We start from the raw sequence: 57,671 nt of genomic DNA, 5'->3' as shown, positions 1-57,671 counted from the left end.
TCGATGCCGCCGAACGCCTCCACGGAGCGCTCCACCAGGCGCCGGCAGGACTCCGGGTCGCTCACGTCCGTGGCAACCACGAGCGCCCTTCCTCCGGCCCGCTCGCACCGCTGCTTCACCCCGGCCAGCAGCTCCTCGTTGCGCGCCGCGAGCACCACGTGGACCCCGCGCCCCGCGAGCGCCAGCGCCAGCTCTTCTCCAATTCCCGAGGACGCCCCGGTGATGACCGCCGTCTTTCCTCTCATCATGGGGCCCCATGCTGGCACGCGGGCTGCCTCCTACCTATTAGAAGAGGTGTGAGCTCCTCCAAGCGCCGCCGCATCCTCGACATCGTGGCCACCGACGCCACCTTCGAGCGCACCGAGTACCGCGGCCGCGAGATCTGGCTCGGGAAGTGCTTGCACTGCAACGCCCATCTCCTGATCGGCCTGGCGTGTGCACGCTGCAACCAGGGCAAGGGCAGCCGGCATGATCGCCACTACCACCGGGATGCCCGGGTCCGGGAGCTGGTGGAGCGCCTGCTACAGAGACGTCGCGACCGGTGGCGCGATCCGGACGACGCTTGAGGCTCCAGGGGTTCAACCCCCCTTCCATCTCGTAGAAGCCAACATCATCCGGACAAGTTTGCAGCCGCGCCACAACGCCGTGGGTCGTGGTATCCCCCCGTTCGCGGACAGAGAAAGGTTGACAGCCAGATAATGATGCTCGATGGTCACGCGCCGCGTTGGGACGGGACGAAGAGGAGGGACCCCGCCCACGGCAACTCTTCAGTTGGATGGGGTCGGGCGTGTCCGCATGCCTCCTGCCAGGGCAGGGGCCGTCGCAGCCACAGCAACGCCGTGCATGATCTTCTTGTTCCAGTCTCCCTGTGCCGTCTCCGCGCCAGCCGCACCGTCCTCCCGGTCGCGTCTGTCGGAGCCCACTGACTAGCCCCCGGTCCTGGTATGAGCGGTCCTCTCTTCCCACGCTGGACGAACACGGTGTCGCGGGCTTCCGCCGCGGCGCTTCTTGCAATCCCCGCGATCGCCCTTGGCGGTCTGATGGCGTACGTGCGTTCTCCGTTCGTCACCAATCAGAACCGCCCGATCGAGCAGCCGATCGAATTCGATCACCGGCACCACGCCGGTGACGAGCAGATCGACTGTCGCTACTGCCACTTCTCCGTGGAGAAGTCGCCGTCGGCGGGTATCCCCTCCACCACCGTCTGCATGTCCTGCCACGCGCAGGTGTGGAACAAGAGCCCGTACCTGACCCTGGTACGGCAGGCGTACTTCACGGATCAGCCGATTCCGTGGGTCCGCGTCCACAACCTGCCGGACTTCGTCTACTTCAACCACGCCATCCACGTCGCCAAGGGCGTGGGCTGCGTGACCTGCCACGGGCGCGTGGATCAGATGGCCGCCATCGAGCAGTACGCGCCGCTGACCATGCAGTGGTGCCTGGATTGCCACCGCAATCCCACGCCCAACCTGCGCCCGCAGGAGTTCATCACCAGCATGACCTGGGAGCCCAAGCCCGAGGAGGCCCAGGCGCTCGGGGAGAAGCTGTTCAAGGATTACGACGTTCACGCGCGCACGAGCTGCTCCACATGCCACCGCTGAAGCCCAAGCTCGACGGAGCCCCCATGAAGGACACCCCTACCTCCTTCGCCCTGCCGGTCGTCTCGGACAAGGCCGAGGCCGCCCCCGCGCACGACCACGCGCATGACGTCGTGGCCGACGCGCTCGACCACGCCGCCGCCCACAGCGTGGCCGCCGAGGGCGCTTACGGGAAGACCTACTGGCGCAGCCTCGAGGAGATGCTCGGCAAGCCCGAGCACCTCGAGGAGACCCGCCCCGAGTTCCCCGAGGGCGCGGACCTGCCCCCCACCGGCGTGGCCCGCCGTGAGTTCATGCAGCTGCTCGGCGCCTCGCTGGCGCTGGCCGGCGCCACCGCCTGCTCCACCCGTCCGGTGGACGAGCGCATGGTGCCCTACACCCGCACCCCGCCCGAGCTCGTCCCGGGCAACCCGCTCAACTACGCCACGGGCATGACGTTCGGGGGTCACACCTCGGGCATCCTGGTCGCCGCGCGTGAGGGCCGCCCCATCAAGGTGGAGGGCAACCCGCAGCACCCGGTGAACCTGGGCGCCGCCGGTGTCTTCGAGCAGGCCTTCCTGATGTCGCTGTACGACCCGCAGCGCGCCCGCGTGCTGCGCTACCGCAAGGAGCCGCGGTCCCTTCGCACCTTCGGCGAGGAGATCTTCGGCCTGGTGGGCAAGTCCGTGCAGGAGAACGGTGGCGCCCGCGTGCGCTTCCTGACCGAGCCGAACACCTCGCCGGTGCTCGACCACCTGCGCTCGCGCGTCCAGCAGCGGCTGCCCAACGCCCGCTTCACCAGCTACACCTCCGTCGACCAGGACCCCGCCAACGAGGGGACGCGCGCGGTGCTCGGCCAGCCGGCCACCGCGGTGTATGACTTCGCTCGCGCGGACGTCATCCTCTCCCTGGATGCGGACTTCCTGGAGAGCCGCCCGGCCAACCTGGCCTACGCCCGCGCCTTCGCGAAGCGGAGGGATCCGTCCGAGGGCAACCTCAACCGCCTCTACGTCTGCGAGCCGCGCTTCACCATCACCGGTGGCATGGCGGATCACCGCCTGCGCGCGAAGTCCTCCGAGGTGTTCGCCGTCGCCGCCGCCATCGCCTCGCGCGTGGGCGGAGGGGCCGAGGGTCTGGGCGCCGCCGCGGCCGCCAAGGCGCAGCTCAACGCCAACCACCAGAAGTGGGTGGACGCCGTCGCCGCCGACCTGCGCGCCAACGCGGGCAAGTGCGTGGTGGTGCCCGGTGAGCGTCAGCCCGCCGCGGTGCACGCGCTGGCCGCCGCCCTCAACGCGGCGCTCGGCAACGTGGGCCAGACGGTGCGCTACATCCCGGCGACCGTCTCCGAGGCCACCAGCGCCGCCGGTCTGCGCCCGCTCGTGGAGGAGCTCAAGAACGGCGCGGTGGACCTGCTGGTCATCACCGCCTGGAACCCGCTCTACCGCGCGCCGGTGGACCTGGGCCTCCAGGAGCTGTTGGATCCGGCGAAGAATCCCAACCGCGGCAAGCTGACCGTCGTCTACACCTCGCTCTTCGAGGACGAGACGAGCGCGTACGCCGACTGGTTCATCCCGGCCGCGCACGAGCTGGAGGCCTGGGGCGATGGCCGGTCCATCGACGGCACGGTGTCCATCGTGCAGCCGCTCATCCAGCCGCTCTTCAACGGCGTGCCCACCTCGGAGCTGCTCGCGCTGTTCCTCGGTGAGCCGTACCGCAGCAGCTATCAGATCCTCCGCGACTTCTGGCGCACCAAGGCCCCGAGCGCGGCGGACTTCGAGACGGCCTGGGAGACGTGGGTGTCCGTGGGCATCGTCCCCGACACCGCCCCGGCGGCCCTCGCCGGCGCCCCCACCGTGGACGGCGCCCGCGCGCTCGTGGATGCCTACACCCCGCCCGCCCCCGTTGGCGCGGGCGAGGTCGAGGTGAACTTCGTCCCGGACTACAAGGTCTACGACGGCCAGTTCGCCAACATGTCCTGGCTGCAGGAGCTGGCGGATCCCATCTCGAAGATGACGTGGGACAACGCGGCCTACATCAGCCCGGCCACGGCCAAGGATCTCGACCTCAACCCGGGCGACGTGGCGAAGCTCACCTACGGTGGCCGCTCGCTGGAAGTGCCGGTGTGGATCATCCCCGGCACGGCGGACGGCGTGGTGGTGCTGCCCCTGGGCTACGGCCGCACGGGTCTCTTCGAGACGGTGGCCCGGAACGTGGGCTTCAACGCCAACCTGGTGCGCAGCGTGAAGGCGCCCTGGTTCGACGGCGGCGCGAAGCTGGAGAAGACGCGCAGCACCCACAAGTTCTCCCTCACCCAGAGCCACTGGCGCATGGAGGGCCGCCCGCTGGCCCTCGACATGACGGTGGCCGCCTACCAGCACGAGCTGGAGCTGGAGAAGAAGAAGGCCAGCCCGCTGCTCGCCCGCGTGCGCGGCGAGAACGCCAACCTCCTGCCGGAGTTCAAGTACGAGGACTACCGGTGGGGCATGGCCATCGACCTGGCCCGCTGCACGGGTTGCTCGGCGTGCGTGGTGGCCTGCCAGTCGGAGAACAACATCCCCGTGGTGGGCAAGGAGCAGGTGGCCCGCAGCCGCGAGATGCAGTGGCTGCGCATCGACCGGTACTTCTCCGGCGATGAGCTGCACGACCCGGAGATGGTCATGCAGCCGGTCATGTGCGTGCACTGCGAGAAGGCGCCCTGCGAGTACGTGTGCCCGGTGAACGCCACCGTCCACTCGGACGAGGGCCTCAACGACATGGTGTACAACCGCTGCGTCGGCACGCGGTACTGCTCCAACAACTGCCCGTACAAGGTCCGCCGCTTCAACTACCTGCACTACAGCGCGGACAAGACGCCCACGCAGAAGATGATGATGAACCCGGACGTCACGGTGCGTAACCGCGGCGTCATGGAGAAGTGCACCTACTGCGTGCAGCGCATCGAGCGCGTCCGCATCAAGGCGCGCGTGGAGAAGCGGCCCATCTTCGAGAAGGAGCTGCAGACCGCCTGCGCCCAGGCGTGCCCCACGGAGGCCATCGTCTTCGGCACGCTCAGCGACCCCAACGCCCAGGTGACGAAGCACCACCACGACCTGCGCGCCTACAAGCTGCTGCACGAGCTGGGTACCCAGCCGCGCACCGCCCACCTCATCCGCCTGCGCAACCCCAATCCCGCCCTCGCGCCCGCCAAGCCCGCCGAGGGGCAGCCCGAAGGAGGCCACTGAGTCATGGCCGAGACCGCTGCACATACCGCCTCGCTCGACCCGCTCGAGCCGCGGCCGCTCGTCGCGCCTCACCACGACGACAAGAGCCTCAACGAGACCCTGCTGGACCACGTGTGGGCCAAGCCCGGTAAGGGCTGGTTCATGCTGTTCGGCATCGCCCTGGCGGGCCTCGGCCTGCTGGTGCTCGGAGTCACCGTCACCCTGGCGCGCGGCATCGGCGTGTGGGGTAACAACCAGCCCAACGGCTGGGCCTTCGACATCATCAACTTCGTCTGGTGGGTCGGTATCGGTCACGCCGGTACGCTCATCTCCGCCATCCTCCTGCTCTTCCAGCAGAAGTGGCGCACCAGCATCAACCGCTTCGCCGAGGCGATGACGCTCTTCGCCGTGTGCTGCGCGGGTCTCTTCCCGCTGCTGCACACGGGCCGTCCCTGGTTCGCGTTCTGGCTCTTCCCCTACCCCAGCACCCTGGGCGCCTGGCCGCAGTTCCGCTCGCCGCTGGTGTGGGACGTGTTCGCCATCTCCACGTACCTCACCGTGTCCGCGCTCTTCTGGTTCGTGGGTCTCATCCCCGACCTGGCGGCCCTGCGTGACTCGTCCAAGGGCAAGCTGCAGCGCACCATCTACGGCCTGTTCGCCCTCGGCTGGCGCGGCTCCGGCCGTCACTGGCACAACTACAAGATCGGCTACCTGCTGCTCGCCGGCCTCTCCACCCCGCTGGTGGTCAGCGTGCACACGATCGTGTCCTTCGACTTCGCCACGGGCCTCATCCCCGGCTGGCACGCCACCATCTTCCCGCCTTACTTCGTGGCCGGCGCCGTGTTCAGCGGCTTCGCGATGGTGATCACGCTCATCGTGCCCGCCCGCAAGTACCTCAAGCTCCGGGACGTCATCACCGACCGCCACCTTGAGAACATGAACAAGGTCATCATGGCGACGGGCCTCATCGTGTCCTACGGGTACCTGATGGAGCACTTCATCGCCTGGTACTCCGGCAGCCAGTATGAAATCTGGACCTTCTACGTGAACCGCGCGCGCGGTCCGTACGCCGGGGTGTACTGGCTGATGATCGCCTGCAACGTCATCACGCCGAACATCTTCTGGTTCAAGAAGTGCCGGACCAGCATCCCCATCATGTGGGTGGCGTCCATCGTGGTGAACATCGGCATGTGGTGCGAGCGCTTCATCATCATCGTGACGTCGCTGACGCAGGACTTCCTGCCCTCCTCGTGGGACCTGTACAGCCCGACCTGGGTGGACTGGTGCATCTACGTGGGCACGCTGGGCCTGTTCAGCACCCTGTTCCTGCTCTTCCTCAAGTTCGTCCCCGCGGTCGCGGTGAGCGAGGTGAAGGAGCTCCAGCTGGAGCTCAAGCACGCCGCCCACCACGCCGCCCACGGCGCGGAGACTGGCGCCGCCGGGACCCTCACCCACGGAGCGCACTGAGCCATGTCCGCCGAGACCAAAGTGCTGGAGAGCTGGGTGCTCGCCGAGTTCCCCTCCCCTGACGTCCTCGTGGCCGCCACCCAGCAGATGCGGGAGAAGGGCTACGAGGGCATGGACACCTACTCGCCCTACCCGCTGCACGGTGGGTCCGAGGCGCTGGGCCTGCCGCCCTCGCGCGTGCCCTTCATCGCCCTGGGCGGGGCCCTCACGGGCATCATCACGGCCATCTCGTTCCAGGCCTACATGAACGGCCTGGACTACCCGCTCAACGTGGGTGGCCGTCCCGTGCTCAGCATCCCGGCCTACGTGCCCATCACCTTCGAGCTGGCGGTGCTGCTGGCGGCCTTCGGAATCTTCTTCGGGCTGCTGGGGCTCAGCCGGCTGCCGCAGCCCTATCACCCGGTCTTCGAGAGCGAGGAGTTCCGCAGCGCCTCCACGCACGGCTACTGGCTGAGCATCCCGAAGGCCCTCACCACCGCCAAGGCGGAAGACATCATGGACCAGCTCAAGGCACTGGGCGCGACCCATGTGACCGTGGTCACGGGAGAGAAGGAATGAGGTGGCTCATCCCCGCCGCGGCAGGGCTCGCCCTGGCCGGCTGCAACGTCCCGTCCGAGTTCCTCCAGCGCATGGAGTCTCAGGCGAAGTACGAGTACTACGAGACGAGCGAGTTCTGGGCGGATGGCAAGGCCATGCGCACCCCGCCCGAGGGCACCATCCCGCGTGAGCGTCCGGTGGGCAGCCCCGGTCTCACCACGGGCCGCGTCAACGGCACGCTCGTGACGTCCATCCCCAAGGAGATCGAGCTCAACCGTCAGGTGCTCGAGCTGGGACAGAAGCAGTACAACATCGTTTGCGCGCAGTGCCATGGCCGGCTCGGCGACGGCAACAGCGTGGTGGCCGAGAACATGGCCCTGCGTCTGCCGCCCTCCCTCCAGGAGATCGCCAACAAGCCGGACGGGCACTTCTTCGCCGCCATCACCGAGGGCTACGGCATCATGCCGTCCTTCGCCGGCGAGCTGAACATCCAGGAGCGGTGGGCCGTGGTGGCCTACGTCCGTGCGCTGCAGCGGGCCCGCACCACCCAGGTGGGCGGCCAGCAGCCTGTTCCTCAGGAGAACCGATGATTGCCGTGGATCGTTTCAACGGCGGGTCCAAGGTGATGACGCTGGCCGGGGCCGTGGGTGTCCTCGGCCTGGTGCTGACCGTCGTGGGCTTCTTCACCGCCCCCCAGCCGGCGCTGTTCAGCTACCTGCTCGCCTTCACCTACTGGCTGGGCATTTCGGTGGCCTCCATCATCATGGTGGCCATCTTCCACACCGCCAAGGTGAAGTGGACCACCATCCTGCGCCGCTCCATGGAGACCATGGGCTCTAGCGTGGTGCTCTTCGTCCCGCTCGTGCTGCCCATCGTCTTCGGGGCCAAGCACATCTTCCCCTGGGTGGACCCCGCGGCCTGGGTGTTCCCCGGCACCGAGGGCCTGAAGTACACCGAGGTGGAGCTGCACCACCTGCACCACAAGCACCCGTACCTCAACCTGACCTTCTTCTACATCCGTCAGGCCATCTACTTCGGGACGTGGATCTTCGTGGCGTGGCGGCTGCGCGGCTGGAGCACCGAGCAGGACACCAGCGGCGCGCTGGATCTGACGGTCAAGCTGCGGCGGTTCTCGCCGGGCGCCCTGCCCTTCCTTGCGCTGACCATTACTTTTGCTGGTTTCGACTGGCTGATGACGCTCACGCCGCTCTGGCAGTCCACCATCTTCGGCGTCTATTACTTCGCCGGTAGCTTCCTGGCCGCCTTCTGCGTGCTGACCATCGCCACCGTGAACGCCCAGGGCAAGGACGAGTACGGGACCCTGGTGACGACGGCGCACTACCACAACCTCGGAAAGCTGATGCTGGCCTTCACGGCCTTCTGGGCCTACATCGCCTTCTCCCAGTTCCTCCTCATCTGGATCGCCAACCTTCCGGAAGAGGCGGGCTGGTTCAAGCTGCGCATCGAGGGCGCCTGGCGGCCCCTGTCCATCGCCCTGTTCCTGATGGGCTTCGTGCTGCCCTTCTTCACCCTGCTGTCGCGCAACCTGAAGCTCAAGCCGCGGCTGCTGGCCATCGTCGCCGTCTACCTCCTGGTCATGCACGCGGTGGACATGTACTGGCTCATCTGGCCGGCCTACTCGCCGCAGGGCCCGTCGTTCCACTGGACGATCCTCACCGCCTTCGTGGGCGTGGGTGGGCTGGCGGTGGCCGGAGCCATCTTCCTGGCCCGGGGCCGCTACTCGCTGCCGGTGAAGGATCCCTACATCTCGGAGTCCCTGAGGTACGTGCAGCCATGAAGAAGACCGAGTCGGAGCTCGAGTCGCGCGTCATCCGTGGCGCGCATGGCGTGGCCGCCGAGGAGGACCACATCCTCACCGGCAAGGTCGTCCAGGTGGGCGTGGGCGCCCTCGTCATCTTCATCGTCGGCGGCATCTGGGCCTGGCGCCTGCAGATCGCCACCACGAACGAGTTCGCCCCCGAGGGTCCCGCCGAGATTCCGGCCCTCATCACGCCGGACAAGGACCACAAGACGGCCTACGAGATCGGCATCGTGAACCAGCGTCTGTTCGAGCAGGACACGCACGCCGAGGAGAAGATCCACGCCCAGAGCCAGGCGCTGGACAACGGCTGGGCGGAGGAGCCCGGTGTGGTGGCGCGTCCCACCATCTCCCAGGCCATGGACCAGGTCATCGCCGAGCAGACGGCCAGCCGTCAGACGCCGCCGCCGGAGCCCACCCCCGCGCCGCAGCCGGCGCCCCAGCAGCCGTAGTTTCGCGGTAGAGAAGAAGCACCATGATGTCCACCCCTCCCTCCTCTTCTCTGTCTCTGCGCGCCGGGATGGCCGCGCTGCTCCTGGCGTTGGGTACCGGGATGCCGGCGTACGCCCTCCCGGGCGGTGGCAAGACGCCACAGAGCATCATCGACGCCCAGTCCGACACCCCGCCGCAGGTGCGTGGCGTGGACGTGGAGGAGCACCTGGGCGAGCTCGTCTCGCTGGAGGCCCGCTTCACCGACGCCCAGGGCAAGCCCGTACAGCTGCGCGACGTGCTGCCCCGGACCCGGCCGGTCCTGCTGACGCTCGTGTATTACAATTGCCCACTGCTCTGTAACCTCGTCATCAACGAGCAGATCCGCAACATGCGCGAGCTGGGGCTGGAGCTGGGCAAGGACTACGAGGCAGTGACGGTCAGCATCGACCCGAAGGACACGCCGGCGCAGAGCCTCGAGCGGCGGCGGCGGCACCTGCAGTCCATGGGACTGCCAGAGACGGCGCCCTGGCACTTCCTCACCGGCACCGAGGAGAACATCCGCCTTGTGGCGGACGCGGTGGGCTTCAAGTACTCCTACGACGCCAGCACCCAGCAGTACGTGCACCCCGCGGTGGTGATGGTGTTGACGCCGGAGGGCGCCATCTCGCGCTACCTCTACGGCACGTCCTTCCGGGTCCAGGACATGAAGCTGGCCCTGGTGGAGGCGGCGGGTGGCCGGGTGGGTACCAGTTTCGACCGCATCGTCCTGACTTGCTTCAAGTATGACACCGCCACCCGGCGGTACGGCTTCTACATCTTTGGATTCCTCCGGATAGGCGCGCTCATGGTCTTCGCCGCGCTCGCGACCATGCTCGCCTACTACTGGAGGCGTGAGCTGAAGAAAGGCGCAGCAGCATGAACGAGTTGCTGAACAACATCCTGTTCCTTCCGGAGCGGGCGTCGACCTTCGCGGAGCGGGTAGACCACCTGCACTACTTCGTCGTCGGCGTGACGATGCTGATGTCGTTCGCCGTGGGTACGACGGCGATCTTCTTCTTCTTCCGCTACCGCCGGCGCTCGGACACCCAGACGACCGAGTACGTGGTGCCGTCGGTGAAGACGGAGTTCCTCTTCGTCTCGCTGCCGCTGCTCTTCTTCCTCACCTGGTTCGTCATCGGCTTCCGGGACTTCGTGTTCGTCTCCACTCCGCCCAAGGACTCGATGGACGTCTACGTCATGGGCAAGCAGTGGATGTGGAAGTTCTCCTACCCGGAGGGCCCCAACGGCGTGAACGTGCTGCACGTGCCGGCCAACCGCCCGGTGCGCCTGCTGCTCACCTCGCGCGACGTCATCCACTCCTTCTTCGTGCCCTCCTTCCGCATCAAGATGGACGCGGTGCCGGGCCGCTACACGCAGACCTGGTTCGAGGCCACCAAGCCCGGCACGTACCAGATCCTCTGCACCGAGTACTGCGGCCTCTCCCACTCGAAGATGCTGGGTGAGGTGGTGGTGCTCTCCCCCGAGGAGTGGGACGCGTGGGTGAAGGAGCAGCGCAAGGGCAGCCTGCAGAACCGCCAGGACGCCCTGGCCGACCTGAGCTTGGTGCCGCAGCCGGCCCGCATGGCGGAGCAGGGCCAGAAGGTGGCGGCCGAGGTGGGCTGCTTCAAGTGCCACACCGTCAATGGCGAGCCGCACATCGGTCCGACGTTCCTCGGCATGTACGGCAAGCAGGAGACGCTGCAGGACGGCCTGAGCCTGCGCGTGGACGAGGCCTACATCACCCAGTCCATGATGGACCCGGGAGCCCACCTCGCGGCCGGCTTCCCCAACGTCATGCCCACCTTCCAGGGCAAGCTGACGGGGCCCCAGACGGCGGCCATCGTCGAGTACATCAAGACCCTGCGCACCCCGGACATCCGCACCGGCGCTTCCTCTCAAGGACCTGTCTATGAGCCCATCCAGTAGCATCGCAGCCGAGCCGGGCGCCGTGCCCGCGCCGGATGAGCATCACGAGCACCACCCGAGCTACCTCGTCGATGGCACCACGGTGAAGTCGTGGCTGCTGACGCTGGATCACAAGCGCATCGGCGTGATGTACCTCATCTGGGTCCTGCTCTTCTTCCTCATTGGCGGCATCTACGCGCTGATCGTCCGCCTGGAGCTGCTGACTCCGGGACCGACCATCATCGACGCGATGACGTACAACCGCGCCTTCACCATGCATGGCGTGGTCATGATCTTCCTGTTCATGATCCCCGCCATCCCCGGCGCCTTCGGCAACTTCATGCTGCCGCTGATGCTGGGCGCCAAGGACGTGGCCTTCCCGAAGCTGAACCTGGCCTCGCTCTACCTGCTGCTGAGCGGCGCGGTCATCGCCATCTGGGGAATGATCAACGGCGGTATGGACACGGGCTGGACGTTCTACACCCCGTACAGCACGCACACGACGACGACGGTGGCGCCCATCCTCTTCGGCGCGTTCATCATCGGCTTCAGCTCCATCGCCACGGGCCTCAACTTCATCGTCACCACGCACACCATGCGTGCGCCGGGCATCACCTGGTTCAAGATGCCGCTGTTCGTGTGGGCCATGTACGCCACGGCGTGCATCCAGGTGCTGGCCACGCCGGTGCTGGGTCTGGTGCTCCTGCTGGTGGTGGGTGAGAACATCTTCCACTTCGGCATCTTCGATCCGGCCCGCGGTGGAGACCCGGTGCTCTTCCAGCACCTGTTCTGGTTCTACTCGCACCCCGCCGTGTACATCATGGTGCTGCCGTCCTTCGGCGTGATGAGCGAGGTGGTGGCCACCTACAGCCGCAAGAACATCTTCGGCTACCGCGCGGTGGCGTTCTCGTCGCTGGGCATCGCCTTCGTGGGCTTCTTCGCGTGGGGCCACCACATGTTCGTGTCGGGCCAGTCCACGTTCAACGCGGGCGTGTTCGCGGTGCTGACGATGCTGGTGGGCGTGTTCACCGCCATCAAGGTCTTCAACTGGGTGGGAACCGTCTACAAGGGCGCGGTCGACTTCAAGACGCCCTTCGCCTACTTCTGCGGCTTCCTCTACTTCACCGTGTTCGGCGGCATGACGGGCGTGGCCTTCGCCACGGCGTCGCTGGACGTGCCCTGGCACGACACCTACTTCGTGGTGGCGCACTTCCACTTCATCATGGTGGGCGCGACCATCATGGCCTTCATGGCGGCGCTCCACTACTGGTTCCCGAAGATGTTCGGGAAGACGTACCACGAGGGGTGGGGTCTGGTGTCCGCGGCGCTCATCATCCTGGGCTTCAACGCCACGTTCATCCCGCAGTTCCTCCTGGGCAACGCGGGCATGCCGCGGCGCTACTACGAGTACCCGGAGCGCTTCCAGACGCTCAACGTGGCCTCGACGGCCGGAGCCTCGCTGCTGGCGTTCGGCTTCATCATCTCCGCCATCTACCTGGTCTACGCCCTGGTGTACGGCCAGCGCGCGTCGGCCAACCCGTGGCACAGCCGCGGCTACGAGTGGCTGACCGCGTCGCCGCCGCCGACCCACAACTTCGTGGGCCCGCAGCCCACCTACACCGAGGAGCCCCACCTGTACGTGGGCCCCGAGAAGTCCGAGGTGCCCGATGCAGTCTAGCTCCGCCGCCGGTACCGCCGGCGCTCCTCACGTGCCGCACGTGGCCGCGCACTTCGCCTCGCGCGAGGTGCAGGACCACGCGGCCCGGCTGGGCATGTGGCTGTTCCTGGCCACTGAAATCCTGCTCTTCGCCGGCCTGTTCGTCTGCTACGCGAACTACCGCTTCCTCTTCCCGGATGCGTTCGCCGAGGCCAGCCGCCATCTGGACCTGACGATGGGCACCATCAACACCCTGGTGCTCATCACCTCCTCGTTCACCGCCGCCATGGCGGTGCACTACGCCAAGGAGGGGGAGAACAAGAAGGTGGTGTGGATGTTCGTCCTCACCATCCTGATGGCGCTGGGCTTCCTCGTCATCAAGTACTTCGAGTACGCCCACAAGTTCCACGAGCACCAGCTGCCGGGTCCCTACTACGCGTACCCGGGCATCCAGCTGCCCGGCGTGTCGATGTACTTCACCATCTACTTCCTCTCGACGGGCCTGCACGCCTTCCACGTCATCGTCGGCATGATCGTGCTGGGCTGGGTCACCCTCAAGGCGATGAGGAACGAGTTCAACTACAGCAACTACACCGCGGTCGAGCTGGGCAGCATGTACTGGCACCTCGTCGACCTGGTGTGGATCTTCCTCTTCCCCATGCTGTACCTCATCTAAGGGAGCTCCTCGCACATGTCCGCGATGGCCAACGAGTCATTCAAGGAAAACCACGAGATGCGTGGGGAGCATCACTCCGGACCGGGCCGGTACGTCATGGTCTGGGCGGCGCTCATGGTGCTCACCGTCGTCACGGTGGTCACCGGCCGCATGCACATGGAGCACGGCGCCCTGGCGCTCGCCCTCGTGATCGCCTCCGTCAAGGGCGCCCTGGTGGCGCTGTATTTCATGCACCTGGCGGAGCACAAGGGCGCCAACCGGCTCGTGTTCGCCACGTCCATGCTGTTCGTCGTGCTGATGCTGATCTTCACCCTTTTCGACCTGGGGACCCGCTTCCTGCCCGCCCGGCCCGCCGGCGCCACGATCACCACCTTCCCCGCGGAGACCGGCCAAGCCGGCCGCTACGGCGGAATGCTGAAGTCGCCCGGCACCAACCCGAAGTAGCTGACCCTTCCTGACGTTCCCCTCGCGGCGCCGTGGCTCACTCCCCGGCGCCGCGTTTCATTTGCGGGCGAGAATCCCGCTCCCTTCCGACGACCCTCACCCCGGCCCTCTCCCAGAGGGAGAGGGAGCGCCCCCCCCATGCACCTCGTCCCCGCCACCGACGCACAGAAGGTCCAGCGCGACGCGCTCACGTTCTCCGAGTGGGGCAAGCTCCTCACCCCCGAGGAGTACATCGTCCGGGAGCTTCGTCTGCGCTCCCACCCCTGGGCCCTCGCCGACATGCGCACCTGGTTGCTGTGCTCAGACGAGGGGACCGTGCTCGCCTCCTGCGAGACGTTCCGCACCGACAGCTTCCGGCGCGCTCCCGATGGCGCCCTCCTCCCGGGCGACTCCTTCGCCATCGCCAGCGTCTTCACCGAGGAGCGCCTGCGCGGCCATGGTCATGCCACCCGCCTCATGGACCTGCTCGCCTCCGAGCTGGAGCGGCAGCCCCGCGCCCACGCCGCCCTCCTGTTCTCCGACGTCGGCCCCCGCATCTACGCGCGCTCGGGCTACCGGGAGCTGCCCGCCTGGGACTGGCACCTCCCCCCTTCCCCGGGTGCTCCCGGTGAGGGGGTGGACTCGCTCCTGTGTGCGTCGGACCTCGGCCCGGCCCTCGACCGCATGCGCCGCCCCGAGCTGCCCTTCTTCTTCTGGCCCACTCCCTCCCAGCTCGACTGGCACCTCGAGCGCGGGCGCATCTACGTCGATCGCCTCGGCTGCTCGCTCCCCGAATCCGCTGGCGCCACCGTGGGCGCCTCCACCGCCCTCTGGGGACTCGTGGGACGGAGCGCCGAGCTGACGGTGTTGATGTTCGATGCCCGCTCGCCCGCCGAGGCCTCCGCGCTCCTCGAAGCCGCCCGGCGCGAGGCCCGGCGCTCCGGGCTCTCCCGTGTCGTCCTCTGGGAGGAGCCCGGGAATGCCTCGCTCCTGCCGCTCGTGGCGGGCGCCAGCCGCGTGGCCCGCGACGGCTCGCTGCCCATGGTGCGGCCCCTCCGCCCGGACGTGCACCCACCGGCCCTCCTTCCGGTGCCGCGAGGGCTCTGGGTCTGACGACCCGTTAGGATGGGCCATGGACTGCACCCTCTGTGGCGCCTGCTGCGTGGCGCCGGACATCGCCGCCCTCGACAAGCCCCTGGGCATGCGATGCCCCCACCTCACCGCCGACAACCTGTGCTCGGTGTACGAGCGGCGGCCCCAGGTGTGCCGCGACTACGCGGCCGACGAGGTCTGCCGCCTCATCGAGGCCCCCACGCTCGAGGAGCGCGTCCAGAAGTACCTCGCCCTCTTCGGGCTCACGGACGAGGCCGAGTCCGTCCGCCAACGCGGCTGTTCCTCCATGCGGAAGGCCCGCCCCGGGTGATATCCCCCGGACCGTGCCCTTCCAGCCCTCCGAGCCCTTCGCCCCCGCGCGCGGCCTCGCCTCGCCGCACGCGCAGACCATCTACGCCTCGCTCGTGCGCCCCACGCACGCGCCCGCCCTGAAGCGCGAGCGCTGGGAGCTGCCCGACGGAGACTTCGTCGACCTCGACTCCTTCGACGGCGTCACGGGCGCCCCGCACGTGGTCACCCTTCATGGCCTCGAGGGTTCCTCGCGCGCCGGCTACATCACCGCCATCCTCCGCGGCGCCGCCGAGCGCGGCTGGGGCGCCACCGCCATCAACTTCCGCTCCTGCAGCGGAGAGCCCAACCGGCTCGCCCGCTCCTACCACTCGGGGGACATCGGCGACGCGCTCTCGGTGATGAAGCACCTGCGCCAGCGCCTCACCGGCCCCCTCTACGCGGTGGGCTTCTCGCTCGGCGCCAACGTGTTGCTGCGGCTGCTGGAGGAGACGGGGGACCATTCACCCGTGGACGCCGCCGCCGCCATGAGCGCGCCCTATGACCTGGGCGTCTGCGCGGACACGCTCGATGGACCCGGCCCCTTCCTGCGCCTCTACCGCGAGCGCTTCCTGCGCACCCTCAAGGCCAAGGCGCGCGAGAAGCTCCGCCGCTTCCCGGGCGCCTTCGACGGCCAGGCCATGGAGCGCGCTCGCACCATCCGCGGCTTCGACGACGCCGTCACCGCCCCGCTCCACGGCTTCCGCGACGCCACCCACTACTACGCCGAGGCCTCCTCGGGTCCCCGCCTCCACGCCATCCGCCGCCCCACCCTGCTGCTGAGCGCCAAGGACGACCCGATGATTCCCGCCGCCACCCACCCCCGGGACGTGTCCGCCAACCCCCACCTGCACCTCGTCGTCACCGAGCACGGCGGCCACGTGGGCTTCGTCGCCAGCAACGCCTTCTCCCCGTCCTTCTGGGGCGAGGCGCAGATGCTGGCCTTCCTCTCCTCCCGCAATGCGGGCGCCCGGCCGGGATGACCCGGCCGGGCTCCGCACCGGGCGCCCCATCGCCCGACCCCACCCCGTCACCTCGCGGCGGGCGGCCCATCCATCCCCCACCCCTTCACCGCCGCCCCGCCGCGAGGCACCCCACGGCACCGCCCACACCCACCCCGTCCAACCCCATCCCGCGATACCGCCCCGTCCTGCGCACCGATGCATCAGCACGAGTCGTGCCGAAGCCCGCGCCAAGGCGGAGGGCTCGTGATTCCGTGAGGTTGGGAGCCAACCCGTACCCTGGGGCAGGGCCGCGCGAGCCCAGGGCCGGAAAAAACTCCCGGGCTGGCACCGGAGAGGCGGAAAGGTGATGCGAGAGGGTGGGAAAAACCTTCCCTACCCGCGCGACAACCCCGCCCATGGCCCGCCTTCCTCAGGCCTCGCCGATGGGTGGGCGCAGCATGCGCAGCAGGTGCTGGGCCAGCAGGTCCCTCGTGGCCCGTTGCAGCTCGCTCAACAGCTGGTGCAGGCCCTCGGCCGAGCCGTCGCGCACGTCGCGCACGCGCTCCTCGTTGCCGTCGAAGACACGCAGGCGTCCGGGCACCAGGGTGATGAGGGGCTGACGCGGGTAGCGCCGCTTGAGCAGGCCCAGCATCAACGGGTGGTCCTCGTCCGGCCGGCGCGCATCCACCACCACCAGGGCGGGCTCGTCCTCGGCGATGGAGTCCAGGGCCTCGTCCGCGTCCGCCATGGCGACGACGGAGAGGTCCGGCTCCGCGAGGATGCGCGAGAGCAGCTCCCGGGAAGGACGGTGCGGGCTGAGGATGACGATGCGGCGCATCATGAGGTTGCGGGAAGGGTAGACCCTCGCCTCCTTCGACACCACCAGGGTGCCGCTCACGGCGAGGAGGCGTTCGAGCCGCCCCTGTGCCCCCTCGCTGGACCACACGAGAAGTAGGTCAGAAATCTGGCGCGGAGCCGACTCCCGGCGGAATGTAGACTCCTGGACGAATGAGGGACATCCCGCTGGTGAAGCACCTGCAAGTTTCCTCTCTGGACGGCCTGCTGGACGCGAAAAACCAACCTCGAAAGTCATGCTCTGGCGCTGGCGCGGAGTTCGGGTTACTCCCGTCTCGCAACGATGGCGACCGAGCTCCACTTCGACTGCGGCACCCTGGTGGCGCCCTCGCTTCCGGACGATGGAGCCTTGCGTGCCCTCTTCCAACGGGACACTCGTACCGGCGTCTACAGGGCCGCGGCCCGGCACTACCGCGAGGTGGTGCTGCGGCTGCGCGAGTTGGGCCTGCCCTACGAGGACAGGGCGAAGCGCTTCGAGCCCTTGGAAGTAGGGCTCGCCCAGCCCATCGAGCCCTTCCCCCATCAGCGGGCCGCGCTGGAGGCGTGGAGCCAGGCGGGCGGGCGAGGACTGGTGGAGCTGCCCACGGGAGCGGGCAAGACGCTGCTGGCGGTGCTGGCCATCACCCGGGTGAAGCGGCCCACGCTGGTGGTCGTGCCCACGTTGGATCTGATGACCCAGTGGCAGGGAGTGCTGTCGAGGCATCTGGGCGTCGCGGTGGGAATGCTGGGAGGCGGAGTGAGTGACCGGCAGCCGCTGACGGTGACGACGTACGACTCGGCGGCGATGCAGACGGAGTTCCATGGAAACCGCTTCGGCTTCCTCATCTGCGACGAGTGCCACCACCTGCCGGCGCCCAGCTACCGCTTCATCGCGGAGGGCTCGCTGGCGCCGTACCGGCTGGGCCTTACCGCCACGCTGGAGCGCACGGATGGTGGCGAGCGTGTGTGTGAGGAGCTGCTGGGACCGCTGGTGCACCGCACGGACATCCGCGAGCTACAGGGGCGCTACCTGGCCCCGTACGAGGTGCGCCACATCGAGGTGCCGCTGACGCCCGACGAGCAGGCGAGGCACGACGAGGCGCGGGCGCGCTATCTGGCCTTCATCCGCCAGCGGGGCATCCGCTTCGACGTCCCCGAGGGCTGGGCACGCTTCCTCGCGGAGAGCCAGCGCACGGACGAGGGGCGCGCGGCATACCGGGGCTACCGGGAGCAGCGGCGCATCGCCCTCACCTCGAGCGCGAAGGTGGACGTGCTGTGGCGCCTGCTGCTGGAGCACCGCGAGGATCGCATCATCGTCTTCACCGACGACAACGAGACGGTGTACACGCTGGCGCGGAGGCTGCTGCTGCCTGCGCTGACGCACCACACGCCGGTGCCCGAGCGAAAGGCGCTGCTAGCGGCCTTCGCGAGTGGGGAGCTGCCGGTGCTGCTCACCTCGCGGGTGCTCAACGAGGGCGTGGACGTGCCGGAGGCGCGGGTGGGCGTGGTGCTCAGTGGCAGTGGCAGCGTGCGCGAGCACGTGCAGCGGCTGGGGCGTATCCTGCGCCAGCGCCCGGGGAAGCGCGCGCTCCTGTACGAGGTGTGCTCGGCGCAGACGGCCGAGGCCTCCATCAGCGAGCGGCGGCGCCAGCACCGGGCCTACCAGGAGGAGGGCGAGCCTTGCTGACGCGCGAGCTGCTCCTCTTCCGCGTGCGCGACGGGAAGCTGCGCCCCTCCTTCGTGAAGCGGGAGGACGCGGGGCTGCTGGCGCTGGCGGGCGAGCTCATCGCCGAGGTGGAGGCGAGGCGCGGGCACACGCGGGACGAGGTGGAGGAGACGCTGGGGCTGCGGGCCGGAGCGCACGCGCGGCCCAAGGTGGCGCGGGGGCTGGTGAAGCTGCTGGTGGATCGCATGCTCTTCGACGAACCCTCGGAGGGCATCTCCGAGGCGCGCACGGCGGCCTTCCGCGAGGCGGCCCGGGTGCTGCGCTCGCTGCCCGGGGACGCGACGGTGGAGGCCTACGAGTCGCGGCTGGCCGAGGCCTTCCCCCGCCCACTGCCCGAGCTGCGCGAGGCGCTGTACGCGGACCTCCCGGGCAACCGGCGGCTGCGGGACTGGGAGGCGGTGGGGCCCGCGGATCTGCTGGACCGCTACAACCTGGCGCTGGCGCAGGGGCCGCTCTTCGACGCGCGCCGGCTGACGCTGCGGGCCCGGGCGCCGGAGCTGCTGCGGGTGCGCAAGGTGCTGCGCTGGCTGAAGTTCTGCCGGCTGGTGGCGGAGGTGCGGCGCGACGGCGACGACTGGGTGCTGGAGGTGGAGGGCCCGGGCGCCATGCTGTCGCTGCAGAAGAAGTACGGGCTGCAGCTGGCTAGCTTCCTGTCGGTGGTGCCGGTGCTCGAGCGCTGGCACCTCACGGCGGCCATCGAGAGCCCCCGGCGCCGGGTGACGCTGGTGCTGAGCCACGAGGATCCGCTGGTGTCACCGCACGGCCCGGCGCTGGGCCACATCCCGCCGGAGGTGGCCACGCTGGCGCAGGGCTTCGACGACGCGGACTGGGAGCTGGACCTGCTGCCCCTGCCCCGCAACACGGGCGCCACCGGGTTGTGCGTGCCGGACCTGACCTTCCGCCACAAGGAGACGCGGCGCGAGGTGGCGCTGGAGCTGTTCCATGCGTGGCATGCGGGCCCCCTGGCGCGGCGGCTCGAGGAGTTGCGCTCACGGCCGGATGCGGGGCTGCTGTTGGGGGTGGATCGGGCGTTGGCGAAGGACACCCAGGAGCGCGCTGCGCTGGAGGCACACCCGCAGGTGGTGCTCTTCCATGGATTCCCATCGGCGAAGAGGCTGCGCGCGAGGCTCTCACCGTGAGACGGACACCCTCCCTACCCGTTCTTCTGTCCCAGGTGCGCGGCCACGAGGCTCAGCACCCGCAACGAGTTACGGTCCAACTGCCGGGCCCGGCGCAGCAGGCGGCGAAGCTCGGCGGGCTCATTGGCCTCGGGAGGAGGAGGCTGCGGCGTCCAGGCGACGGGGTTCTCACTGGACAGGCCCAGGGCCTCGTCCGCGGACAGGGCGAGCACCGCACACAGCTTGCGAAAGGTGGGGACGCTCGGAAGCATGTTTCCCCGCTCCAGGCGCCCGTACACCTCGGTGGCGATGCCGATCCGCTCCGCCACGTCTTCCTGTGTGAGGTTGAGGCGCTGCCGGGCTGCGCGTGCGCTCTCTCCCAGCCTGGTTGCCAGCTTTTTTGCCATTGTCCCGGGACCCGAGTGGTTCACCGGTGGCAATATGACTCGGGAGGTTGGTTTCCCAGGACGACTGGGGTAGTATCTCCGTTCGAGGACCCGTCACGTTACATGCCAGGTCCTGGAGGCTCGGGATGACCGCTGACGGCAAGCCCTCCTACCTGTTCGTCGACGAGGACCCCCTCCAACTCTCCGCCTTGCGGAGGATGCTGCGGGATGTGCCGGGGACCAAGCGCATGGCGACCAGTGGAGAGGAGGCCCTGCAGATGGCGGAGGAGGAGCCTCCTTCCGTGGTCGTCGCGGCGTACATCCTGCCGGGCATGGATGGACTGACGCTGCTGGCGGCCCTGCGCGCCCGCACTCCCGGCCTTCACTGCGCCCTCCACACCACCCAGTGGCCCGCGCGAGACATGCTGCCACCCGACATCACCGTGCTGCTCAAGCCCTGCCCGCCCGAGCGGATGAGGGCCTTCCTGATGTCGGCGGCCACCGAGGAGAAGTGAGCACGGCTCACCGCCTCACGACTTGTTCGCCTGCTCCATCTTCTTGCGCAGGCTCAGCGGGCGCATGTCCGTCCACACCTCCTTGATGTAGGCGAGGCACTCGTCCTTGGTGCCTTCCTTGCCCGCATCCTTCCAGCCGAGCGCGTTCTCACGATCCGCCGGCCAGATGGAGTACTGCTCCTCATGGTTGACCACGACCTTGTAGCGCTGGGTGTCCTCGGTGCTCATGTCCCTATTTGAACCCGCCGGCTCGTGGGGGGTCAATGAGCGGATGCGGGCGGGCCGCGCGGAGCCCCTCCCCCCGAAGCACCCACCTGACCTCCGGGGTTGGCCCGAAGCCACCAGGGGTGGCCGGAGGGGAGGACCTGTCGGGTTTGGGCCGGATGTGTCCGGGAGACCACCTCCGAGGACCTGTCAGGGAGGCTCGCCCACCCCCTACCGGACGCCCCGGGCGAGGGCCCGCGCGTATTCCCAGGCCACCCGGGTGAACCGGGCCGAGGAGAGCCCGCTCACGTACTGGCGCACCATGGCCCGCGTGGCGCCCACGTAGAAGAGCGCGCGGCGCGTGCGCTCCAGCTCACGCTCCGTGCGGCCCGGCTTGCTCTCCATCCAGGACATGCCGTCCAGCGCGTCCACGCCGCAGAAGAACACCACCGGGCTCTCGTGCCCCTTGCACGAGAAGGCCGTCGTCACCCGGATGTAGTCCACCTTCCCCACGCTGAAGCCCGACACGTCCTGCCCGCTGCGGCCTCCGAAGGCCACCGCCGGCAGGCCCGCGCGCTCCAGCGCCTCGGCCAGCCGCGCCGGGCGCACGGGGGCCACCACCAGCACGTCCGAGGGCAGCACCCCCTCCCGCTGGCACAGCCGCTTCACCTCGCGCACCAGCCACGCCTCCTCCGCCTGCGCCGAGTCGAAGCCGCGCACCACCGGCACCACGCCCTCGCGCTCGGTGCACTGCAGCCGGTACAGCCCGTCCACCCCCGGCACCGGCTCCTCCAGCAGCCCCTGCTCGCGCAGCTCGTGGGAGCGCATGAACTCGCGCATGCCGGGGTTGGGCAGCTTGTGCAGGCCGAGTGGATCCAACACCACGTTGAAGGCCAGCTCGGACACCTGGCGCGTGGAGCGGAAGGCCTCGCGCAGCACGCGCACGCGGCCGGTGAAGTCCAGCCCGTCCGGCAGCTCCTTGCGCAGGGCCTCCACGGCGCTGTGCCCGTACACGTTCTGCGAGTCATCCGCGAAGAGCAGGAAGGCCTTGAGCGGCGGCCCCTCCCCGCGCGTGAGCGGGCGGGCCAGCGAATACAGGTGCGCGAGCTCCGTGGCGCTCAGGTCCTGCGCCTCGTCCACGAAGACGGCGTCGAAGCTGTCCGGGGCGAAGGAGCCCGTGCCCGTCATGTGCATGAGCGTCACCCGCTGTGTCATCAGCGGCGCCCGCTTGCCGAGCCGCTGACGCATGGCCGCCACCAGCAGGCGCGACAGCAGGGGCGTCAGCGCCTTGTTGAAGAAGGACACCAGCACGCGCGCGTCGGGGTGCTCGGCGAGGTAGCGCGCCACCCAGTGCGCCAGCACGTACGTCTTCCCGCTGCCGGCCACGCCGCGCACCAGGTGGTGCCCCTCGTCGAAGCGGCGCTCGAAGAGGGCCACCTGCTCCTGGGTGAAGAGCGGCCCCATGTCCCGGAGTGATTCAATCTCCTGCCCGAGGGCCTCGGGCCGCCGCGCCACCTGCGCGCGCACGCCCGGCATCACCAGCAGGGGCTGGAGCGAGAAGCGGGGCTCCAGGGAGGGCGCCACGGGCGTGAGCAGCTCCAGGAGCTGCGAGGGGATGGCGGCCTCGGACTCGGCGCGCGAGGAGAGGACGAAGAGGTACTCGCGGGCGCGGCTGGCGGCCACGTTGAGCATGGGGGTGAGCTCGCTCGGGGCGAAGGGACGCCCGGCGGCCACGGTGTCCACCACGACGACGTCGTACTCGGTGCCCTGCTGGCGGTGGATGGTGGAGGCCTGGAAGCGCGACTCGCTCCACCCCTTCTCCAGGGCCAGGGCGCGCAGCAGCGCCGCCTGCGCGCGGTACGGCGTCACCGCCAGCACCTTGAGGCCCGCCTTCAGCGCCGGCGCGGCGAGCGACACCACCAGCTCCGCCGAGAAGGGCCGCCGGTAGCCGTGGCCCGACTCCCCGCGCTCGTGGCAGACGCGGCGCGCGTCCCGGGTGGCCTCGTCCAGTACCACCCAGCAGGCGCGCGCGGCCGGGTACACGTCCACCGTCCTCGGCTGCCGGGTGCGCGGGCCCTCGCCGTCCTCCAACATTCCCGAGTAGCAGAAGTGGCTCACCACGGAGCCAATCTGCGGGTGCATGCGGTGCTGCGTCCGCAGCAGCAGCACGTGCGAGGACTCGGACGCGGCCCGGGCATCCTCCAGGTGCGACAGCGGCGAGCTGCGCATCCACGTCTGTACCGGCCGCTCCGCGCCCTCCAGCGCGCGGCTGACGGGTCCAATCTGCTTCGGATCTCCCCCCAACAACACCTTGCGCGCCAGCGGCGCCATCAGCCCCACGGCGGCGCGAGACACCATGCCGGCCTCGTCCACCACCAGCCGGTCGAAGCGCTCGGCGCCCTCCAGCTCGGACACGAGCCGCAGCGCGCGGTGCACGGTGAGCACCATGAGGGTGGCATAGCCCTCCCGGGCGACGAAGAGCGTCTCGTCCGTGAGGCCCTCGCGCACCTTGCGCAGCTCGGCCTTCACGGTGGCCATGCGCGAGGGAGGAGCGCCGTTGAGGAACTCGCGGCGCACGCGCTCCTCCATGTGCTCGATGCTCGCCGCGTGCTTCTGGTAGCCCGAGTCGTGGAGGACGGCGGGGAAGGCGTTCGTCAGCTCCAGGCCCACGCCCACGCCGCCCCGGAAGATGCGGCACGTGGTGTCCGGCGCGTGGAGGGCCCCGGCCTTGGACAGCATGCGGGCCACGCGCAGCGCGAGCGTGTCGGCGGCGCGGTTGGTGGGCGCCACCGCGAGGATGCGCTCCTTCGGGTTGCGTTGAATCGCCTGCGCGAGCAGCCGCGCCATCGTCTCCGTCTTGCCCGTGCCCGGAGGCCCCCAGAGGAGGCCCCAGGGCTTCTCCCAGAGGTCCTCGGGGCCGGGCGAGGGGCCAGCGCCATCATCGGGGATGTCGCCGCGCACCCGGTCCAACGCCTCGCGGACGCGGGGCCCGCGCGAGTCATAGGCGCGCGAGGCGGCGAGGAGCGCCTCGGAGAAGTCGAAGGGCTGGAAGGCCCAGCGCTCCGCGGAGGCCACCTCCGGCGGGATGTGGCCCAGCGAGCGCGTGGAGATGAAGACGCGCCCCTGGGTGGGGTCCACGTGGACGATCTCCCCCACGAAGCGGCGCTCGTCCGGGAGGAAGCCGATGAGCTGTCCCCCACCCCAGCTCGGGTCCGCGGGGGGCTGGGGGGTGAGGCCGAGCAGCGACTCGTCCTCGAGCCGCACGTCCTCGGCGCCCTTGAGCATCACCCACCGGTACAGCGAGCGCTCGCTCTCCAACGCCGCCAGCAGGTCCTCCGGCAGCACCGAGCGCACGACGAGGTCGGCGGGCTCGGCGGACGGGGCCGCGGTGGAAGGAGCCTGGGGAGCAGGCTTCCGGGCATGACGTGCCTGTGCTGACTCGTTCCCCATTCGAAGGGCCGTACCGGAGGCACACATGGTGCCCTGAGGCGGCGCGGAGGAAAAGCAGGCGGGCTTCGGCGAAACACCAGGACGGGTCGGGAGTCCAGTAAGGTAGACGGTCCACGCCCCCCACCATGAAGCTCTACGCCCTCAGTGACCTCCATCTGCGCTACGAGCAGAACCGGCAAGCGCTCGAATCAATCGCCCCCCACCCCGAGGACTGGCTCATCGTGGCCGGGGACGTGGGGGAGCTGATGGAGCACATGGACTTCGCCTGGCGCACGCTGACGGCGCGCTTCGGCAAGGTCATCTGGGTGCCCGGCAACCACGAGCTGTGGACGCTGACGCGCGAGCAGCCCGCGTTGCGCGGCGAGGCCCGCTACCAGCAGCTCGTGGAGCACTGCCGCTCCTACGGCGTGCTCACCCCGGAAGACCCCTACCCTCGCTGGCCGGGCGAGGGCCCGCACCGGGTGCTGGTGCCACTCTTCCTGCTCTACGACTACTCCTTCCGCCCGGACCACGTCTCCGAGCAGAGCGCCATCGAGTGGGCCCTGGAGTCGCACGTGCTGTGCACCGACGAGGCGGTGCTGCACCCGGATCCGTACCCCTCACGGTCCGCCTGGTGCGCGGCGCGGGTGGAGCAGGCGCTCGCCCGGCTGGAGAACCTGCCAGCGGACTGCTCCACCATCCTCATCAACCACTTCCCGCTGCGCTACGAGCACGTGCGGCTGCCGCGCATCCCGCGCTTCTCCATCTGGTGCGGGACGAAGAAGACGGAGGACTGGCACCAGCGCTTCCGGGCCGAGGTCGTCGTCAGCGGCCACCTCCACATGCCCGCCACGCTGTGGCGTGACGGGGTGCGCTTCGAGGAGGTGTCACTCGGCTATCCCCAGCAGTGGAGCTGGCGCGGGGACATCTCCGGGTGCCTCCGGGAGATCCTACCGGGCCCCACGCCCGGCGCCGCTCGGGAGTAGGCACCCGCCGCCCTGGGTCATTCCACCCCCAGATGGACCGGGCCCGGGCCCCGGGAGCACCCGCGACCGACGAGCAAGCGGGCAAGCGCTCGCCGAGTCACCACCACCCCATGGGTCAAAGATGAAACGCGCCGGAGTCGTACTCCTGGTGAACAGGAGGCCGTACGTCACGTCTTCCGCCCAACACCGACTCTCCGGATAGTGCGAATTTTACTGTAAAATCCGCTTTTACCGTTCCAGAAGGTATATTGGAGCCATTCGTGCCAGGAATTGGCTCCCCGAGGAGGACGGGCACAGCCGTTGCACATTCCAGGTGAAACACCCACGAGGCAGGAGGGGAGTCATGCGAAGCATTGCCATCATTGGTGCCGGGCAGGCGGGTCTCCTGGCGGCGCACTCGCTGCTGAAGGCGGGCTACCAGGTGACGCTCTACTCGGACAAGACGCCCGAGCAGTGGCTGAACGAGAGCCGGCCCACGGGAACCGCGACGCGCTTCGATCTCTCACTGCGGCTCGAGTACGAGCTCGACCTCAACTCCTGGGTCGATGACGCACCGTGGGGTGACGGCTTCCACATCACCTTCTGTCCGATGCTGGGCAACCGGATGCTGACCCTCGCCGGCCGCTTGCGCAGACCCTTCCTGGCCATCGACCTGCGCCTGCAGAGCCACCAGTGGATGAACGAGCTGGTGGCGCGCGGCGGCAAGGTGGAGATCGAATCCGTCACGGTGCGGCGCCTGGACGAGATCGCCGCCGCGCACGACCTCACCGTGGTGGCCGCCGGGCGCGCCGAGTTGTGCCGTCTCTTCGAGCGCGATGCCGAGCGCAGCGTCTACGACAAGCCCCAGCGCCACCTGTCCATGGTGTGCGTGCAGGGGCCGAAGCTGGGTTTCGACGGCATTCCCATGCTGCCGGTGAAGCTCAACCTGCTGGCCCCCGCGGGCGAGACCTTCTGGGTGCCCTACTTCCACAAGGATGCCGGTGCCAGCTGGTGCCTCCTCTTCGAGGCCCGGCCCGGTGGGCCGATGGACCGCTTCCAGGAGGCCCGGAGCGCCGAGCAGGTGCTGGACATCGGCAAGAAGGTCGTCCGCGACCTGATGCCGTGGGACTACGAGTGGCTGAAGGACGCGCGCGTCTCGGATCCCAACGGCTGGCTGGTGGGGAAGTTCGCGCCCGCCGTGCGCAAGCCGGTGGGGCGGCTGCCCTCGGGCCGGCTGGTGATGCCGCTGGGGGACACCGCCATGTCGTTGGATCCCATCGGCGGCCAGGGTGCCAACAACGGCAACAAGATGGCGCGCAACCTCGTCGAGTGCATCATCGCCCACCGGGAACGGCCCTTCGACGCGGACTGGATGACGGACACCTTCGAGCGCTTCTACTGGCGCCACGGCCACGCCACCTACACCTTCAACAACCTGCTGCTGGAGCCCATCACCGCCGCCGGGCGGGAGCTGCTCATCGCCCAGTACGGCAGTGATGGCCGTTTCGACAACCACAGCGGGGCGCAGCGGCTGGCCAACGCCTTCGCGGAGAACTTCAACGACCCGACGCTGCTGACACCCCTGCTCCAGGACCAGCGCCAGATGCGTCAGTTCATCGCGAAGGAGACGGGCCAGTCGTGGCTGAGGGCCCTGGCCGGAGGCGGCCTGGGCATCGCCCGCGAGGAGCTGCGGCAGCTGCGCGGACAGGAGCCGCGCCACCCCCTGGTCCGGGGGAACAAGAAGGCGGCTTGACTGCGAAGGCCACGAGGGCTCGAGGTGTTGTAGAACGCGCCCATGGAGACGATCGCCTACCTCGGTCCGCCCGGAACCTTCAGTGAGGAGGCCGCGCTCGCCTGGGGGCGCTCCGAGGCCCATCTCCTCCCGCTCGCCAGTCTCCCGGCCGTCGTCACCGCGGTGGAGACCGGCGCCGCGTCCTCCTGCGTGCTCCCCCTGGAGAACTCGCTGGAGGGCGCCGTCACCACCACGTTGGATCTGCTCATCCGGGAGACGGCCCTTCAAATCCGCAGCGAGCTCGTCCTGCCCGTGCGCCACATGCTCGCGGTGCGCCCGGGGCTGCAACTCGACGAGGTGCGGGTGCTCCACGCCCACCCGCAGGCACTCGGCCAGAGCCGCCGCTTCGTCGAGCGCTGCCTGCCCGGCGTCTCCATCGTCGCCGCCCTCAGCAACGCCGCGGCCCTCACGGATGCGCTGGCCGACGCGCGGCCGGCCGCCGCCATCTCGACCCGCCGCGCCATCGAGCTCCAGTCCGCGGCGACCCTCGCCCACGACATCCAGGACCACCCCAACAACCAGACCCGCTTCATCCTGCTCGGCGCCGAGGACGCGGCCCCCACCGGGAGCGATCGCACCTCGCTGTGCTTCGCCATGCCCGAGAACCGGGCGGGCTCCCTGCTCGATGCCCTGCTGGTGCTCGCCGAGGCCCGCATCAACATGACCCGGCTCGAGTCGCGCCCGGCCAAGGAGCTGCTCGGCGAGTACATCTTCCTGGCGGACATCGAGGGGCATCGCCTGGAGCCCCACGTGGCCGCCGCCCTCCAGCGGCTGCGGCAGCAGACCACCTTCTTCAAGGTCTTCGGCTCCTACCCCCGCTACCGTCCGCCCGCCCCGGCGGCGTCGAAGTAGCACCCCGGTCAAGCAACCCGGACGTACTGGCGGGTCGGGCATCAGTCCCCGTACGCTCCCGCCATGACCCTCTCCTCGACCTCCGCGCTGAAGACCCGTGACGAGCACCCGGTGCTCACGGCCGCCCGTCAATTCGCTCCCCGGATCGCGACCCGCTCCGAGGAGATCGAATCCGCCCGCCAGCTGCCGGCCGATCTCGCCCGCGAGCTGGCCGGGGCCGGGCTCTTCCGCATGGTGGTGCCCGAGGCCTACGGTGGCTTCGAGCTCCACCCCGCCCTGGTCATCGAGGCCGTCGAGACACTCGCCCGGGCGGATGGTTCGACGGGCTGGTGCGTGATGATCGGCGCCCTCACCTCCATGTGCTCGGCCTGGCTGCCCGAGCCGTCGGCGCGCACCATCTTCGGCAACCCGGAAGTCATCACCGGAGGGGTGGCCGCGCCCATCGGGCGCGCCGAGCTCGTCGAGGGCGGCTATCGCCTCACCGGGCGCTGGCCCTGGGCGAGTGGCAGCCAGAACTGCCACTGGCTGACCGGAGGAGCGCTGGTGACGAAGGGCGGAAGCCCCGTGCTGCGCGAGGGGGGGATGCCCGAGGTACGCCAGCTCTTCTTCCCGCGCGAGGGCGCGACGCTCCACGACACCTGGCACGCCGCGGGCCTGTGCGGCACGGGCAGTGGCGACATCGAGGTGAAGGATCTCTTCGTGCCCACGGAGATGAGCACGTCGCTCGTCACCGAGCGTCCGCGTGTCGACCGGCCGCTCTACGCCTTCCCCGCCTTCGGGCTGCTGGGGGTGGGCATCCCGGCCGTCGCGCTCGGCATCGCCCGCCGCGCCATCGACGAGCTGACGGCGCTGGCGCCCCAGAAGAAGATCATGCCCCTGGGCCGTCATTCGGTGGCCAGCCGGCCCGCGGTGCAGGAAGCGGTGGCCGAGGCCGAGGCCACCCTGCGCTCCGCGCGCGCCTTCCTGATGGAGACCGTGCACACCACCTTCGAGGCCGCCACGCGCCGCGAGGTGTCCCTGCGCCACAAGGCGGAGCTGCGGCTGGCCTACACCCACGCCGCGCGGAGCTCCGCGCGCGTGGTGGACCGGATGTACGAAGTGGCGGGGGGCGCGTCCGTCTACCGCGCCAGCCCCTTGCAGCGCTGCCTGCGCGACGTCCACGTGGCCACCCAGCACGCCATGGTGGCCCAGCCCACCCTGGAGACCATCGGCAGCGTGCTGCTCGGAGTGGACGCCAACACCACCATGCTCTGACCCGGAGCCCGGCCCTCAGGACGGCTGCGTGCTCCCCTGGGCCTTCCGTCCGGGGAGCACGACGTCGCGCAGGGGAACGAAGAGCTGCGCCAGGTAGCCACGGGGGAAGGGCTCGGCGAGCCCGAGCGCCCACCGCTCCTCGCCCACCGGCCGGTGGTAGGTGCCGAAGAGCCAGTCCATGTACGGAGCGAGGTTGGCGAAGTTGTGCCGGGTCCGCTCGACGCGCGCGTGATGCCAGTGGTGCAGCTCCGGCGCGCCGAAGAGGAAGCCCAGCGGGCCCAGCGGGAGCCGCACATTGGAGTGGATGAAGATGGCCCACATCCCCCGGAAGGCCGCCACCATGGCCAACGTTCCCAGGGGGATGCCCAGCACGAAGGCGGGCAGGTTGCACACCAGCTGCGTGGTGAACCCATCCAGCGGGTGCTCGCGGTGCGCCGCCATCCAGTCCAGGTGCTCCGCCGAGTGGTGCACGGCGTGGAAGCGCCAGAGCCAGTCCACCTGATGGCACAGGCGGTGCCAGCCATACACGCAGAGATCGCAGAGCACCGTTGCCTCGACGACCTGGAGCCAGGTGGGCTGGAGGGCCACCGCCGCTCTCAGGCCCGCCAACGCCTCGGGATGCAGGAGCGGCCGGGCGGCCATGATCGCCAGCACCGAAAGCGGCCCCCACACGAAGTACTGACCAAGGAAGAAGGCGAAATCCACCCCCCAGGCCGGGCGCAGGAGGCGCTGGCCGGCGCGCGCGGAGAACGCCCGCTCCAGGGGCCAGAACGCGGCGCCCAGCACGACGAACGACAGCGCCGTGTCCGCCAGGAGCTCCTGGAACGTCATCGCCCGTCGCTCGCCAGGGTTCCCGCGTCTGTCCCTGCGTCAGCCCCGGTGCCGATCCCCGCGTTGTCCGCGAACTCTCGCAGGGACTTGCGAGTGATGGGCTTCGGGGACGAGGCATCGCCGTTGCCCGCCAACGCATCGGGCGACGCCCCGAACAGCATTCGGACCTTCGTCCCGGGCATCAGGGTCGAGCCCGCCGTCAGCACCACGATGGCGAGGATGAGCACGCCACCGATGAGGGCGATCGTCCTGAGGATCCTGCTTCCCACGCTCCTGGCCATGCCGCGAATGACTCCTCGAGTGTCCGGCGTCTGGCCGGGAGGAGCAGTGTCGCACGCCCCTCCCCTCGCCCATCAAGCCCCCGCTCAGTGCATGGCGGCCTGCGCGGCCTCGCTGGAGATCGCCCTGCCCCGCCCGCCGCGCATCGTCGAGGCGGCGTCCTCGTCCCGGATGGCGAGCCCGGCCCCCACGCCACCCAGGGCCAGGAGCGCCGAGACGAGGAAGGCGAGCCGGAAGGCCTCGATGGCCTGGGGACCCGGCTGCACGCCCCCCGCGCCCAGGCGTACCGACAGCAGGGTGGCCAGGAGCGCCACGCCGAGCATGGAGGCCACCTGCCGCTGGGTGTTGAAGATGGCCGAGGCCTGGCCCGTGTCCGCGCTGGACACGCGGGCGAACGTCGCCGCCTGTTGGGAGATGAAGAGGAAGGCAATGCTCGCGCCCGCGGCGAACATCAACCCGCGCAACACCCAGAGGTCCGCCGTCAGGCCCACGAGCGCGATGACCACGGTCACCACGCTCACGCTCGCGAGGCCGAACGCGATGAGCCGCCGGGGGCCCACGCGCGGGTAGAGCTTGCCCACGAGCTGCGAGGAGACGAGCACGCCCAGCGCCTCGGGGAAGGTGGTGAGCCCCGAGGAGAAGGCGGACTCGCCCCGGGCGGACTGCAGGAAGATGGGCATGAGGAAGAGCAGGCCCATGAAGCTCGCGCTGCCGAACGCCGCGGCGATGTTGGTGTTGCGGAAGTGCCGGTCCGCCAGCAACCGCAGCTTGAGCATGGGCGTGCGCACCCGCAGCTCGTTCCACACGAACGCCACCGCCGCCAGCGCGCCCACCCCGGCCGAGCCCACCACGGTCGGAGTCCCCCAGCCGAGCACCGGCCCGGTGCTCAGCGCGTACAGCAGCAGCGACAGCCCCACGCCCGCGAGCAGGAAGCCCGCCAGGTCGAAGCGGCCCGCCGAGGGCTCGCGGTGCTCCTTCAGGCTCCAGGCTCCGAAAGCCAGGGCGGCGAGGCCGATGGGCACGTTCACCAGGAACACCCAATGCCAGGACAGCGTGTCCACGAGGAAGCCACCCAGTACCGGCCCGAGCGCGGGCGCCACCACGGTGGGGATGATGAGCACCCGCGCGGCGTTCGCGCGGCGCTCGGGAGGAAACGCCCGGAAGAGCATGGCCGTGCCCACCGGCGACATCAGCCCTCCCCCCACCCCCTGGAGGATGCGGGCCAGCACCAGGAAGGTCAGATTGGAGGCCAGCCCACAGAGCACCGAGGCCAGCGTGAACAGGGCGATCGAGGCGAGGAGCGTGCGCTTGGTGCCAAAACGGTCCCCCAGCCAGCCGGACGCCGGAATCCAGACCGCCAGGCTCATCAGGTAGCCCGTCACCACCCACTCGGCGTCCGTGGCCCGCACGCCGAACTGGTGCGCCATGGCTGGCAACGCCACGTTCACCACGGTGGTGTCCAGGATGTTCATGAACATGGAGGAGACGAAGACGATGGCGACGGCGTACTCGGGACGCCTTTGGACCCAGGACATGCGCGAACCTTCTTCCGTGGCATGGCGCCCCACCCGCGTTATGCTGTGGAAGCACATTGTGAGGATCCTCACTAACGACAGAAGGAGCCGCCGTCAATGTCCAGGAGCCGCCGTCGATGACCCGCCCTCGGATCGGAAACGAAGTGGTGGACGCGCTGATCGCGGCCTCGCACCGGATGCGGCAGGAAGCGAACGAGCGCCTGAGCGCTTGCGGGCTCACGCTCGCCCGCTTCAAGGTGCTGCAATTGCTGGAGAAGGACGCCCTGCGGATGCGGGAGGTGAGCGACGCCCTGGGCGTGGTGCCGCGCACCCTCACCGACACCGTGGATGGCTTGGAGGCGGAGGGGCTGGTGAAGCGAGAGGCGGACCCGGATGACCGGCGCGCCACGCGGCTGCGGCTCACCGCATCGGGCCTGAGCCGGGTGACCGAGGCCCACGTCCTCCTGAAAGAGGGGCACAAGGCACGCACCTCGCGGCTTTCGGCGGACGAGCGCGCCGAGTTGATCCGGCTCCTCACCCGCCTCACCGAGGATTGAGGAGCTCCGCGCGGCTCAGCCCACCTCTCCACCGGAAGACGACCCGAGGCATTGCCGTACCCGCCACGCGTGTTCGCCCAGACCATTTGCATCCAGCCGGTCCGCCGCCCACGACACCGCCTCCTGCCACGAGGTCTGGATGGAGTACGGCACGATCGAGGGCTTGATGCGGTGGATGAGGATCCGGCCCACCAGCGCCAGGGCGGGAGAGTTGATGACTGTCACGATCCCCATCGACCACTGGCGCATCAGGTCTCCCTGCTGCCGCATGAAGGCCCCCTGCAGCTCTCGCTGTTCGGAGGTCAGCGACCGGAGCAGGCGCATGTCGATCAAACTGACGTGCCTCTCCCGCCGTTCGATGACGAGCGCATCTACTGGACCCAGCTCTATCAGGTCTGGAAGCTCGCGAAGCAGTCCCTACCCAGGAAGGACAAGAGCGGATCGGCTGTACGCCGACCCGCTCTATCAGACCTCGCTAGTTGATCGAGTCCTGGTCGCAGGTATTGCCGCAGGCCGTCTGGCAGTCACAGAGCTGGGTGTTGCAGGCATTGACGCAGGTCGCGAAGTTCGCGTTCGAGCCGTCACCACATGCCGTGATGCACGAGGTGTGCTTGTTCGAGCAGGTCGTCGACTCCTCGGCGGAGCAGGTCTTTCCGCAGCCGGTGGTGGACAGCGCGAGCGCAAGAACGGCGGACAGCGAAAGAAGCAACTTCATGATGTGCATGTCTCCCGTGGTTGGGGTGGAGCGGCACTGTGCTTCGGACTTCGCGATGACGCAAAATACACGCCTCGTGCCTCATCTGGCGTGCGCGGGCCGCGCCTGATGGCAGGCAGGGTCCAACAGCTCGGGCCTGTATTCGAAGTGCATCGTGTCGTAGTGGTACCAGCGCCCGCCCCAGATGAAGCCCTCCGCCTCGAAAGCATCGACGATGACCTGGGGAATCCGGTTCGCCCAGCGCACCGGCTCCTTCGGCTTCGCCCACTCCCAGTAGTGGGAGCGCGCCGTGTTCAGGTCGATGGACACGCCATAGGAGTGCGCGCTCTGTCGCTGGGTGTTGGCGATCTTCCGCCAGTTGAAGGTGCCGCCCATCTTCGTGAGGTACGGCCGCAGCTCCGGCTCCTTCGCCAGCGCCGCCTCGAGCCGCTTCGCCACGCGCGCGAAGGCCGGCGCCACCTTGCGGTGCACCTTCATCCGCTGCCCCAGGAAGGAGATGCCCACCACGTCCACCTTGTCCTCGGAGGCCCCGTAGGTGGCATGGAAGAGCGGCTCGAAGCGGATGCGCCCGGGGTCCTCGTTCTCGCGCGTCACCGGTGCGATGGGCCCCGTCGGGTAGGTCAGCGAGAAGGTGTCCTCCAGATCTGGCGCGTTGAGTCTCTCTTCAAAGGACTTCAACTTCCCGTCATCCCACGGGTACGTCTCGCCACCTGGGAGCTTCGCCTTCCACGTGCCGTCCACCCACACCGGCTCCACCGGGTACCACTTCGTCAGGCACGCCAGCGCGCGCGGCGGCGCCTCCGGAGCAGGAGGAGCGGCCGAGGGGCTCTCGGCTCCGGCGCGGCCTCCGAGCACGAGCGCGAGCACGAGGGCCAGGGGGCTGTTCGGAAGAAGTCTCATGACATATCCCTTCGGGATCGCTCAGATGCCGAAGGTGCCGAGTCTCGCGATCGTCACCAGCAGCTTGAAACTGAAATTCGCCGGTGGGGGCAACAACCAGGCCTGGGCTTCGAGCCGGAAGCAGTTGCAGGTGGGTGTGTAGGAGAGGAACAACGCCTGGCTGTTCATCCGGAGCACGTCGCATCGCGAGGGATCCCTCCGGTACACCTCTGCCGCGTAGCGCAATCCCAGACCGAAAGGCAGCTCGGTCCCCGCATTCAACAACACGCGGTCAGACGATTTCGTATTGAGCACCGTGTCATCGGAGCACGACGCTCCGTCACTCACGCTCGGCGTGGGCGGCGGAAGGGGCGGAGGCAGCAGCATGTCGATGGAGCGGCGCACCTGCTCCGAGCTCGCCAGGGCCCGCTCGTAGCCAGCACCCACGTTCAACCTCCCGTTGGCGAGGATGTTCCACACCACCGAGGCCGAGAGCTGCGTCAGCCGCTCCTCCACCTGAGGGGTGAACAGGTCGAGCCGGGCCGTGGCCGCCGCCGTCACCGGTCCCACCCCCGCCTGCAGACGCCCGGAGGTCTCTCCCATCCGCCGCTCGAGGAAGTCCACCCCCTGGGCCAGCTCCAACCGACCCAGCTCGCGCGTCGCGCTCCCGCTGCGTATGAGCACCTTCTGGTTCAGCGCCACCCGGCCCTGGAAGAACCCGTCAGGAGTCACGGCCGCGTCCACCTCGTCATAGATGGAGGGCGCGCTCTCGCCGAAGACGCGAGGCACGGCTCGCAGCTCCACCGAGGGCATGAGGCTGTGGCGCACCGCCGAGGCGCCCGTGCCGAACACGCGCGACAGCTCCGTGTCCAGCATCAGGCCCACCATCCCGTACGCGCGGTTCCGGGCCTCCCGCGTCACCTCATGGAAGTAGAAGCTCTCGCGCAGTGCCAGGTAGGGGGTGGCCCGCAGCACGCCCCCCAGGTCGAAGGTGGCGTTCAGCCGCGGGAGTATGTCCAGGCGGGTGCGGGCCTGGCGCTCGCCGGGATCGAAGCGGCCGTTGCCCTGGGTTCCGTCCGTATCGGCCAGGAGCGGCCAGAACACCCCGTCCGTGCCCTCGTCCCCCAGCAGCCCGCCGAGCGGTGAGAGCCGGGACAGCTCCACCTGGACACCGCCGCTGAGCGGTCCGAACAGGGGCCTCGTGGGAAGGGAGTAGCGGAGCGTGGGCAGCTCCTGGAAGACGGGGGGACGTGTGGCCTCGCCCAACAGGGGGTAGCCCCAACGGATGTCCTGGCGATAGGCCAGGGCGAGCCCCGCGTAATGGTCCTCTCCCCGGTGGTACAGCATGGCCGTGGAGGGGATGTAGTAGTACGAGCGCCCGAGGTGTCCGGCGGGCGTGGTGTCGGCGAAGAGGAAGCCATCCGAGAAGAGCGTCACGTCCGCCCGCGCATGGAGGCCGCGGCCGAGCGCCTGCTGGTGTTCGAAGATGCCCCAGCCCCGGAGTCCCCGCCGCTTCGCATCGGGCACGAGCACGTTCGGGTTGAGCGGATCCCGCTCGAGCATCAGGTCCTCGAGGAGCCGCAGCCAGAGCCTCCCAGAGACCCCGGAGGCGGGGGCATAGCGGAATTCGGTGGAGAGGCGCGGGCCCTTCACGCCGAGCGAGCCACTGCCCGGTACCGTTGGCTCCACACCGAACGCATACCCCGGGGAGAGCGTGAGATCGTAGCTCCGGCCGAGCGTGAGGAAGTACGGCAGATCCACCTGCAATCCGCTCAGGCCCGTGCCGGTCCACTCGGGCATGAGCAGCCCGCTCGCGCGATCCGTCAGCGGAAGGGAGAGCCACGGCAGCCAGAAGACGGGCACTTCGAACACGCGCACCGTGGCGAAGGTGAACGAGGCCCTCTCCGCGGGCTTCAGCTCCGCGCTGCTCGCGGAGACGCTGAAGACCGACTCGAGCAGGCTGCAACCACAGGAGGCCGTGAAGGACAGGTCCTCACCCCGGTAGGCGCCGTCTTCCAGGAGGCGGAAGCGGCTCGTGGTGAAGGAGAACTCGTTCTGCCCCGCCCGGCTCAGCTCCAGGGACTCGTTCCGGGCGGCGAACCCGGCGAGCACCTCGGGGGCCACGCCCTGTTTCTGGAAGAAGGTGGCGTCCTCGGTGCTCAGCTCGCGGGTCCGCAGGTTCAGGGTGAGGCCCTTGGCGAAGCCGACCAGCCCCTCGTTCACCAGCAGCACGTTTCCACGCGCCACCGCCACCTGCACCTCGGGATCGTAGTCGTAGGTGAGCTCGTCGGCACGAATGACGGACGTGCCCGCGCGCAACACCGCATGCCCGGTGGCCCGGCCGACGGTGCCCTCCTTGGTGATGGTATCGCCGGAGAGCACCACCTGGGCAGGAAGGGCGTCCCGCGACGCGGGCAACCCGAGTTGCCCGGCGGAGAGGAAGACGAGGGTGACGAGGACCAGACCACTCATGGGACCGGTGACTCAAGTCCAACACCGGCCTTCCCGCAATGGGAAGTACGGCCCGCGCTGTCAGCGGGACGGCCGCTCGATGCGGCCATCCGCGTGCCGCGCGAACCGGCCCTCCTCGCGCCCATGCACCGGGTCGTCCTTCTGGAACGGCCAGCCCCCGAAGCGGGTGCGCTGGTAGTCATTGAAGGCCTGCTGGATCTCCGCGGGGGTGTTCATCACGAAGGGGCCGTACTGCACGACGGGCTGCCCGATGGGGCGCCCCTGGAGCATCAGCACCTCGACCGCGCTCCCCACGGCCTCGAGCCGCAGCGCGGCATCGCTCCGCACCGCCAGGATCTGGTGCTCACGGAATGTCTGGTCCGCGACCTTCAACGCATCGCCCTCGAAGAAGTAGAGCGTGCGGTTGGCGCGCGGGTTCTTCGCAGGCGGGAGCGTCCACGTCGCACCGGGCTCCAGGCGAAGGGTCCAGATGGCCACGTCGGTGTCCGGACGCGAGGCCCACGAGCGGGGCGGAGGCGGCGGCGCGCGCCGGCCGTCGAGCTCTCCCGCGGCGACCGTCACCTCGGTACGCCGGCCCGCCTCGTCGGTGAACGAGAGGCGCGGGATGTCCTGGCTCCAGAGCATGGAGAAGTGCGGCGGCGCGTGCTTGTCCTCGGCCGGGAGGTTCAGCCAGATCTGGAACAGCTCGGTCGGGTTGGGCTCCCCCTTCTTCACGAGGGGGAACATCTCCGAGTGCACGATGCCCGCCCCCGCCGTCAGCCACTGCACGTCCCCGTGGCCGAAGCGCGCGGTGGCCCCGAGCGAGTCCGAGTGGTCGATGAGCCCGTTGCGCACCAGCGTCACCGTCTCGAAGCCCCGGTGCGGGTGCCCGGGGAAGCCCGGCACCTGATCACCGTGGTACATGCTCCAGCCGTCCTTCCCCGCGAAGTCCTGACCGATGTTCCGGCCGTCCAGCGAGGCCGCCGGGCCCATGTGGTCGTTTCCGGCCGGGTACTGGTCGTCATGATGCACGCAGAACAGGAACGGGTCCGCGGTCACCCAGGGAGGTGAGCCGAGTGGCAGGGTCTGGAGGATGGGGCTCTTCATGGCGATTCCTGTTCTAACGGAGTTCGTGTGATGCGGCACGCCCCCGTCGCGTTGCGGGGGGCGTCCAGGGGACCTCAAGCGACCTTGGCGGCCTGAGCCTGCACCGCCTGGACCTCGAGGGCGATCTCGACCTTCTCGCCCACCAGCACGCCGCCGGCCTCGAGCGCCTGGTTCCAGGTCAGACCGAAGTCGCGGCGGTCGACGGAGGTCTTCGCCTCGAACGCCACGCGGGTCTGGCCCCAGGGGTCCTTGCCGGTGCCGAGCTGCTCCACGTCGAGCACCACCTCGCGGGTGACGTCGCGGATGGTGAGGTTGCCCGTCACGCGGAGGTTGCCACCGGAGGCCTTCTCCACCTTCGTGCTCTGGAAGGTGATGGCGGGGAACTTCGCCACGTCGAAGAAGTCCGGGCTCCTGAGGTGGTTGTCGCGCTGCTCCACGCCGGTGTCGATGCTCGCCGTCTCGATGCGGACGGAGACGGACGAGCTGGCGGGCGCCTGCTCGTCGAGCTGCACGGTGCCGCTGAACGCCTTGAAGGCGCCGCGCACCTTCGCGACGACCATGTGGCGGACGGAGAAGTGGATGCCGGAGTGGGTGGTGTCGATGTTCCAGGTCGTGGTGGCCATGTGCGTCGTTCCTTCTTCCTTCGGGTTGGTTTCGTGTGACCGAACGAGACACAAGGTAGCGGGGACCCCCTTTCTTGATTAGATGGGCCAAACGAGAAGGACTGTTCCACCCATGGGACAGTCCCAGCTGGAAGGACGCATGGATCTCAACGAGCTGCTCGTCTTCGCGAAGGTGGTGCAGTCCGGCAGCTTCACGGCGGCCGGAGAGGCGCTGCGGATGCCCAAGTCCACCGTGAGCCGGAAGGTGTCCGAGCTGGAGGCGCGGGTGGGCGCGCAGCTGCTGCAGCGCACCACGCGCAAGCTGCGCCTCACCGAGGTGGGACGCGCCTACTTCGAGCACGCCGCGCGCGTGGTCGCCGAGGCCGAGCAGGCCGAGCAGGTCGTCACCCGCATGCAGTCCGCGCCCCACGGGCTGCTGCGCGTGACGGCCCCGCTCAACTTCCCGGTGCTCGGACCCCTGGCGGCGGAGTTCCTCACCCGCTACCCCGAGGTGAGGCTCGAGATGCTCTGCACCGACCGCCGGGTGGACCTGGTGGCCGAGGGGTTCGACGTGGCGGTGCGCGCCGGGGTGCTCGCCGACTCGACGCTCATGGCCCGCCGGCTCGGCGACATCGAACGGGTGGTGGTGGCCTCACCCACCTACGTGAAGGAGCGCGGCCTGCCCCGGAAGCCCGCGGACCTCGAGCAGCACGATTGCCTCGTCTTCAGTGGAGGGCGGGAGGGCAGCACCTGGGAGCTGCGGTCGGGAGCCCGGTCCATCACGGTGCCGGTACGCGCGCGGATGGCGGTGAACGACTTCGACATGCTGCACCAGGCCGCGCTCGCGGGCTCCGGGGTGACGATGCTGAGCGCCCCCTCCTGCGCGGAGGACCTCGCTTCCGGGCGGCTCCAGCGCGTCCTGCCCGGCTGGAACTCTCCCGGCACGCCCGTGCACGCGGTCTACCCGGGCGGCCGGCACCTGTCGCCCAAGGTGAGCGCGTTCGTCGACTTCCTGCGCGAGCGCTGGCAGCCGAGCACCCGCGTGGGGAAATGAGCGGGCGTAACCCCGTCCATCCCTCACGCCCTTGCAGTAGGCTCGCCGCCATGAAGATCGTCATCACGGGAGCCAACCGCGGCATTGGTCTCGAGCTCGTGCGCCAGTATCTCGCCCGGGGCGACTCCGTTCATGCGGGAGTCCGGACGCCAGAGAGCGCGGGCGAGCTCGCCGCCCTGGTGGAGCCTTCCGGCGGACGGCTCCGGATCAGCGCCTGCGACGTGGCGCTCGAGACGAGCGTGCGCGCGTTCGCGGACTCGGTGAACGGGCCCGTGGACCTGCTCATCAACAACGCCGGCATGAGGAACAGGCCGGACGATCTCGATCAGTTGGAAGACGCGGCCCGGACATTCGAGGTGAACGCGCTCGGCCCGCTGCGGGTCACCCGCGCGCTGCTGCCGATGCTTCGCCGCGCCCGGGGCGCGAAGATCGCCAACATCAGCTCGGGGCTGGGCTCCATCCACGACAACACCACGGGTGGCGCCTATGGCTACCGCATGTCCAAGGCCGCGCTGAACATGGCGTCGCGCTCGCTGGCCCAGGACCTGCGGGGCGAGGGCATCGTCACCGTGGTGCTCAGCCCGGGCTGGGTCCAGACCGACATGGGGGGCACGGACGCGCCGACCCCCGTGGCCGAGTCGGTCGCGGGTCTGCTCAGCCTCATCGACCGGCTCACCCCGGAGGACAGCGGGAGCTTCTTCGGCTTCCGGGGCGAGCGCATCGCCTGGTGAGGACGAGCGTCCCGGACCCACCGGGACGCTCGCGCCAGGAGCTCAGGAGCCGATCCGGCCGCCGTCGTCCTTGGTGATGACCAGGGTGGACGAACGCGGACGCGCCGAGCCGCCGTCCGGCCAGTGGCTGGTGAACTTGTCCGGGTTGGTCACGTTGGCCAGGGTGGTGCTCTCACCCGGGTGCTGAATGTTGACGAAGAGCGTCTTGCCGTCCGGCGTCTCCGCGCAACCGGTGAGCTCGCAGCCGACCGGCCCGACCAGGAAGCGCTTCAGCGTCTCGGCCGTGGGCTTCTTGCCGACGAAGGTGTCGACGTTGAGCGTGGAGCCGTCGGCCTTCGTGTAGGTCAGCGTGGTCTTGCCTCCATCACCGACCTGACCCGGCAGGGCCGCGAGCATCATGCAGTTGGTCACATCGGTATAGGCGCCGTCGTCGGTCTGGATCCAGCAGATGCCGGTGGCCTTGCTGAACCACAGGCCGTCGGGGCTGGAGAAGTCCTGGTCGGCCGTCAGGCTCGACAGGTTGACGCGAGCGCCATCGGCGTTCGCCTCCGACCCGAAGAGGTACACGTCCCACGCGAAGGCACTGGCGGTCGCCGCGCCCTCGTTCTCCCGGATACGGATGATGTGGCCGTTGTGGTTGCCCGGAGAGACCTCCTTCCCGTTGAGCACGTCGACGTAGGCGCGAGGATTGGCCGGGTCGACCACCATCTGCGACGAGCTCGTCACGTCCACCTTGCGGTTGCTGTTGTTGGTGAGCGTGAAATAGACCTCGCCGGTGGTGGGATGCGTGGCGCACCACTCGGGGCGGTCCATCCTGGTCGCACCGACCGCATCCGCCGCGAGACGGGCGTTCACCAGCACGTCGCCCTGATCAGCGAACGAGTAGGCGGCATACGTGGCGATCCGCGTGTCGGCGATGTTCAGCTCGATCCACTCACCGGTGCCGTCCGGGTTGAACCGGGCGACGTAGAGCTTGCCGTTGTCGAGATACTTGTCACCGACGGCGATGCGGTCGGTGGCGTTGGCATCGGCGGCGTCCCAGCTGGCGTTGGTGACGAACTTGTACATGTACTCGCCGCGCGAGTCGTCGCCCATGTACACCGCGAACGGCTTGCCGGCCGCGAGCTTCGAGAACGCGGCGCTCTCATGCGCGAAGCGGCCGAGTGCCGTGCGCTTCTTCACCGGCGTGGTGTTGCCGTACGGATCCACCTCGACGATGTAGCCGTAGGTGTTCATCTCGTTGCGGTAGTCGTCGAGCGCGGTCGCGCCGAGCTGGCTGATGTTCCAGCGGGCGTACTTGTCGTCGGCACCGGCTGTCTCCCAGCCGTGGCGGCTGGTCGAGCCCTGGTTCTTGCCGTAGCGGCGCAGGGACACGACGCTCTTGTCGCCGCGAGCCGCGTCATCGCTGGCACCACGGGCGAAGTAGTTGGCCCAGTTCTCCTCACCGGAGAGCAGCGTGCCCCAGGGCGTGTAGCCGGTACCGCAGTTGTTGATGGTGCCGCGCGTGGCGACGCCACTGGTCGAGTACCGGGTCCGCATCAGCGCGTGGCCACGCGCGGGGCCGGAGATCTCCACCGGGGTGAGCGGCGTGATGCGGCGGTTGTAGGCCGAGTCCTGCACATACTGGAACCGGCCATTGACCTTGCGCACCTCCACGATGGAGATGCCATGCGCGGCGACTTCCTTGTCCGCCTCGGCGGCGACGCGGGCGTTGTTCGGGCTGCCGCCGGCGGGGTGCATGAAGATGACGCGGCCGCCCTCGTCGGACATGGCCTCGTGGTTCATCGCGAGCAGGCCGCGCTCGGAGCCGTTCGGATCGCGCGCCGTACCGGCCGCGTTCAGTCCGAAGTACTCCATGCCATCGTGGTGGTCGCCAGCGCGCTTCTCGTAGTCGCCATCCGAGCCATCATTCTTGTAGGCCGCGACACCCGGGGCGATCGGATCGCCCATGCGGTAGAGCACCGAGGCGGTGTAGCCCGCGGGCACGGTCACTGTGTCGTTCAGGCTCTTGGCGACCGCGCTGAAGGCCAGCAGCGTTTCGCGCGGGCGCCCGTCACCGTCACCACCATCACCGCCATCCCCTTCCTCGCCGCAGCCCACCAGGGGCAGACCACCGAAGAGGGCCAGGGCCGCGGTGCCCACACCGCCGCGCAGGATGGAGCGACGGCTCAGGCGGGCATGCAACACCGAGTCGAAGGTCGGGTTACCCGAGTCGTTGGAACCGATGTCGTCCGGATCCTGGCCCCGCTTGGAAATGTCTACGCGCTCGTCCACGTCGTCCTCGAATACGGTCTGGGGTGAAGAAACCGGCGCGAGGATAGACAGGCACCTTTGAAGGCTGTGTTACACCCACGCCACGGCACGGTGACAGTGGCGATGCTCCTGCCCGACCAGGTCACTCACTCCAGCAACCCTGGCTGGTGTCCGCGGCGGGTATGAGGTGGCGCACAACTCGATCAGAGGAGGAAACGATGGTGACAGTCGGAGCGTTCGTGTCATACGACCTGAGGACCACGGACCTGGAGAAGGCGGAGGCGTTCTACGCCGCCGTCGTCGGATGGCGGGTCCAGCGCTCGGGAGACGCCCGGGCCTTCTTCGCGGGCGAGCAGCGCGTGGGTGCGCTCGTGGCCTTGCCGGAGCGGGCGCGGGCCCAGGGAGCCCCGGCGCACTGGCTCGGCCACATCAGCGTGGAGGACGTCGAGGCGTCGGCGCGGCGCGTGGTGGCGCTCGGAGGACAGCAGCTGGGCCCGGTGCAGCGGACGGCCGAGGGTGAGAGCATTGCCACGCTCAAGGACGCCCAGGGCGCTGTGTTCGCCGTGAGCTCCGGCGGCCAGGCACGGAGGCCCGAGGCCATCGTCTGGCATGAGCTCTACACGACGGACCGGGAGCGCGCCTGGTCCAGCTACGCCGAGCTGTTCGGTTGGAAGGAGTCCAAGACCCTGCAGATGCCGCCCCCGGTAGGCCCGTACCAGATGTTCACGCGGGCGGGCGGGGAGCGAGACATGGGCGCCATGGCCAACATGGCGCGCATTCCCGGTGTCCACACCCACTGGCTCTTCTACCTTTCCGTGGAGGACCTCGATGCGGCACTCGAGAAGACGCGCTCGCTCGGGGGCGTGGTGGCCAACGGGCCGATGGAGGTTCCCGGTGGCGGCCGTGTCGCGCAGTGCGAGGACCCGCAGGGCGCGGCCTTCGCGCTGCACCACTACATCCCAGCCCACGGTCCGTGACCCCCCAAGCCAGCAGGCAGGAGGCCGATGGAGCACCAGGTCAGCGCGGATCACATCCGGCGGAACCCGACTCCCTCCACGAGATGCACACGGTGAAATGCACCGTTTTTCTCCTGGAAAAAGGAAGGAATCATGCTGGACGCGGCTCATGTCCTGCACAAGCGGGTCCAACGGAAGCGTGAGGAGCTCGAGGCATACGCTCGGGGCGTCGAGCGGCGTACCGCCCGCCGCAACACCATCAGCATCGTCTGCAGCGCGCTCGCAACAGTCCTGGTCGTCAGTGGGGTTACTCTCGCTCAGGCGTTCGGCCCGTCGGCCGGCCCTGTCTGGAAGACCCTTTGCGTGTTGGCGGCCATCTGTTCGGCGATCTCCGCCACGTGTCTCAACCTCGTCCGCTCCTCGGGCTCCTTCGAGTCCATCGAGAAGGCCCATCAGGCGGGCAAGAAGCTCGAGACCCTCGAACTGCGGCTCGCTCTCGGTCAGATCTCCCAGGACGAGGGATTGGCGCTGTACTCGCAGGTGCTCGTGGACCTGCCCAGGCCGGACGTTCCGGCGAGGCCGCTGACGGAGATGGAGCTGTCTGCCAGTCCTGGGATATCGTCGGCCAAGCCGGCCCAAGGAGCCCCGGCCCAGAAACATTGAGGACTGTCATCCAGGGCTTTTAATGGTCGGAGAGACAGGATTTGAACCTGCGACCCCTTGGTCCCGAACCAAGGCAGGGGAGCATCCAGCGGTTATCAGCGGTTCACAAGCCTACGTAAATATTCGGGTTTCTAAAGCCGGGCCTGTCCAGCCGTCCCAGCTCGTACACGAGGGCACCAAGGATTTTGCTGCTAGTTTGCTGCTGACTCGATGGAGCGCTTCCCGGGCAGCGAGTCTCCCTCTCGCTGCGGCTTACACTCGTGAGTTACTGGATGCGCACCTCACGTGATTGCGCGCGGCAAGCCGGTTGGCGGGAGTGAGCGCAGCCCTCTTGCACCCTCACAGGTTCGGAATGACCTTGAGGACGCCCTGGGGCCTGGGTGGGTGCGCGGCGAAGAAGAATCGCGGATCCTCGTTCGCGGTGGGCGTGTACTCCCCCATCCACGCCTGCTGGCACTCGTCCCACTCATCGACAAGCTCCAGCAGCGCATCCAGGCGCTTCCGGGCCTCATCACACCATTTCTGATCCTTGTTCCTGTACCACGAACCACCCTCCCGGGCCTGCGCGCCAACCTGCTCCTTGAAGAGCGAGTCAAAGCGCGCCCGCAGCTCCTCCTTCCACGTGTCGCCAGGAAACAGCTTGCGGACCTCGAAGAGCTGGAGCTCCAACTCCGCCATCAGCACGTGCATCCGCACCCAGCGGTGCTCGGAGAAGTGGACGCTGTCCGTGTTCTCGTAGCGCTCCAGCAACTCCTGCGCCGCGCATTGCCCCTTGGCCTGGATGTGCTGGATGACGTCCTTGTCCATGTCCAGGTTGAGACCGCCCTCGTGCTCGTCCAAGAAGAGCTGGAGGATGCGCTCGCGGTAGCTGGGCATTCCCGCCTGCGCGTTGTCCCGGTAACTCTGTGCCGTCTCGAAGACGGCGCGAAGGAAGCCCAGCGTGTCCTGGATGGCCGTGCGCTGGGGCCGCGCCTTATCAAAGTCATGGGGATAGGGCAGTAACACGGCGTCATGCGGGTTCTTCTCACGCTTGTGCCCCTCGCGCTGCTCCAGCACCTTGGTCAAAGGCGAGTCGTAGAGGGTGATGCCGAACGTCGGGTGCTGCGGCACCCAGGCATCAAAGACGTGGATGGGGAAGTTGCTGGTGATGCCACCGTCACTCAGCCAGTGTTCCTCGAGGTCCGTCGCCAAATTGATGGTCTGGGGCACTCCCCCCTGCTTCCGGTACTTCTCGTGCTTCACCGAGTAGAGCCGCACCGCGCTCAGCAGCACCGGGAAGCTGAGGCTCAGCCGCGTGGCCACCACCAGCGGGATGTCCTCGCCCATGGGGAAGCGGAAGAACTCCTCCTCGTCCTCCTTACGGATACGGATGGACTTCTCCGGCTGGTTCTTCTTGCCCCAGGCCACCAGCGCGTCGACGACCGGCTTCGGGAAGAGCCGATCCATCTCGCTCTTCTTGAAGAAGAACGAGCGGCTGCCGCGGCTCATGGGCAGCGTGTAGGGCTGGCCCAGCGTGAGGTTGCTCGTCACCAGCTTGAAGTGGATGCCATGGACCTTCTGTTCCTCCGGAGTCTTCAGGTCCTTCAGTTTCTTCAGGTCACTCACCGTGATGGGCGCGTCCCCGGGCCCACGACCCGCCAGTTCGTTGAGGCGCACATACAGCCAGTCCGTCAACACCAGCGGCTTGCTCGGGTCCAGGGGCGCACCAGCGCCACGGCTCCCCGGGCAGATGCCGAATTTGTGCGCGTCCTTGTCATTCAGCGCGGCGACGATGCGCTTGAAGACCAATCCGCTCGCGAGGAGCCCTCCCAGCAGGAGGCTCCCCCCCCAGAGCACGAGCATCAACACGACTCCGACCCAACCGAGCACGCAGGACCAGCCAGTTGCCGCCTGAGAGCACCTCAGGAGCCAAGCGAAGCTGCCCCCCAGCAGCAGCGCCCCCACGAGCAACCCCACCAGCGCGCCCAGGATGTACCAGACCGGCACCGACTTCAGGCAGACGAGGTTGAGCCTCGCCACAGTCCGTATGAAGCCGAGCACGCCCTGTCCCCCGCCAGGCGCCTGCGCTCCATCCTGCGGCTCCGTCCCCGGGGGCTCCGTCTCCGGCGGGTTCGCCGTGTCCTGCGCCGTGCTCCGCGGCTGTGCCTTCTGCCACCTGCGCTCCTCCTTCTTGAGGGCCCGCTTGCGATCCTTCGCCCCCCAGGCCTGCCAGGCCAGGATGGCGTTGAAGAGAGGCCTGCATGTCGAAGAGGGCTCGAAGAGTCGTCGCACGAAGCCCGGCGACGCCAGCTCATCATTCAGCTCCGCGAGCCGGATGAAGCCGTGGGACGTCCCACTAGGTGCCTTCCCAGCCACAGTCTGCCGCCCATACTCCGCCGCGGCGGCCGCAGCGGCAGCGATGGAACCTGCGGAGGCCCCCCCAATCGCGTGGAAGCGGTACCGCTGCGCCAGCTTCAGGATGGCGGGAGGGTAGACCACTCCGCTCGTCACGCCGCCCTTCATGATGAGGTCGCACTTCTGCTCGGGGCACGTATTCAGCTGGCTCCGGTCCACCGGCCGGGCACAACCATGGTCCATCCCGGTATCGTGCATTGCGCTCCCCTATAGAGGTAGGTCCGGAGTGAGCGATGAGGCCCTGGTACCATGACGCTCGGAGGCCCGCTGAGCCGCCGAGCAGGCTTGAATGCGCCCCCGCCAGCTACCCAAGGCCCCTGCCCTGGGTCCGAAACCGAATTCTTCGACCTAGCCCCTACTTGCCATTCCAGCGAGTGCATGCCTAACAGAAAGGGAAGGGTAAGGAAAAGGCTTCTTCGGAGACCAGTTTTCGGGCAGGTCCATGTAGGTCCCTGTGGGACTCGGCAGGGCCGCATCTACTTCTTCCCCCTGGCCAGGAGGGCGGAGCCATGAGTCGACAATTATTCGAGGGAGCCGCGCGCGTCCTCGGCAAACTGGCCACCAGCCCGCAGGTGAACACTCTGCACGGGCTGGTGGCGCTGTACTGTGCGTGCACTGCGGTCCTCCAGGCCCTGCACGAGCGGTACCCAGAGGCGCAGGCGGAGGTGAAGCCGGTCTTCATCCCCAACTCCGCCGTGGTGCAGGCCTGCCAGAAGCTGAGCGGGAAGTCCGCCGCCGAACTCTACTCCTTCCTAGAACACACGGTGTGGGTCCTGGCCGAGTTCATCGCGCGCTGGGGGGAGGACACGGAGCTGCCTCCCTTTGTCGACCTCGAGCCGCTCAAGGACGGCGATGAAGTCGTCATTTCCGGCCGGGTCCACTGCTGGAGGGAGCCGTACTCCTTCTGGGCGGAGTTACAGGACAGGCGCCGCCAGGCACGTGACAACCCGCCGCACATCTACCCGCCGCAGCCGATGGACCGCGTGCTCCACGGTATCGCCCTCTCCCATCCCCGCACGGGCCGCTACTACCTGCCCGAGCGCCAGTCGGACCTCGCTCTCCGCGAGGCCCCGGGGTTCCGCCTGAGCAACGGGCAATTCCGGATTGCGCTCGTTCCCCTGGCCGGGACAGCCGCCCCCCAGTTCACGCTCACCGAGGACGGCCAGTTCTTCACGGCTCACCGCGACATGCCCGTGAAGGATCAGGAGGAGCTCCTCGCGCGCATGAGAACGCTCGTGCGCGAGGAGCTCCCGCTCTACCCGGTGGACCTCGCCTTGCTCCCGGAGCTGATGGTGCCCCCGGTGCTGCGCGACGGCCTTCGCCGTGAACTCCAGCAGTGCCGTCCCCGGGGGCTGCTTGGTGTCTTCGCCGGCAGCGGCCACGCGTGGTGCCACGGCGCGCAGCGGCTGCCGTCCAACCAGGGCGAGCTGCTCGACGGCTCCGGCAGGACGCTCATGACGGTGCGCAAGGGGGGCCTGTACAGGGTGACAGCGGAGCAGGTCCGGCGCCGCCCGGACGTCTTCTCCCATCCGGCCATGAAGCTGCCGCCGGAGATCCGCGAGGGAATCCTCCACGCCACGAGGTCCCCCTTCCTCTGCACCAACCTTGGCCGCATCGTGTGGGCCATCTGCGCGGACGTACTCGACCCCGACTACCGCGAGCTGATTCTGGACCTGCGTCCCTCGTTCGTCTTGATCAGCGCGATGACGAGGAAGACGAAGGAGTTCCACGATTTCGCGCGCACCCTCCTGCGTCTGGGAGGGTCCACCTTCTTCGTCAACGCGGCGAGCATCCTCGGTCCCAGGTCGAGCGAGGATCGGGCCTTCGCGTACCTGGCCCTTCCCGAGGTGGCGGGCGGCGAGCTGCCCACGCGCTTCCAGTGGCGCCATGGTGAGGACTTCCTGCGCTATCACGACCTGGACCGCGACGACTGGCTTCCCATGGGGCCCCGGCACCGCGGGGCCTTTCTCACCGGGCACGGCAGCATGGTCATCGATGTGGGGGCGCACTGGACGGCGGCCCTGCGGTGATGGGCCCTCCGAGGGAGCGACCGCCTGCCGCCGACTCTGCGGCCAATAGCGACTTGCCGGAAAATCCACATCATTCTAGCGTAGAGAAAGAGTACAGAAAGGATAAGGCCATGGGGCACATCCAACATTTTTACCCTCAGCCCTCTGAGGATCTCCCAACGCTCGTCGAACAACTCCGAGGCGCGCTGGAGAATCTGGAACAGGGTGACAGTTCGGACCCCCATACGTATCGGACGTACCTTTGGGCGCTGGTCTCTGATGTCTGGAATCGGGTGGCACTCGGGGACCTGCAACACGTCCGGGTCGTACTGGGGGCGCTGGCCTCCTTGCTCGGTTTTGCCGAGCGGCACCTACCACCCAATGCTCCTCCCACGCAGGAGGCCGCATTCGATATCCATTCCGTCTGGCAATTCTTGAAACTCGGTGAGCGCGCGATGACGCGAGCCACGACGGAGATGGAGCTCGACAACAGGGAGAGGTCTCCAACACAGCGAGAGATACTGCGCGTATTCCTGAAGCACCAGCAATACATGCGCCGCAGCGAGGTTCATGAGGCCATGAGAGCCAGCTCCCGGCCGAGCGCGGTTCGCGTGGGACAGGTGTTGGATGAGCTGTACTCGCAGCAACTCCTGCTGCGCCGTACGCTACCCGCCCGCGGTAACGCGGAGACGGCTTTTTATTCTTTATCTCCTCGCGGAGAGACCCTCTGCCAAAGATTGGGGCTCACCGCAGAGGACGAGCTCTTGGAGACGCCCAGGAACCAATCCCACCCAAGCAGCTGGGCAGAGGCAGAGCGGCGGCTGGTGGAGCAGGAACTGCTGGAAGCAATCTCAAGACGTAGCTGGGAGCAACGCTTGGACACCCGTCCCCTGTGGCATTTGCATGGGGCGGCGCTGCTCCTCGTGAGCCGGGATCTCCTTGGCGAGAAAAAAACCTGGTCCCAGGGAGATCTCTCTTTCGCGCGTCTCTTGAGGCGATTCCCCTTGGGTGATGCGGCGCCACAAGAAAATCTGGCGGCATGGCAGGCGCTCGCACCTGCCTGGCCCGAGCAGGATTCCAATCGGAAGGAACTCCTCAGGTGCATCATCCATTTTTCGGATGTATCGAACCATAACGACCTAGCATCCGCTCTGACCTCCATCGGAGACAAGCTGGAGCCACGCTCCTGGGACGCCCTGCTCTGGGCGCCATGCGCTGTCACCATCGCAGGAGGATTGCCCTCTTCGCGGAGAGAGACCGTCATGCGCGAGAGACTTATCGAGCAGGCCAACAAACTCCTATCCCGATGGGAGGAACCATTGGCGCTCCATTGGAGAGGACGGGCTTCATTTATCGACGGTGACGTGGATACAGGAGTCCGGACCTGGGAACGGCTCACCCAACATCCATCAACTACTGTATCCGCGTCTCCCATGCTGACCCGGCGGATCACGGAAACAACCGATGAGTTAAAGCACGAGACACTGCTCTACATCTCTCTCATGACTTTCGAGCGCGCGCTCTGCCGCACATTGGAGATATGGGTACGGGACGCTTTCAAGAATGTACCTGACTCACCCACGTACAGAGCATCAACGGAACTCGTGGATTGGTTGTGGGCCAAGAGAAGTGACGTACACGAACTCGTTCAATCCAGATTGCGCAGCCTTCATGACACAAAATTGTTAAGTGCGACCCACCCAATTATGGTGGAATTGGCACGTGCGTATAACCATTGGTCGAGCTTGAGTGAAAGCTTCCGTCAGCTAACGATGAGGCACTTCACGCAATGCCACTGGTTGTTGTCACGGATACGAGCAACAGACCGTTCACCCCTACTCCAACACCCCGGGCTTGCCGCCGACGTCAAACAATACATCCAGGCGCGCGAGCAAAAGGAGGATGAAGAAGAGTTCCGCTGGCTGAAACAGGCATCCATGAACAACTATTGGTCCGGGGGTTTAACCATCCTCGACATCTGTGCGAGCTTCGGGAAGGCCCAAGATCTCGTGCCCCAAGTGAACGGCTCAGGAGATGCTCATGCTAAGCATAATCCGCTGGGGTGAGACGTTCTTCGAGCGGATTCCCCTCGAACTGCGCTTCCTGACTGAGTACGAGAAACGGCTGGCGCGAATCGCATGCTTGGTCGGGCACCCAGCCGCGCTCCCTTGCCCTGTCGAAACCTGGGGTAGAGAGAAACGCGTCTGCTCGCGGGTCTCATCGCCTCGAACATGAGGGCAATTCAGCGCGCGCGCGTACGCGCAGGGTGAGCCTGCCCCGAATCATGACCGGGGCAAGCCCGTATGGGCTCTCGACCCGAGGCGCCAGCCTGAGGACCGCGCCCGCCGTGAACCCTCCACCTCACTTCCGCGATGGGAAGGTGGGTGGAGGTGCCTTGAAGCGATTCTTGATCTCTTTCGTTTCAGACCAATGCTTCACCGCCGCGTCCCGGGCCCACTCCGTTCCGTGGAGTTGTGCCTCGTGCAGGTCCTTGACGGGAATGAGGACGTCCGCGAGCAGGAAGAGCCCCGAGCCTCGAAGCTTCGCCAGCTCACGGGAATGACTGCGCCCGGGAGTCCAGGCGAAGGAACCTCCGGGCTCACCGTGGTTCACGGACACGAGATTACAGTAGTTCTCGTACGCACGCACCCAGCTCATCGAGTCAAACAGGTCGACGTCCGTGTTGTAGGCGCACATGAAGATATGAAGGACCTGGGAGCGCAGGGACCACCAGGGGCTTGGATCGATCAAATCCGAGCAGATGGCCACCGTGAAATCACCCCACCGGTGGTTGACGAAGCGGTACCACCGCTGGCCCGCGAGCACCTTCCATTCCGTGCCCTTCCGGCCACGAGCCTCCTTCCGCTCGGAGAGCGCCGTGGCCAGACCGAACTCGACATGGGTGGGCATGGGCTTGCGGATGGTGAACCGGCGGACGAGTGGCAGGCCCCCATCTCCCGAGACCATGACGGGAAAGAGGAGGCAGGCCTCGTTAACGAGCCAGCGAGGGCTCGCGTCATGGCGCCGCGTCGGAGACACGGGCGGAACCGGCTTGAACATCTCTCCACAGAGCACAGCCCGCCGCTCCAGGGCGACGAGGCGTTCCAGTTCCCGAAGCTCGCCAGGCGGAACGATCGCCTCCGGCAGAATCACCAGCTCCGGAGTCCGCAGCCGGGGGGCCGGGTTCTCGGGAGTGCTATTCGTGGGGGCCGAACTCGGCGCACTCATGGCGGTATTGACCTCGCGCATGATGGCCTGGATCTCCTCGCGTGGGACGCTGCGGGGAAATCGCTGGCAGTAGGCCTTCGGGGAATAGGTCGCGGCGAGCTGGCCCATCCGAACGCAGAGATCTTCCTCCAAGCCCTCGGCGCGAAGCTTCATCTGTCGCGGTGGGCGGCTGGGCTTGTTCAGCGAGAACCGGGAGACGTGCCGAGGGGCCTCCTGGGCGTCGTGGTCATTCAGGACGACATCGACGCGCTCCCAGAAGAAATCGTCAACGGAGAGCCGCGTCTTGAGCAGCCGTTGGATCTGGAGTTTGAGCTCCGAGACGAGGCTGAGCTCCCGCTCCCGGTACCTCTTGGGGCTGAGGAGCGCTTGACGGATGATCTGATCGAGGATCGTCCAGAACTCCTCCGGCAGGTGGAGCCGGTTGCGGATCTTCCAATTCTCGTTGATGGCGCTCGGTGTTGCCCCCCGTCGGGCGAGCGTATCGAGCATGCTCTCATGGCCATCACACGCGGTCATGAACAGCAGCGTGTGACACCAGAGCTGATACCCCAGACGGCTCATGCGAAACCCATGTGCCCGCGGCCAGAACAGCACGGGGTTGGGCAGCACCTCCCAGGCGGTCTCGTCGTCGGAGACTTCCACCCAGGGCCTGGCGGTTCGCGGGGTCTTCACGGAGGAAGGGGCCGCCCCGCCCAGCAGTTGCCGATGCCGTCCCCAGGCCAGGAACCCGGAGGCCTCTGGCTGGATGACCCACACGGGTGGGTGGAAGCGGGTTTCATCCGCAGCGTGTAGCGGTTCGGACAGGGGCGTGATCGCATCCAGGAACAGCTTCAGCGCCACCCGGGTGGGCAGACCGAGGCGAGGCGCTACTTCCGGTTGAATCCGAGCCTTGGAAAGACGTTTCACCTGCCAGAGGTCCCCCCAGAGCAGACGGTGCAGCGTCTCTCTCCTGCGAGCGCCAGGAAGCGCGGGAAGCCTTCGCAGCGCATGCCGGAATGTCAACCTGTAGCGCCGGTACACCTCGAACAGCTCGGAAGACGGCTCCTGGACCGAGCGCAGGCTCTTCACCTGCTCACGCGCCTCCTTCCCCCACTCCTTGAGGCAGGCAGCAGGGAGGTCCAGCTCCAACCCGAGGTTCTTGAGCACCTCGTGAAGACCCAGCGGATCCGCTCGCAGTGCGGCGTCCCGGCGAAGCAAATCCACAAGAGCCTTCTCGTCTCCCGGCTCCACTCCTGACAACGCGAGCAGGGGCAGCAGCCGCGCAAGCGGAGAGAACTCCTTCGTCGGAAGGAGACGCTTCCCCACATTGAGCAGCCCGTGGACCAAGAGGTTCCCACGAAAGACTCCGGCGACATTGGGCAGAGCGAGAGCGAGAAGGGGCACCTCCGAAGCTCCCGGTGCCTTGCCCCTGGGCGGCTTCCTCAACTCCAGCAGCTTGCGTCTCGGCAGCGCGGAGAGGGTGGCGAGGACCATCGCATCCAGCTCCCACCAACCCAATTGGGGCATCTCCTGCCCCTCACTGCGTTGGGACGGCTCCTGCCGCTCACGGCGGATGAGCACCCAGTCATCCAGCCGGGCCAGCCACTCCAGGGCGTGGGAGAGCTCCTGCTCGGGCAGGGCCCGGAACAACCAGGACTGCGAACTCCAGGCCGGAGCGGCCTCAAATCCTTCAGCGTTCTCATCAAAGGACTTGACGCGCCAGAGGTACAACAACTCCTCCGCCACGTATCGCCAGAAGGCGGCCCGGAGAAAGGAGTAGTAGAGCCGTACGACCTCACGTTGACGCGTGGCGAGCTCCTGCTCGGAGAACTCAATCCCGGGAGTATTGCGCCAGCAGATGGACAACGAGCGAACCTCGGGGAAGCGCTCGAGGTTCGTCACACCACCTTCGGCGACCTTCTCGTTCGAGATGAGCGACAACATCCCCCGCAGCCATTTACGGGCATCAGCTCGATCCGCATCGGCGGCGGCGCCATCTTTTCCACCGATGGGGCGGCGCAACGCCACACGAATGACACTGCGCCACAGCTGGAACTTCGCGGGAGCATTCTGCACCGCGTGGCGGACCGACTGCCGGATTTCCTTCAATTGGAGCCGGTCTCCCTCGATGCTCTCCTCATCCAGCCACGCCCTGGCGAGCTGATTGGCCGCGAAGGACAACCGCGTCTCCGTCTTGACCTCCTCGTCATTTAAATCGAACCGGCACAGCTCGTGAAGATCGATGAGGCGGTTCCTGGCACCCGCTCCAAACCGGTTGGCGAGCCCATCGTTGCCCAGCGCGCTCAATCGCTCGACAAGATAGGTGACGAAGGGCCCCAGACGATTCTTACGGACCGCATCGAGTCTGAGCTGCCGGAAGAGAGGACTGAAGGTGTCAGCCTCCTGTTCGTCTGGGCTCGCGATTCCAGCTGCCCTCGCCTCCTCGCGCTTCTTCGCCTTCTTCCGCTGCGCGCGCATCCATTCCTGGAAGGACGGAGGTGCAGAGCGCGTTCGCTTGGATTCGAGGGGCGGAGGAACGATGAGGCTACAGCCTTCGCATTTCTCCTCGTCCCTGGCGCCATACCAGGAGGCCCCGAGGTACTTCGACAACAACTTCGCGAGGGAATCGGGCCCCACCTTCTCCCAATTCACCCGGAGGTTGCTGGGAATCTCCGAGGAGACGCGCGTGGCGAGACTTGAGTCCGCCCCCGCGAGCCCGCGCCAGGCCTCGTCAATGGCGCCGGCCAGGATGTAGCGGCTGGGAGCCAGCAACACGATGTCGTCCACGAACCTGAACACCGCGAAGGGCCGCCCATTGTCCCGGCCCATCAAGGCCGCACGCAACATCCGCTGGTCGAAGCGGTTTAGGTATGCATTCAGCAGCAGGCCCGAGATGGCTAGGCCAGTCGGGATTCCTGGATGCTCCTGGCCCGTGCCCAACGGCAGCCGCTGATCCGAATGAGGTGGACGCCAGAGGTCGGAGAGACCCTGCGCCTGGGGATCCGAGGGCAGTGGCTCGTAGCGCACCTGGGAGAGCCACGTGATGAGCGTCTTGCGAAGGCACTCCCGGATCTCCGGCTTCTTGAGTTGCTCCCGGATCTCCTCCGGGTACTCCTTCAAGGCATCGTCCCGGGAGATCCTCCCGAAGCGGGAGATCCATGCAGCGCGGCTGCTGGACTCGATCTCCTGCTGGAGGCGATCCGACAGAATCTCCTTGAGCTGGAGATCCAGGAACTCCAGGCTCGCGGAGGGGAAGGCGAGCTGGAGATCCAACCGGGCCCAATAGCCGCGTCTCCCTCCTGATGACCGACCCGTCCACCACTTGCGGTTGGTGAAGGGCGAGACGTGGTTCCACGGATAGTCCGATGGCCGCAGCGCTCGATCCGTGGCCCGCCCCTCGTTGATCTTGGACTTTGTGAGCGCCGCCGCGCTCCAGTGGATGATGCGCCGGAAGAGGCCATGGGCTCGCCGATAGGGCTGGTACATCCGCGTATCGGCAAGAGAGAACGGCAGGCTGTCCCAGACCTTGCGCTTCCCTTCCCCCGGTGCGTCCTCCGGCGCATCGAACTTATGGTAGTTCGCCACTTCGCTGACGGAGCGCCACCTACGGGCCGCACGACGATAAGTCCTGTTTCCCAGCGAGAAGTTGGGGATCGCCCCCTCGATGAGGGGAGCGAGGAGGCAGCCCAGTACGGCGAAGGCCACCTGATCACGCACGGACGGCAGGCAGTAATGCCGCAACCTGCCCCCGGGCTTCGGATGAGGCAGGAGTGGAAAGGGCTCCGGTGCGTAGTCGCCGCTGGCGAGCAACTTTCCCAACTCGGCGAGATGGCGCTCGGGTTCCAGGCGCCATTGGGCGAGATCAGACTCGGGTGACCACATCTGGCGGTACCAGTCCTGAACTCGTAGCCAAGCCGCTTGCAGGACCAAGGGATGCTGGACCAGGAAAGCAAGCTCGCTCGACATGCACCCCCTCCCAGGAGGACCTCGAAAGGGCCGATCATAGAGCGAGGCTCCAGAGCCTCAAGAAAACGCCCTGGGGGATGCGGGTTCGCCGCGGGAGAGCTCCGGGGAAAAACAAAAGCCCTGGAGTTTCAGCGGAAGTCCGCGAAACTCCAGGGCTTTTGATGGTCGGGGAGACTGGATTTGAACCTGCGACCCCTTGGTCCCAAATCAAGGCCGGGGAGCGTCTAGGGGTTACCAATGGTTCACAACCCTTTGTAAATACTCGGGTTTCTGAAGCCGGACCTGTCCAGCCATCTCATCCCGTACGCGAGGGCACCAAGGATTTTGCTGCTATCTTGCTGCTGCGCCCTATCCCGGTGCCGCCACCCGTGGCAACACTGCCCAGCGTCACCCACCCGAAAACATGGCGTATGTTTCTCCTTGACAACCCACCCCAACAGTAGGCTGCCATCGCACCACCCTATCAAGTATGCCTAATTGTTCACCTCGAACAGGACACGCACGGTGGTGATGAGGTCCTTCTCGAACGAGCTCGTGTCGTAGTTCCCCTCCCACGAGGTCTCGGTGGAGTTGGCGGCGTTGATGTTGATGACGCCGGTGCTGATCCCCTCCACACGCCCGACGGTGGCCCTTCCGCCGGCTGCCTCCAGCATCCGCTCCGCGCGCAGGCGCGCGTCGCGTGAAGCCTCGGCCAGCATCTCGATCTTGAGATCGGACACCTTGGTGTAGTGATACCGAGGTGACTCCGACGTGATGGTGATGCCCTTCTCCAGTAGCTGCGTGGCCTCGCGCGCGAGCCGCTCGATGCGCGGCACATCGGTGGAGACGATCTCGATGCGCTGCTGCGCGTGCCACCCGTCGAACACCTGCTTCTGGATGAGCTTCGAGCCTTCTTGAAGGGTCTCTTCGCGCACCAACTCCTGCACGTCGGTGGACGAGATGCGAATCTGCTCGGCGGGCACGCCCTGACTCTCGAGGAACTGCCGGGTCCGCTCGACGTCCTTGGCCAGCGTGGTGTAGGCGCCAACCCGGGTGTTGTCCTTGGCGCCCACGACCGCGGCCCACTGCACAAGGTCCGAGGAGATGCGTCGCTTGGCCGAGCCGCGCACGTCAATGGTCGTCGAGCGATGCAGTCGGACCCACGCCCAGGTCACCGAGGCGATCAGCGTGCAGATGATGAGACCGACAGAGATGTGAATGGCGCGGCGATCCATGAGGCCCTCCTCGAAGCAAGCCCATCAACTTAGAACGAAGGACCTGTAGGATTTCCAGACACTCATGCCGCTCCTGCTCGTCCTCCCCGATGGCCGCCACGTTCCCCTGGAGAAACCGGTGGTGTCCGTGGGCTCCGACTCCGCTTGCGACGTCGTCCTCCGGGAGCCGGGGGTGAAGCCCAGCCATGCGCTGCTCTTCCAGGACGCGCGAGGCTGGACGGTGTCCGCCACGGCCAGGGGCTGCGAGGTGCGCGTGCGCAACAAGCGCGTGGAGCTGGCACCGATTGCTCCGGGAGAGTCCTTCTCCGTGGGGCGCGTCACCCTCACCCTGCTCTCCTCCGAAGCGGCCCCGGCCGTCGCGGGCTCCTCGCCGGAGGTGGCCCCGGGCGGGCGGCTGCTGGCGGTGCTCACGGGCTTCGCCTCGCGGCTGATGGTCCAGCGGCCCACCGTGGAGCTCCTGGAGGTGGCCATGCGCGGGCTCGCGGAAGTGGCGGACGCGGACGTGGGCTTCCTCGTGTCGGTGGAGCAGCCGCGGCGCCAGGTGCTGTGTTCCACCGGGCCCGTGCCCGAGGCGGCGGTGGTGGACAGCCTGGTCAACCAGGTGGTGGCCTCGGGTGCTCCCGTGCTCGTGGCGGACGTGGCCTCGGACGCGGCGCTGGCCGGCGCCCCCAGTGTCGTCGCCCTGCGCCTCACCTCCGCCCTGGTGCTGCCCCTGCGCGGAGGCACGGCGCCGCTGTCCGTCGTGTACCTCGGACGCCACACGGGCCGCCCGCCGTTCTCGCCTCGGGAACTGGAAGAGGCCATGGCCCTGACCTCGCTCGCGGCGCTGCTGCTGGCCACCTCGAGCGAGCTGCGGGAGCTGCGCACACGAGTGGAGAGCCTCACCCAGCGCATCGAAGCGGCCACCTTCGAGGGGCTCATCGGTGAGTCGCACGCCATGCGCGCGCTGTACCGGCAGGTGGAACGGCTGGGGCCCACCTCGCTCCACGTGCTCATCCAGGGCGAGACGGGCACCGGCAAGGAGGAGGTGGCGCGAGCGCTGCACCGGCGCAGTGGACGGCGCGGGCGGCTGGTGGCCATCAACTGCGCGGCCCTCCC

Annotated in this window: 49 protein-coding genes (2 of these 49 only partly in view); 31 read left to right on the top strand and 18 right to left on the bottom strand. The window is 68.0% G+C overall.

Annotated elements, in window-relative coordinates; genetic code table 11:
• Positions 1-245 carry the beginning of an SDR family oxidoreductase gene (locus NR810_RS04850; protein WP_257449303.1) on the bottom strand. 559 nt of this gene lie to the left of the window's left edge, so the window shows 245 of its 804 coding nt (coding positions 1-245); it begins with the start codon at positions 243-245; its stop codon lies off the left edge, out of view.
• Between the two features lie 51 nt (positions 246-296).
• Between NR810_RS04850 and NR810_RS04845 the strand changes: the two genes are divergently transcribed.
• The 16 genes from NR810_RS04845 (at position 297) to NR810_RS04770 (ending at position 16,155) form a co-directional block, all read left to right on the top strand.
• Positions 297-566: an HNH endonuclease gene (locus NR810_RS04845; protein ID WP_257448396.1), complete on the top strand. Its 270-nt coding sequence runs from the start codon at positions 297-299 to the stop codon at positions 564-566.
• A gap of 378 nt (positions 567-944) precedes the next feature.
• Complete coding sequence (locus NR810_RS04840; protein WP_257448394.1) at positions 945-1,601, top strand: cytochrome c3 family protein; 657 nt, start codon at positions 945-947, stop codon at positions 1,599-1,601.
• On the top strand, positions 1,598-4,798 hold the full coding sequence (locus NR810_RS04835) for a TAT-variant-translocated molybdopterin oxidoreductase (protein ID WP_257449301.1): 3,201 nt from the start codon (positions 1,598-1,600) through the stop codon (positions 4,796-4,798). The genes NR810_RS04840 and NR810_RS04835 overlap by 4 nt, the downstream gene beginning before the upstream one ends.
• Positions 4,799-4,801: 3 nt before the next feature.
• On the top strand, positions 4,802-6,244 hold the full coding sequence (gene nrfD, locus NR810_RS04830) for an NrfD/PsrC family molybdoenzyme membrane anchor subunit (RefSeq protein ID WP_257448392.1): 1,443 nt from the start codon (positions 4,802-4,804) through the stop codon (positions 6,242-6,244).
• Between the two features lie 3 nt (positions 6,245-6,247).
• Positions 6,248-6,802, top strand: coding sequence for a DUF3341 domain-containing protein (locus NR810_RS04825; RefSeq protein WP_257448390.1), 555 nt, complete (start codon positions 6,248-6,250; stop codon positions 6,800-6,802).
• On the top strand, positions 6,799-7,371 hold the full coding sequence (locus NR810_RS04820) for a c-type cytochrome (RefSeq protein WP_257448388.1): 573 nt from the start codon (positions 6,799-6,801) through the stop codon (positions 7,369-7,371). Before NR810_RS04825 ends, NR810_RS04820 begins: the two co-directional genes overlap by 4 nt.
• Complete coding sequence (locus NR810_RS04815; protein ID WP_257448386.1) at positions 7,368-8,579, top strand: hypothetical protein; 1,212 nt, start codon at positions 7,368-7,370, stop codon at positions 8,577-8,579. Before NR810_RS04820 ends, NR810_RS04815 begins: the two co-directional genes overlap by 4 nt.
• Positions 8,576-9,052: a hypothetical protein gene (locus tag NR810_RS04810; RefSeq protein ID WP_257448384.1), complete on the top strand. Its 477-nt coding sequence runs from the start codon at positions 8,576-8,578 to the stop codon at positions 9,050-9,052. The genes NR810_RS04815 and NR810_RS04810 overlap by 4 nt, the downstream gene beginning before the upstream one ends.
• A 23-nt stretch (positions 9,053-9,075) precedes the next feature.
• The gene (locus tag NR810_RS04805) at positions 9,076-9,951 is read left to right on the top strand and encodes an SCO family protein (RefSeq protein ID WP_257448382.1); all 876 of its coding nucleotides are present in this window, start codon (positions 9,076-9,078) and stop codon (positions 9,949-9,951) included.
• The gene (gene coxB, locus NR810_RS04800; protein WP_257448380.1) at positions 9,948-10,997 is read left to right on the top strand and encodes a cytochrome c oxidase subunit II; all 1,050 of its coding nucleotides are present in this window, start codon (positions 9,948-9,950) and stop codon (positions 10,995-10,997) included. The genes NR810_RS04805 and coxB overlap by 4 nt, the downstream gene beginning before the upstream one ends.
• Positions 10,981-12,654 carry a cbb3-type cytochrome c oxidase subunit I gene (locus NR810_RS04795; protein ID WP_257448378.1) on the top strand — a complete coding sequence of 558 codons (1,674 nt, stop codon included), beginning with the start codon at positions 10,981-10,983 and terminating at the stop codon, positions 12,652-12,654. The genes coxB and NR810_RS04795 overlap by 17 nt, the downstream gene beginning before the upstream one ends.
• On the top strand, positions 12,644-13,309 hold the full coding sequence (locus NR810_RS04790; protein ID WP_257448376.1) for a cytochrome c oxidase subunit 3 family protein: 666 nt from the start codon (positions 12,644-12,646) through the stop codon (positions 13,307-13,309). Before NR810_RS04795 ends, NR810_RS04790 begins: the two co-directional genes overlap by 11 nt.
• Before the next feature lie 15 nt (positions 13,310-13,324).
• The gene (locus NR810_RS04785; RefSeq protein WP_257448375.1) at positions 13,325-13,753 is read left to right on the top strand and encodes a cytochrome C oxidase subunit IV family protein; all 429 of its coding nucleotides are present in this window, start codon (positions 13,325-13,327) and stop codon (positions 13,751-13,753) included.
• A gap of 138 nt (positions 13,754-13,891) precedes the next feature.
• Positions 13,892-14,845: a GNAT family N-acetyltransferase gene (locus tag NR810_RS04780; RefSeq protein WP_257448373.1), complete on the top strand. Its 954-nt coding sequence runs from the start codon at positions 13,892-13,894 to the stop codon at positions 14,843-14,845.
• Between the two features lie 19 nt (positions 14,846-14,864).
• The gene (locus NR810_RS04775) at positions 14,865-15,155 is read left to right on the top strand and encodes a YkgJ family cysteine cluster protein (RefSeq protein WP_257448371.1); all 291 of its coding nucleotides are present in this window, start codon (positions 14,865-14,867) and stop codon (positions 15,153-15,155) included.
• 13 nt (positions 15,156-15,168) lie between these two features.
• On the top strand, positions 15,169-16,155 hold the full coding sequence (locus tag NR810_RS04770) for a YheT family hydrolase (protein WP_257448369.1): 987 nt from the start codon (positions 15,169-15,171) through the stop codon (positions 16,153-16,155).
• A 391-nt stretch (positions 16,156-16,546) separates the two neighbouring features.
• Here NR810_RS04770 and NR810_RS04765 read toward each other — a convergent pair whose 3' ends face one another.
• Complete coding sequence (locus NR810_RS04765) at positions 16,547-16,954, bottom strand: response regulator (RefSeq protein WP_257449299.1); 408 nt, start codon at positions 16,952-16,954, stop codon at positions 16,547-16,549.
• 300 nt (positions 16,955-17,254) lie between these two features.
• On the opposite strand from NR810_RS04765, the gene NR810_RS04760 reads away from it, so the two are divergent.
• Both NR810_RS04760 and NR810_RS04755 read left to right on the top strand, forming a co-directional pair.
• A complete protein-coding gene (locus NR810_RS04760) occupies positions 17,255-18,637 on the top strand; it encodes a DEAD/DEAH box helicase (RefSeq protein ID WP_257448367.1) in 1,383 nt (460 codons plus the stop codon).
• Complete coding sequence (locus NR810_RS04755; RefSeq protein ID WP_257448366.1) at positions 18,631-19,815, top strand: DUF790 family protein; 1,185 nt, start codon at positions 18,631-18,633, stop codon at positions 19,813-19,815. The genes NR810_RS04760 and NR810_RS04755 overlap by 7 nt, the downstream gene beginning before the upstream one ends.
• A gap of 14 nt (positions 19,816-19,829) precedes the next feature.
• On the opposite strand, the gene NR810_RS04750 is transcribed toward NR810_RS04755, so the two are convergent.
• Positions 19,830-20,201 (bottom strand): helix-turn-helix transcriptional regulator, encoded by a 372-nt coding sequence (locus tag NR810_RS04750; RefSeq protein ID WP_257448364.1) that lies wholly within the window; start codon positions 20,199-20,201, stop codon positions 19,830-19,832.
• A 125-nt stretch (positions 20,202-20,326) separates the two neighbouring features.
• On the opposite strand from NR810_RS04750, the gene NR810_RS04745 reads away from it, so the two are divergent.
• Complete coding sequence (locus tag NR810_RS04745; RefSeq protein WP_257448362.1) at positions 20,327-20,695, top strand: response regulator; 369 nt, start codon at positions 20,327-20,329, stop codon at positions 20,693-20,695.
• A 15-nt stretch (positions 20,696-20,710) separates the two neighbouring features.
• Here NR810_RS04745 and NR810_RS04740 read toward each other — a convergent pair whose 3' ends face one another.
• Positions 20,711-20,923 (bottom strand): MbtH family protein, encoded by a 213-nt coding sequence (locus NR810_RS04740; RefSeq protein ID WP_257448359.1) that lies wholly within the window; start codon positions 20,921-20,923, stop codon positions 20,711-20,713.
• 207 nt (positions 20,924-21,130) lie between these two features.
• Complete coding sequence (locus NR810_RS04735) at positions 21,131-24,349, bottom strand: AAA domain-containing protein (protein WP_257448357.1); 3,219 nt, start codon at positions 24,347-24,349, stop codon at positions 21,131-21,133.
• 125 nt (positions 24,350-24,474) lie between these two features.
• Between NR810_RS04735 and NR810_RS04730 the strand changes: the two genes are divergently transcribed.
• The 4 genes from NR810_RS04730 to NR810_RS04715 all read left to right on the top strand — a co-directional run bounded on the left by NR810_RS04730 (position 24,475) and on the right by NR810_RS04715 (position 29,191).
• Positions 24,475-25,314, top strand: coding sequence for a metallophosphoesterase family protein (locus tag NR810_RS04730; protein ID WP_257448355.1), 840 nt, complete (start codon positions 24,475-24,477; stop codon positions 25,312-25,314).
• 343 nt (positions 25,315-25,657) lie between these two features.
• Positions 25,658-27,046, top strand: coding sequence for a styrene monooxygenase/indole monooxygenase family protein (locus tag NR810_RS04725; RefSeq protein ID WP_257448353.1), 1,389 nt, complete (start codon positions 25,658-25,660; stop codon positions 27,044-27,046).
• 42 nt (positions 27,047-27,088) lie between these two features.
• Entirely contained in the window at positions 27,089-27,937 is an 849-nt protein-coding gene (gene pheA, locus NR810_RS04720) for a prephenate dehydratase (RefSeq protein ID WP_257448351.1), read from the top strand.
• A 63-nt stretch (positions 27,938-28,000) separates the two neighbouring features.
• Positions 28,001-29,191: an acyl-CoA dehydrogenase family protein gene (locus tag NR810_RS04715; protein ID WP_257448349.1), complete on the top strand. Its 1,191-nt coding sequence runs from the start codon at positions 28,001-28,003 to the stop codon at positions 29,189-29,191.
• 15 nt (positions 29,192-29,206) lie between these two features.
• Here NR810_RS04715 and NR810_RS04710 read toward each other — a convergent pair whose 3' ends face one another.
• The 3 genes from NR810_RS04710 to NR810_RS04700 form a co-directional block, all read right to left on the bottom strand.
• On the bottom strand, positions 29,207-30,022 hold the full coding sequence (locus NR810_RS04710; protein ID WP_257448347.1) for a sterol desaturase family protein: 816 nt from the start codon (positions 30,020-30,022) through the stop codon (positions 29,207-29,209).
• Positions 30,019-30,303: a hypothetical protein gene (locus NR810_RS04705; protein WP_257448345.1), complete on the bottom strand. Its 285-nt coding sequence runs from the start codon at positions 30,301-30,303 to the stop codon at positions 30,019-30,021. The genes NR810_RS04710 and NR810_RS04705 overlap by 4 nt, the downstream gene beginning before the upstream one ends.
• 84 nt (positions 30,304-30,387) lie before the next feature.
• A complete protein-coding gene (locus NR810_RS04700) occupies positions 30,388-31,836 on the bottom strand; it encodes an MDR family MFS transporter (protein WP_257448343.1) in 1,449 nt (482 codons plus the stop codon).
• Between the two features lie 116 nt (positions 31,837-31,952).
• Between NR810_RS04700 and NR810_RS04695 the strand changes: the two genes are divergently transcribed.
• A complete protein-coding gene (locus tag NR810_RS04695; RefSeq protein ID WP_257448341.1) occupies positions 31,953-32,372 on the top strand; it encodes a MarR family winged helix-turn-helix transcriptional regulator in 420 nt (139 codons plus the stop codon).
• A gap of 15 nt (positions 32,373-32,387) precedes the next feature.
• On the opposite strand, the gene NR810_RS04690 is transcribed toward NR810_RS04695, so the two are convergent.
• From NR810_RS04690 to NR810_RS04665, 6 genes are all read right to left on the bottom strand, one after another.
• A complete protein-coding gene (locus tag NR810_RS04690; protein WP_257448339.1) occupies positions 32,388-32,705 on the bottom strand; it encodes a hypothetical protein in 318 nt (105 codons plus the stop codon).
• A 142-nt stretch (positions 32,706-32,847) separates the two neighbouring features.
• A complete protein-coding gene (locus NR810_RS04685; protein WP_257448337.1) occupies positions 32,848-33,087 on the bottom strand; it encodes a hypothetical protein in 240 nt (79 codons plus the stop codon).
• A gap of 81 nt (positions 33,088-33,168) precedes the next feature.
• Positions 33,169-33,987, bottom strand: coding sequence for a M15 family metallopeptidase (locus NR810_RS04680; RefSeq protein WP_257448335.1), 819 nt, complete (start codon positions 33,985-33,987; stop codon positions 33,169-33,171).
• A 21-nt stretch (positions 33,988-34,008) separates the two neighbouring features.
• Positions 34,009-36,438 carry an LPS-assembly protein LptD gene (locus tag NR810_RS04675; protein WP_257448333.1) on the bottom strand — a complete coding sequence of 810 codons (2,430 nt, stop codon included), beginning with the start codon at positions 36,436-36,438 and terminating at the stop codon, positions 34,009-34,011.
• A 60-nt stretch (positions 36,439-36,498) separates the two neighbouring features.
• Entirely contained in the window at positions 36,499-37,524 is a 1,026-nt protein-coding gene (locus NR810_RS04670; protein WP_257448331.1) for a pirin family protein, read from the bottom strand.
• Between the two features lie 74 nt (positions 37,525-37,598).
• Complete coding sequence (locus NR810_RS04665; protein ID WP_257448329.1) at positions 37,599-38,147, bottom strand: YceI family protein; 549 nt, start codon at positions 38,145-38,147, stop codon at positions 37,599-37,601.
• A gap of 112 nt (positions 38,148-38,259) precedes the next feature.
• Here NR810_RS04665 and NR810_RS04660 point away from each other — a divergent pair, with 112 nt between their 5' ends.
• Complete coding sequence (locus NR810_RS04660; protein WP_306817882.1) at positions 38,260-39,180, top strand: LysR family transcriptional regulator; 921 nt, start codon at positions 38,260-38,262, stop codon at positions 39,178-39,180.
• A 50-nt stretch (positions 39,181-39,230) separates the two neighbouring features.
• Positions 39,231-39,911 carry an SDR family oxidoreductase gene (locus NR810_RS04655; protein WP_257448327.1) on the top strand — a complete coding sequence of 227 codons (681 nt, stop codon included), beginning with the start codon at positions 39,231-39,233 and terminating at the stop codon, positions 39,909-39,911.
• A 42-nt stretch (positions 39,912-39,953) separates the two neighbouring features.
• On the opposite strand, the gene NR810_RS04650 is transcribed toward NR810_RS04655, so the two are convergent.
• On the bottom strand, positions 39,954-42,185 hold the full coding sequence (locus NR810_RS04650; protein ID WP_257448325.1) for a PhoX family protein: 2,232 nt from the start codon (positions 42,183-42,185) through the stop codon (positions 39,954-39,956).
• 197 nt (positions 42,186-42,382) lie between these two features.
• Here NR810_RS04650 and NR810_RS04645 point away from each other — a divergent pair, with 197 nt between their 5' ends.
• Together NR810_RS04645 and NR810_RS04640 are read left to right on the top strand one after the other, a co-directional pair.
• Positions 42,383-43,141 (top strand): VOC family protein, encoded by a 759-nt coding sequence (locus NR810_RS04645; protein WP_257448323.1) that lies wholly within the window; start codon positions 42,383-42,385, stop codon positions 43,139-43,141.
• A gap of 132 nt (positions 43,142-43,273) precedes the next feature.
• Positions 43,274-43,783: a hypothetical protein gene (locus NR810_RS04640; RefSeq protein WP_257448321.1), complete on the top strand. Its 510-nt coding sequence runs from the start codon at positions 43,274-43,276 to the stop codon at positions 43,781-43,783.
• Between the two features lie 339 nt (positions 43,784-44,122).
• Here NR810_RS04640 and NR810_RS04635 read toward each other — a convergent pair whose 3' ends face one another.
• A complete protein-coding gene (locus tag NR810_RS04635) occupies positions 44,123-46,375 on the bottom strand; it encodes a patatin-like phospholipase domain-containing protein (protein WP_257448319.1) in 2,253 nt (750 codons plus the stop codon).
• A 311-nt stretch (positions 46,376-46,686) separates the two neighbouring features.
• Between NR810_RS04635 and NR810_RS04630 the strand changes: the two genes are divergently transcribed.
• On the top strand, positions 46,687-48,207 hold the full coding sequence (locus NR810_RS04630) for a hypothetical protein (RefSeq protein WP_257448317.1): 1,521 nt from the start codon (positions 46,687-46,689) through the stop codon (positions 48,205-48,207).
• Between the two features lie 110 nt (positions 48,208-48,317).
• Positions 48,318-50,252 carry a hypothetical protein gene (locus tag NR810_RS04625; protein WP_257448315.1) on the top strand — a complete coding sequence of 645 codons (1,935 nt, stop codon included), beginning with the start codon at positions 48,318-48,320 and terminating at the stop codon, positions 50,250-50,252.
• A gap of 295 nt (positions 50,253-50,547) precedes the next feature.
• Here NR810_RS04625 and NR810_RS04620 read toward each other — a convergent pair whose 3' ends face one another.
• On the bottom strand, positions 50,548-54,978 hold the full coding sequence (locus tag NR810_RS04620; RefSeq protein WP_257448313.1) for a hypothetical protein: 4,431 nt from the start codon (positions 54,976-54,978) through the stop codon (positions 50,548-50,550).
• A gap of 854 nt (positions 54,979-55,832) precedes the next feature.
• Positions 55,833-56,573: an SIMPL domain-containing protein gene (locus NR810_RS04615; RefSeq protein ID WP_257448311.1), complete on the bottom strand. Its 741-nt coding sequence runs from the start codon at positions 56,571-56,573 to the stop codon at positions 55,833-55,835.
• A gap of 64 nt (positions 56,574-56,637) precedes the next feature.
• Between NR810_RS04615 and NR810_RS04610 the strand changes: the two genes are divergently transcribed.
• Positions 56,638-57,671, top strand: partial view of a sigma 54-interacting transcriptional regulator gene (locus tag NR810_RS04610; protein WP_257448309.1) — the 5' portion only. Its footprint extends 703 nt past the window's final position; only the first 1,034 of its 1,737 coding nucleotides appear in the window; it begins with the start codon at positions 56,638-56,640; its stop codon lies off the right edge, out of view.

Origin of the sequence: Archangium lipolyticum (assembly GCF_024623785.1) — a bacterium.
In the GTDB taxonomy this organism is placed as follows: Bacteria; Myxococcota; Myxococcia; order Myxococcales; family Myxococcaceae; genus Archangium; species Archangium lipolyticum.
This window is presented reverse-complemented; position numbering and strand designations above follow the sequence as displayed.

Coding starts and splice junctions, on each gene's coding strand:
- NR810_RS04705 (WP_257448345.1), bottom strand. CDS start 30,303: ATGGCCAGGAGCGTGGGAAGCAGGATCCTCAGGACGATCGCCCTCATC.
- NR810_RS04675 (WP_257448333.1), bottom strand. CDS start 36,438: ATGAGTGGTCTGGTCCTCGTCACCCTCGTCTTCCTCTCCGCCGGGCAA.
- NR810_RS04805 (WP_257448382.1), top strand. CDS start 9,076: ATGATGTCCACCCCTCCCTCCTCTTCTCTGTCTCTGCGCGCCGGGATG.
- NR810_RS04670 (WP_257448331.1), bottom strand. CDS start 37,524: ATGAAGAGCCCCATCCTCCAGACCCTGCCACTCGGCTCACCTCCCTGG.
- NR810_RS04735 (WP_257448357.1), bottom strand. CDS start 24,349: ATGGGGAACGAGTCAGCACAGGCACGTCATGCCCGGAAGCCTGCTCCC.
- coxB (WP_257448380.1), top strand. CDS start 9,948: ATGAACGAGTTGCTGAACAACATCCTGTTCCTTCCGGAGCGGGCGTCG.
- NR810_RS04695 (WP_257448341.1), top strand. CDS start 31,953: ATGACCCGCCCTCGGATCGGAAACGAAGTGGTGGACGCGCTGATCGCG.
- NR810_RS04745 (WP_257448362.1), top strand. CDS start 20,327: ATGACCGCTGACGGCAAGCCCTCCTACCTGTTCGTCGACGAGGACCCC.
- NR810_RS04635 (WP_257448319.1), bottom strand. CDS start 46,375: ATGCACGATACCGGGATGGACCATGGTTGTGCCCGGCCGGTGGACCGG.
- NR810_RS04660 (WP_306817882.1), top strand. CDS start 38,260: ATGGGACAGTCCCAGCTGGAAGGACGCATGGATCTCAACGAGCTGCTC.
- NR810_RS04680 (WP_257448335.1), bottom strand. CDS start 33,987: ATGAGACTTCTTCCGAACAGCCCCCTGGCCCTCGTGCTCGCGCTCGTG.
- NR810_RS04730 (WP_257448355.1), top strand. CDS start 24,475: ATGAAGCTCTACGCCCTCAGTGACCTCCATCTGCGCTACGAGCAGAAC.
- NR810_RS04760 (WP_257448367.1), top strand. CDS start 17,255: ATGGCGACCGAGCTCCACTTCGACTGCGGCACCCTGGTGGCGCCCTCG.
- NR810_RS04700 (WP_257448343.1), bottom strand. CDS start 31,836: ATGTCCTGGGTCCAAAGGCGTCCCGAGTACGCCGTCGCCATCGTCTTC.
- nrfD (WP_257448392.1), top strand. CDS start 4,802: ATGGCCGAGACCGCTGCACATACCGCCTCGCTCGACCCGCTCGAGCCG.
- NR810_RS04725 (WP_257448353.1), top strand. CDS start 25,658: ATGCGAAGCATTGCCATCATTGGTGCCGGGCAGGCGGGTCTCCTGGCG.
- NR810_RS04685 (WP_257448337.1), bottom strand. CDS start 33,087: ATGAAGTTGCTTCTTTCGCTGTCCGCCGTTCTTGCGCTCGCGCTGTCC.
- NR810_RS04645 (WP_257448323.1), top strand. CDS start 42,383: ATGGTGACAGTCGGAGCGTTCGTGTCATACGACCTGAGGACCACGGAC.
- NR810_RS04630 (WP_257448317.1), top strand. CDS start 46,687: ATGAGTCGACAATTATTCGAGGGAGCCGCGCGCGTCCTCGGCAAACTG.
- NR810_RS04750 (WP_257448364.1), bottom strand. CDS start 20,201: ATGGCAAAAAAGCTGGCAACCAGGCTGGGAGAGAGCGCACGCGCAGCC.
- NR810_RS04790 (WP_257448376.1), top strand. CDS start 12,644: ATGCAGTCTAGCTCCGCCGCCGGTACCGCCGGCGCTCCTCACGTGCCG.
- NR810_RS04780 (WP_257448373.1), top strand. CDS start 13,892: ATGCACCTCGTCCCCGCCACCGACGCACAGAAGGTCCAGCGCGACGCG.
- NR810_RS04765 (WP_257449299.1), bottom strand. CDS start 16,954: ATGCGCCGCATCGTCATCCTCAGCCCGCACCGTCCTTCCCGGGAGCTG.
- NR810_RS04655 (WP_257448327.1), top strand. CDS start 39,231: ATGAAGATCGTCATCACGGGAGCCAACCGCGGCATTGGTCTCGAGCTC.
- NR810_RS04740 (WP_257448359.1), bottom strand. CDS start 20,923: ATGAGCACCGAGGACACCCAGCGCTACAAGGTCGTGGTCAACCATGAG.
- NR810_RS04820 (WP_257448388.1), top strand. CDS start 6,799: ATGAGGTGGCTCATCCCCGCCGCGGCAGGGCTCGCCCTGGCCGGCTGC.
- NR810_RS04665 (WP_257448329.1), bottom strand. CDS start 38,147: ATGGCCACCACGACCTGGAACATCGACACCACCCACTCCGGCATCCAC.
- NR810_RS04775 (WP_257448371.1), top strand. CDS start 14,865: ATGGACTGCACCCTCTGTGGCGCCTGCTGCGTGGCGCCGGACATCGCC.
- pheA (WP_257448351.1), top strand. CDS start 27,089: ATGGAGACGATCGCCTACCTCGGTCCGCCCGGAACCTTCAGTGAGGAG.
- NR810_RS04825 (WP_257448390.1), top strand. CDS start 6,248: ATGTCCGCCGAGACCAAAGTGCTGGAGAGCTGGGTGCTCGCCGAGTTC.
- NR810_RS04625 (WP_257448315.1), top strand. CDS start 48,318: ATGGGGCACATCCAACATTTTTACCCTCAGCCCTCTGAGGATCTCCCA.
- NR810_RS04710 (WP_257448347.1), bottom strand. CDS start 30,022: ATGACGTTCCAGGAGCTCCTGGCGGACACGGCGCTGTCGTTCGTCGTG.
- NR810_RS04640 (WP_257448321.1), top strand. CDS start 43,274: ATGCTGGACGCGGCTCATGTCCTGCACAAGCGGGTCCAACGGAAGCGT.
- NR810_RS04795 (WP_257448378.1), top strand. CDS start 10,981: ATGAGCCCATCCAGTAGCATCGCAGCCGAGCCGGGCGCCGTGCCCGCG.
- NR810_RS04785 (WP_257448375.1), top strand. CDS start 13,325: ATGTCCGCGATGGCCAACGAGTCATTCAAGGAAAACCACGAGATGCGT.
- NR810_RS04840 (WP_257448394.1), top strand. CDS start 945: ATGAGCGGTCCTCTCTTCCCACGCTGGACGAACACGGTGTCGCGGGCT.
- NR810_RS04615 (WP_257448311.1), bottom strand. CDS start 56,573: ATGGATCGCCGCGCCATTCACATCTCTGTCGGTCTCATCATCTGCACG.
- NR810_RS04715 (WP_257448349.1), top strand. CDS start 28,001: ATGACCCTCTCCTCGACCTCCGCGCTGAAGACCCGTGACGAGCACCCG.
- NR810_RS04810 (WP_257448384.1), top strand. CDS start 8,576: ATGAAGAAGACCGAGTCGGAGCTCGAGTCGCGCGTCATCCGTGGCGCG.
- NR810_RS04815 (WP_257448386.1), top strand. CDS start 7,368: ATGATTGCCGTGGATCGTTTCAACGGCGGGTCCAAGGTGATGACGCTG.